Here is a 57,671-nt window from a genome sequence, read left to right as displayed (position 1 = left end):
AATTGATCAAGAATTAGAAGAGTTTATTTCTAGATTAGGTTTAGTATATATTCTAATGTTTATAATAGCTATTTCTTTGGCTTATTTTTTATCGAGCTATATAACAATGTCTATAAAAACAATTTCTGATAAAATGGAGCAAACACGTTTGCATAAAAGAAATGAAAAAATTATTCTTAATAAAGCAAGCTCAGAGATTATGGTTTTGGTAGAAGCTTATAATAATATGATTGATGAGCTAGAAGAAAGTGTAGCTAAATTGGCGCAAACAGAAAGAGAACAAGCTTGGAGAGAAATGGCAAAACAAATAGCACATGAAATTAAAAATCCATTAACTCCTATGAGATTAACGGTTCAAAACTTTGAGAGAAAGTTTGATCCATCAGATGATAAAATAAAAGAAAAATTAGCAGAATACAGTCAAACTTTAATTCAGCAAATAGATGTAATGAGTTCTATAGCTTCTGCATTTTCTGATTTTGCAAAAATGCCGACTCAAAAAAGAGAGCAAATAGAAATTATTAGTGTTATAAAATTTGCATTAGATATTTTTGCAGAAACGTATATTAAGTATCTTCCTTTAGAAGAAGAATTGTGTGTTAATTTAGATAAAACACAGTTAATTAGAATTGTAACTAACTTGGTTAAAAATGCAATTCAGGCAACAAATAAAGAAGAAAATCCATTAGTAGAAGTTAAAGTTGTATCCGAAGGAGATAAGGTAAAGATTATAGTTTCTGATAATGGAAAAGGAATTCCAGACAATTTAGTAGATTTAATATTCGAACCAAAATTTACGACGAAAACAAGTGGAATGGGCTTAGGTTTACCAATGATAAAGAATATTATAGAGGCTTATGGTGGTAATATTTCTTTTACTTCTAAAGTTGGTGTTGGTACTGTTTTTACAGTTGTTTTACCAAAACATTAAAATTTAATTTAAAAATTCTTAGCAGATGAGTTTTACAAATATAAAAGTTCAAACAAAAGATAGTTTAGCACAGGTAACAATTAACAGACCTAAAAAACTAAACGCATTAAATAAAGAAACTATTAAAGAGTTAAATATAGCTTTTGAAGAGTTGGAAGAAGACGAAAAGATTAGAGCTATTATATTAACAGGTAGCGGAGAAAAAGCTTTTGTAGCTGGAGCAGATATTTCTGAATTTGCAGATTTTTCTGTAGAAGAAGGTACACGTTTATCTAAAATAGGTCATGATACATTGTTTGATTATGTAGAAAATTTATCTACACCAGTTATTGCAGCTATAAATGGTTTTGCTTTAGGTGGAGGTTTAGAGTTGGCAATGTCTTGTCATTTTAGAATAGCATCAGATAATGCAAGAATGGGCTTGCCAGAGGTTTCTTTAGGGGTTATACCAGGTTATGGGGGTACACAACGTTTGCCACAATTAGTTGGTAAAGGTAAAGCGATGGAAATGATTATGACTGCTGGTATGATTACTGCAGCAGATGCAAAAGAATGTGGTTTAGTAAATCATGTAACTACTCAAGACGAATTGTTGCCTTTTGCGGAAAATATTGCAAATAAGATTATGAAAAACTCTAAACTAGCTATTAGTGCTGCAATTAGAGCGGTTAATGCGTCTTATGAAGATGGTGTTAATGGTTTTAGTATAGAAATAGAAGAGTTCGGAGAATGTTTTGGTACAGAAGATTTTATTGAAGGAACGACTGCTTTTATAAATAAAAGAAAACCAAAATTTAAATAAAGAGCATAAAAAAGCGAGTCTGGTATGACTCGCTTTTTATTGTCAAACCTTAGCAGAAGTTTGACGAAACAATTAACTAAATTTTTATATTGAAAAGTTTTTATTGTAAACTTTATTATCTGTATTAACAACTACCTGGTAGTCACCTTTTTCTTCTTCAGATAATTTATAAACTCTGTTTACAACTTTATTTCCTTTTAATGTTTCTGAGTGAATTAAATCACCTTTATAATATACACTGATGTATAAAGGAGCTTTATTAAAAGCTATTTTAGAAATTAAAATTAAATTTTCTTCAGTTCTAATAACTGGTTTAAAAATTTTGTTTTTATCATCATCTAAAAAAGAAGCTTTTCCGTTTTTAATTTCAAATTTTTTAACAACAGATTCAAAGTCTTTTTCTAATTCTGTAGTATAAAAACCATCTTCTAAATTTGTAAAATCAAATGTTTGAGAATAATTTCCAGAATTTTTAATTTTTTCTTTATAAACTACTTGTCCTCTTTCGTTTTGGATGGTTAAAGCTTGCCCTTTCTTTACAGATTTAAAAACAATCTTAACATTGTCGTCTACATTATTAATTGTAGATTTTGTGTTGTCTTTTGCGTAACCGATTAATGCGATAAACATTAATAATACTGTTAGGTTTTTTTTGATTGCTGTTTTCATATTCATTGTATTTAATGATTAATAACACTGCAAAGGTATAACCGAATTAAAGTTTTAAATACATCAATATTGGTGTATTTATATTCTAAATTAACAGTTAAAATATAGTGTAATTTTACAGGTGTTAAAATAGTATATATTTATGGTAATTTTATTTACTTGGTCTTCTTAAAGGAAATTTAAGGCATAAAAAAAAGCGAGTTTGATATAACTCGCTTTTAATATAAAACCTTAGTAGAGGTTTGATCTAAACAATTAACTAAGTTTTTATATTGAGAATTTTTTATCGTAAACTTTATTATCAGTATTAACAACTACTTTGTAGTCACCTTTTTCTTTTTCAGATAATTTATAAACTCTGTTTACAACTTCATTACCTTTTAATGTTTCTGAGTGAATTAAATTACCTTTATAATATAGACTGATATATAAAGGAGCTTTGTTAAAAGCAATTTTAGAAATTAGAACTAAATTGTTTTCAGTTCTAATAGTTGGTTTAAAAATCTTGTTTTTGTCATCATCTAAAAAAGAAACTTTTCCATTTCTAATTTTAATTCTTCTAATTATAGATTCAGAATCTTTTTTTAACTCTGTAGTATATAAGCCGTCTTCTAAATTTGTAAAATCAAATGTTTGCGAATATTTACCAGAGTTTTTAATTTTTGCCTTATAAAGTATTTCTCCACTTTCGTTCTGGATAGTTAAAGCTTGCCCTTTTTTTACAGATTTAAAAACAATCTTAACATTGTCATCTACATTATCAATTGCAGTTCCTGTGTTCTCTTTAGCGTAACCAATTAATGTTCCTAATATTAATGCTACTAATAAAATTTGTTTTGCTGTTTTCATATTCTTTGTATTTAATATATAATAACACTGCAAAGATATAACCGAAGTAAAGTTTTAAAAACATCATAATTGGCACATTTATGCTCTAAATTAACATAGTTAAATTGTTATAAATACCAAGTATGTTAAAATAGTATATATTTTTGATAATTTTATTCACTTGTTATTTTAAATAAAGAGCATAAAAAAGCGAGTCTGGTATGACTCGCTTTTTATTGTCAAACCTTAGCAGAAGTTTGACGAAACAATTAACTAAATTTTTATATTGAAAAGTTTTTATTGTAAACTTTATTATCTGTATTAATAACTACTTTATAATTCCCTTTTTCTTCTTCAGATAATTTGTAAACTCTGTTTACAATATTATTTCCTTTTAAAGTTTCTGAATGGATTAAATCACCTTTGTAATATAAGCTGATGTATAAAGGCGCTTTATTAAAAGCAATTTTAGAAATTAAAACTAAATTTTCTTCAGTTCTAATAGTTGGTTTAAATATTTTGTTTTTATCATCATCTAAAAGAGCGTTATCTAAATTGTTGGTTTTAGATAAAGTATTTTTTAAGCTATTAATGTTAAATAATATTTTAGAATTAATGCTTGAGTTGTTTACACCTCTTTTATATATAGATAATCCATTTTCATTTTCAACAGTTAATGTTTGCTTTTCTTTTACAGATTTAAAGGCAACATCAACTCTTTTTTTGTTGATAGGATTTGTAAGATCTCTATCTTCTGCGTTAGCTATTAATGTTCCAAACATTAAGGCAACTATTAAAATTTGTTTTATTGTTGTTTTCATCTTTTTGTTATTTAATGATTAATAACACTGCAAAGGTATATTGGTAAACAAGTTTTAAAAACATCAAAATTGGCAGTTATATATTCTAAATTATCCCTTATAAAATAAGGGATTTTGAGTGATGTTAATATAGTTTACAAAGGTGTTAATTCTAATTAGTTTTGCTGTAGTATTAAATTTAGGCAAAAAGAAAGCGAGTCTGATATGACTCGCTTTTTTTATCAAACCTTAGCAGAAGTTTGACGAAACAATTAACTAAATTTTTATATTGAAAAGTTTTTATTGTAAACTTTATTATCTGTATTAATAACTACTTTATAATTCCCTTTTTCTTCTTCAGATAATTTATAAACTCTGTTTACAATATTATTTCCTTTTAAAGTTTCTGAGTGAATTAAATCACCTTTATAATATAGACTGATATATAAAGGAGCTTTGTTAAAAGCAATTTTAGAAATTAAAACTAAATTTTCTTCAGTTCTAATAGTTGGTTTAAATATTTTGTTTTTATCATCATCTAAAAGAGCGTTATCTAAATTGTTGGTTTTAGATAAAGTGTTTTTTAAGCTATTAATATTAAATAATATTTTAGAATTAATGCTTGAGTTGTTTACACCTCTTTTATATATAGATAATCCATTTTCATTTTCAACAGTTAATGTTTGCTTTTCTTTTATAGATTTAAAGGCAACATCAACTCTTATTTTGTTGATAGAATTTGTAAGATCTCTATCTTCTGCGTTAGCTATTAATGTTCCAAACATTAAGGCAACTATTAAAATTTGTTTTATTGTTGTTTTCATCTTTTTGTTATTTAATGATTAATAACACTGCAAAGGTATATTGGTAAACAAGTTTTAAAAACATCAAAATTGGCAGTTATATATTCTAAATTATCCCTTATAAAATAAGGGATTTTGAGTGATGTTAATACAGTTTACAAAGGTGTTAATTCTAATTAGTTTTGCTGTAGTATTAAATTTTAGGCAAAAAGAAAGCGAGTCTGATATGACTCGCTTTTTTTATCAAACCTTAGCAGAAGTTTGATGAAACAATTAACTAACTTTTTTATATTGTAATATCTTTTGTGTAAACTTTGTTATCAGCTTTAATAATAACTTGATAGTTTCCTTTTTCTACTTCAGATAATTTGTAAACTCTATTTACAATACCATCATCACTTTTTAAAGTTTCAGAATTAATTAAATTACCCTCGTAATATAAATCAACACTTAAAGGTTTGTTATTAAGGGCTATTTTAGAAATTAAAACCAAGTTACCTTCCGTTCTAACAATTGGTTTATAAATTTTTTTCTTATTACTTTCTAAAAATGTAGCCTTTCCGTCTTTAATTCTAATTTTAGTAACAACAGATTCAAAATCTTTTTCTAATTCTGTAGTATATAAACCATCTTCTAAATTTGTTAAATCAAAAGTTTTAGAATAGTTTCCTGTATTTTTAATTTTCTCTTTATATACTGTTAACCCTTTTTCATTTGCAATAGTTAAAGCTTGTCCTTTCTTTACAGATTTAAAAACAATCTTTACGTTGTCATCTACATTATTATTGATTGTAGATTTTGTGTTGTCTTTTGCGTAACCTATTAATGTTCCAAACATTAGCGCTACTACTAAATTTTTTTTAAATGTATTCTTCATAATCATCCGTTATTTAATAATTAATAACACTGCAAATTTATGGCAGAAGTTTAGTTCTTAAAACATCAAAATTGGTATGTTTGTATGCTATTTTATCAGTTATAGAATTGTTAAATTATTGTTAGGATAAAATACTATACAATTTTGTTAATTTTATATAGCTTGTTAGAATTAAGTGTTGTAATTTTGAATTTAATTTAGAATATTATGAACGTTAAACCAACTCTAAAAAAACTTAGTCCAGACTTCGGTAGTTCTATACTAGTTAAAAAGCATACAGAGTTCTTAAAAGAGATAAAAGCCTTTTGGCATTTTCATCCAGAAATAGAATTGATATATGTAAATAAAGGAAAAGGAAAAAGACATATTGGTAACCACTTGTCTTATTTTAATAACAGTCAATTATTATTAATTGGTTCTAATTTACCACATAATGGGTTTACAGATAGACTTACAACTAATGGATCTGAAGCTTTAATACAATTTAGACCAGATTTTTTAGGAAAAGAATTTTTTGAAACTCCAGAAATGAAGCCTATTAGTATTTTGTTTGAAAAAGCAAAGAAAGGAATTTTGTTTGGTGTAGAAACAAAACAAAAGTTAGGGCCAAAACTAGAAAAAATATCAGAAAAGAAAGGGTTTAAGCAAATTTTAATCCTTTTAGAAATTTTACATACTTTATCTAAATCAGAAGATTATACATTATTAAATGCAGATGGTTTTGCTTTTGAAACTCAGCCGCAAGATAGTAGTAAAATAGATATTATTTTTAAACATATAAATGAGAACTTTAATCAGCATATAAGTTTAGATGAAATTGCTGGCCTAGTTAGTATGACAGTACCTGCATTTTGTAGGTTTTTTAAGAAAACAACTGGTAAAACTTTTACAAAATTGGTAAATGAGTATAGAGTTGTACATGCAACTAAATTATTATCAGAAAGTCAAACAAGTATTACAGATATTTGTTTTGAATGTGGATTCAATAATTTTTCTCACTTTAATAAACTGTTTAAAGAGTTTACAGGTAAATCTGCCTCTAAGTATAGAAGTGAAATGATAAGTTTTGTACAACAATAGTATGTACAAAACTTATTGTAAAAGGATTAGTTATTTAATTCCGTTCCATTCATCATAAAACTGATTTAAAAACTCTTCCATATATACATGTCTCTGTTTTGCAATTTTTTTGCCAGAGTTGGTATTCATTTTATCTTTTAAAAGTAATAGCTTTTCATAAAAATGATTAATTGTTGGTGCTTTAGAAGATTTATACTCTTCTTTTGTCATATTTAAATTAGGTAAAATCTCTGGATTATATAAAGCCCTATTTTTAAATCCACCATAATTAAAACAACGGGCAATACCAATTGCACCAATAGCATCTAATCTATCAGCATCTTGTACAACTGCTAATTCTTTAGAAGTAAATTTTTTTGCATTTTTGTTTAAAGAGTTTTTGTAAGAAATATGATTAATAATATTAATAACGTGATCAATAATTAGATTATCAACTTTTTGAGACTTTAAAAATTCTGTAGCAATTCTAGGACCAATAGTTTCGTCTCCATCATAAAATTTAGGATCTGCAATATCATGTAATAAAGCACCCAAAGAAACTACAAAAGCATCCACTTTTTCATTTTTAGAAATTAAAATGGCATTTTTAAAAACACGTTCTATGTGAAACCAATCGTGGCCGCCTTCTGCGTTTTCTAATTCCTTTTTTACAAAAGTTATTGTGTTTTCTATTATTTGCCCTTTGGTCATGTTATTTTCTTTGATTCAATTCTTTTTTTATGTTTTTAATATCAAAATACATAAAGATAGACATCGGTATAAAAAATAAAGGTAGAAAAGTATGAAAAGACAACCCGTTTTCTATAGTAGAAAAAACAGCAAATACTATCATTAATATAATGACAACTATTTTAATGATAAAAAAGTTTTTCTGCTTTTTTAATTTCGTTAATAATTCTTCTTTGGTGTAAGTAGAAAATTCTGAAGCCATAATTGTAGAATGTTATTAAAAAAAAAATCCACTCATAATTATAAGTGGATTTTTTTATGTAATTTTTTAAAAGTCTAACAAAACTCTTCGTAAGCTTGTGCTAAATTTTGTGCAATCATTTGTGCAGACCTTCCTTCTATATGATGGCGCTCTAACATGTGTACTAAGTTACCATCTTTAAACAACGCAATTGCTGGAGACGATGGAGGAAAAGGAATCATAAACTCACGTGCTTTTTGTGTAGATTCTTTTTCTACACCAGCAAAAACAGTAGTTAAGTTTGTTGGTGTTTTATCTGCTCCTAAAGAAGCAATTGCTCCTGGTCTTGCAGTACCTGCAGCACAACCACAAACAGAGTTTACCATAACTAACGTTGTACCTTCTTTAGACATTGCTTTTTCAACATCTTCACTTGTATATAATGCTTCAAAACCAGCGTTAATTAACTCGTCGCGCATTGGTTTTACTAATTCTTCTGGATACATAATTTCTAGATTTAAAATGCAAAGATAGGTATTTGTTTGTCAAAATTCAACATTCTTAAAAATGTGATTTTCAATATAAATATCAATTAAATTGATATAAAAATAAAAAAGAACCCAAACTTAAATTCTAATGCTTAAAATTAAATAATGTTTGTTAATTGTAAACTTTAAAAAGCTTTTTCTTTTCAACTAAAATAACTTTGTAACTTTACAAGTTCAAAAAAATAAAAAATGGGAAGTTTTACAAAATGGTTAGGTGCAGGATTAGGATTTACTTTTGGTGGTCCAATAGGTGCAGCCATTGGTTTTGCAGTAGGTAGTTTTGTAGACGGTTTTTCAGAAAAAGACTTACTACAAGAACATAGAGAATATCAAGAAAGAGTTGGTAGAAATAGAGGTAATTCTACAAATACGCAGTCTGGCGATTTTGAAATGAGTTTACTTGTTTTAGCATCAATCGTTATAAAATCTGACGGAAAAGTAGATAAAAGAGAATTAGACTTTGTTAGAAGTCAGTTTGTAGGTATGTACGGTAAAGAAAGAGCAAATAATGCATTTAAACTCTTTAGCGGAATTATAAAAAAAGAAGTTTCTGCAAGACAGGTTTGTATACAAGTTAGGCAAAACATGTCTCATGCTTCTCGTCTACAATTAATTCACTTTTTGTTTGGTATTGCTAAAGCAGATGGGGTTGTGGCTGAATCTGAAGTGGAGGAAATAAGAAAAATGGCGGGTTATTTATATATAAATCAACGCGATTTTGAGTCTATAAAAGCCATGTTTTATGATTCTTCTGAAAATGCATATAAAATTTTAGAGATAGAGAAATCAGCTTCTGATAGCGAAGTTAAAACTGCTTACAGAAAAATGGTTAAAAAATATCATCCAGATAAATTACAAGGTTTAGGAGACGAGCATTTAAAAGGTGCAAATGAAAAATTTCAGAGTATACAAGAAGCTTATGAGAAAATTAAAAGCGAAAGAAACTTATAAAAACTTTATTAGATAATAGAGTTTTATTATTAGATTTACAAAACATGTCCATTTACTAATAGGTTAAAATTATGACTAAAATTATTAAAAATATAATAGTGTTAATTGTTTTTTTTACAGTTAAATCTATAAATAGTCAAACATTACCTAATGATAGAAGTGTAGATTGGACAGTTGCAGGTCTAAAGAATAAAGATATTTCTTCTACTTTTCAAAATGTTAATATGGAGGACTTTGATGTTGTTGGGGATGGAATAACACCAAATGATGCGTTTTTTGCAACTGCTATAGCTTCTGTAGAAAATTCTGGAGCAATATTAAAATTTCCTGAAGGAACGTTTTTGTTTAATAACACAATATCTTTACCTAGTAACATTGTGTTACAAGGAGCAATTACAAATACAACAATATTTAAAATAGATTTATCAGGAAGTGGTAATGGTATAGAAGCTAATGGAGAACTTTTAAGTAATACAACCAATTTTTCATCGGAAGCAACAAAAGGCAATAATTATATTGACGTTATAGATGCAAGTAGTTTTTCAGCTGGAGATTGGATTAAAGTTTTTCAAACAGATACAGATTTAGTTACTTCAGATTGGGCTTATGGCACAGTTGGTCAGGTTATAGAAATAGGTGAAGTTGTAGGAAATAAAATATCGTTGGCTTCTCCTTTAAGGTTAAGTTATTCATTAGATAGGTCTCCATATATCAAAAAAGTAAACCCTATAAAAAATGTAGGTATTGAAAATATTAAAATAGAAAGAGTAGATGATACCTCACCTACATTAAATAGTAATATTCTTTTTAATTATACCGTTAATTCTTGGATAAAAGAAGTAGAATCTGAAAATGCTACTTATAGCCATGTAAATATTACTAATGGATCAAATATTTATGTTGGTCAATCTTATTTTCATCATGCTTTTGGTTATGGAGAAGGAGGTAGAGCTTATGGAGTTCTTTTACAATCTACTTCTAATGAATGTTTAATAGAAGATAATATTTTTGAGCATCTAAGGCATTCTATGCTTTTGCAGTCCGGAGCTAATGGAAATGTGTTTGCTTATAATTATTCTACAGATCCTTATTGGGATCAATCAGTGCTACCGACTAACTCTACGGGAGAAATAACATTACATGGTAATTATCCCTATGCTAATTTATTTGAGCAAAATATTTGTAGAAATATTGTTATAGATAATTCTCATGGTGCAAATGGATTATATAATACATTTTTAAGAAATAGAGCAGATGGATATGGGATATTTTTTAGTGATACCTCTTCACCTTCACAAAATTTTATAGGAAATGATATTACAAATACAACTTTTCCTTATTCTTTGGTCAATTATACAATATTAGGTTCAGACCATTTTTCTTATGGAAATAATGATAAAGGAACAATAACTCCAGAAGGAACAGAAACTCTTTCGGATGAAAGTTATGCTTATGCCACAATGCCTGATTTTGTTACAGAAGACCAATGGGCAAAAATAGGAACTCCAAATTCTCCTGGAGCTGCAAGTATACCAGCAAGAGATCGGTTTCTTGAAAATGTGTTAGGTGTAGAAAATTTTGATTTAGAAAAGGTTATAGTTTTTAAGAAGGACAATAATACACTGTCAATTATTAATTTATCAGAAGAGAAAACAGATGTTAAAGTTTACAATATATTAGGTAAACAAATATTGAATACCTCTTTTAGTGCTAATGGAGAAGAGAAGAGTATTAATTTACCAGAATTATCTAAAGGTGTTTATATAGCAAGAATAGAAGTAAAAGGAGTTGTGGTAAGTAAGAAGTTCATTTTAGAATAAATAATTAATAGAAAAACCTTAAATTCGCAATCTTATTAGAAAAGACAGAAAATGAAAGCGAATTTTCCTGAGTATAAAGGACTTGACTTACCAAAAGTAGCAGAAGAAATCTTAAACTATTGGCAAGAAAATAATATTTTTGAGAAAAGTGTAACTTCTAGAGAAAATGCAAAACCTTTTGTGTTTTTTGAAGGGCCACCTTCTGCAAACGGACTTCCAGGAGTTCACCATGTTTTAGCAAGAGCTATTAAAGATATTTTTCCGCGATATAAAACCATGAAAGGTTACCAAGTTAAGCGTAAAGCTGGTTGGGATACACATGGTTTACCAATAGAATTAGGTGTTGAGAAAGAATTAGGGATTACCAAAGAAGATATTGGTAATAAAATTTCTGTTGAAGATTATAATGCAGCTTGTAGAAAAGCAGTAATGCGTTATACTGATATTTGGAATGATTTAACCAATAAAATGGGATATTGGGTAGATATGGAAGATCCATATATTACCTACGAACCAAAATATATGGAATCTGTTTGGTGGTTATTAAAACAGATTTACAACAAAGAATTAATTTACAAAGGTTATACAATTCAACCATACTCGCCAAAAGCGGGTACTGGATTAAGTTCTCACGAATTAAATCAACCAGGAACATACCAAGATGTAACTGATACAACTGTTGTTGCACAGTTTAAAGCCGTAGAAAATACGCTTCCAGACTTTTTACAAAATGAAGGAACAGTTTATTTTATAGCTTGGACAACAACTCCGTGGACATTGCCTAGTAATACGGCATTAACAGTTGGACCAAAAATTGAATATGTTTTAGTTGAAACATTTAATCAATATACTTTTGAACCGATAAAAGTAATTTTAGCCAAAAAATTAGTTGCAAAACAATTTGCAGGTAAAAACAATGTTCAGGTAGAAACTTCAGAAGAGTTAAGTACTTATAATTCTGGTGATAAAAAAATACCTTACCATGTTATAAAAGAATTTGTTGGTAAAGATTTAGTTGATATTAAATACGAACAATTATTAGATTATTGTTTGCCAAATGACAATCCGAAAGATGCTTTTAGAGTAATTGCTGGAGATTTTGTGACTACAGAAGACGGAACAGGAATTGTACACACAGCACCAACTTTTGGAGCAGATGATGCAATGGTTTGTAAACAAGCAACACCAGAAATTCCGCCAATGTTGGTAAAAGATGAAAACGATAATTTAGTTCCTTTAGTAGATTTACAAGGTAAATTTAGGCCAGAAATGGGCGAGTTTGCAGGTAAATATGTAAAGAACGAATATTATAATGATGGTGAAGCGCCAGAAAGATCGATTGATGTTGAGTTGGCTATTAAACTTAAAACAGAAAACAAAGCCTTTAAGGTAGAAAAATACAAACACAGTTATCCTAATTGTTGGCGTACAGATAAACCAATTTTATATTATCCATTAGATTCTTGGTTTATTAAAGTAACCGATGTTAAAGACAGAATGCATTCTTTAAACAAAACCATTAACTGGAAACCAGAATCTACAGGAACTGGTCGTTTTGGAAACTGGTTAGCAAATGCAAATGATTGGAATTTATCGCGTTCTCGTTATTGGGGAATTCCGTTACCAATCTGGAGAACAGAAGATGGTAAAGAAGAAATTTGTATTGGTTCTGTTAAAGAATTGAAACAAGAAATGGTAAAAGCAGTAGAAGCTGGCGTTTTAGCAAAAGATATTTTTGCAGATTTTGAAGTTGATAATAATTCAGAAGAAAATTATGCAAAGTTAGATTTGCATAAAAATATAGTTGATGAAATTGTATTAGTTTCATCAACAGGGCAACCAATGAAACGCGAAAGCGATTTAATTGATGTTTGGTTCGATTCTGGTTCTATGCCTTATGCACAATGGCATTATCCGTTTGAAAATAAACAGAAAATTGATGGAAACGAATCTTTTCCAGCAGATTTTATTGCAGAAGGAGTAGATCAAACACGTGGTTGGTTTTATACTTTACATGCAATTGCAACGATGGTTTTTGATTCTGTTGCTTATAAAAATGTAGTTTCTAACGGTTTAGTTTTAGATAAAAACGGACATAAAATGTCTAAGCGTTTAGGTAATGCTACAGATCCGTTTACAACATTATCAACTTATGGGGCAGATGCTACACGTTGGTACATGATTTCTAACGCAAATCCTTGGGATAATTTAAAATTTGATTTAGAAGGAATTGAAGAAGTAAAACGTAAGTTTTTCGGAACTTTATATAACACCTATTCATTCTTCTCATTATACACAAACATTGATGGATTTTCTTACGATGAAGCAGATATCGCTTTAGCAGAAAGACCAGAAATAGATCGTTGGATTTTATCAGAATTACATACTTTAATTGTAAAGGTTGATAAGTTTTACGAAGAATACGAGCCAACAAGAGCTGCAAGAGCAATATCAGACTTTACACAAGACCATTTAAGTAACTGGTATGTACGTTTAAGTAGAAGACGTTTTTGGAAAGGAGATTATCAAACAGATAAAATTTCTGCGTATCAAACATTGTATACTTGTATGCTTACCATAGCAAAATTAAGTGCGCCAATTGCACCGTTTTTTATGGATAAATTGTACAAAGACTTAACAAATACTACACAAACAGAGCAATTTGAAAGTGTACATTTAGCTGAGTTTCCTAAATATGATGAAAGTTTTGTAGACAAAAGCTTAGAGCGTAAAATGGAAAATGCACAAATTATTTCTTCTTTAGTTTTATCATTAAGAGCAAAAGAAAAGATAAAAGTACGTCAGCCATTGCAAAAAATTATGATTCCGGTTGATAGTGAGCAACAAAAAGAAGAAATTTTAGCTGTTGCAAACTTAATTAAGAACGAAGTAAACATTAAAGAAATTAATATTTTAGATGACGCTTCAGATATTTTAATCAAACAAATAAAACCTAATTTTAAAACATTAGGGCCAAAGTTTGGTAAAGACATGCGTTTTATTGCTGCTGCAGTAAAAGAGTTTAATCAAGAAGATATTAACAAAATAGAGAAAGATAAAAACATTTCTCTTGAAATTAATGGAAAAAATATTATTTTGGAGCTCTCGGACGTAGAAATATCATCTAAAGATATAGAAGGTTGGTTAGTTGCAAATGAAGGAGCGTTAACGGTTGCTTTAGATGTTACCATAACAGAAGACTTACGTAAAGAAGGAGTTGCCAGAGAATTGGTAAATAGAATTCAAAATGCACGTAAAGACACAGGGTTAGAGGTGACGGACAAAATAAAATTAACGGTTTTAAACTTTGAAAACTTACAAAAATCGATTTTAGATAATAAAGACTATATCATGAGTGAAACATTAACCAAAGAATTGGTTTTTGTGGATGAGTTAAAAAATGGTACAGATATTGAATTCGATACTGTAAAAAGTAAAATTTTAATTGAAAAATTGTAATATTTATGTCGGAAGTAAAACTAAAATATTCAGAAGAAGACTTACAGGAGTTTAAGGCTATCATCGAGAAAAAGAAAGCAAGAGCAGAACAAGATTTAGCTGCTTTAAAGGATGCATATAAAAATGATGCAGACAATGGAACTAATGATACATCATCGTCTTTTAAATCTTTTGACGAAGGTTCTGAGGTGATGAATAAAGAAAAAAATGTACAACTAGCTATCAGACAAGAGAAGTTTATTAGAGATCTTAAAAATGCTTTATTAAGAATAGAGAATAAAACTTACGGAGTTTGTAGAGTTACAGGTAAATTAATACAAAAAGAACGTTTAAAATTAGTACCTCATGCAACATTAAGTATAGAGGCAAAACGTAAACAATAATAATATTTATAGATTAATAATTAAAAGCTTCTTAATAAGAAGCTTTTTTGTTTTTATGAAAAATAGTCTGATCATTTTATTTTGTTCAATTTCTTTTGCATTGTTTTCGCAAAAAAAAGTTGATAAAAAATTTAAAACTCAATTAAAAGAAATAGAAATTTCTACAATTGGGCTAGATGATTTTGTGTTAGAAAATTCAACTTCTGGTTTTATTGAAATTCATTTGTTTGCAGAAAATATAGAAGAACAACATATTGTTTTTATAGAAGAATATAATACAGTTAAAATTGAATTTAAAATTCCTAAATTTCAACATGAAGAAGTTGTTTTTAGAAAATTTATTACAGAAAGGCTTAATAGAGCAAATGCAATTATTAAAATACCACAAAATAGAAATATTACAATTTTTGGTGATGAAATAAATATTGAATCGAATAGTTATAAAGGAGATTTAAATATTTTTATTGAAAAAGGTATTTTAAAGCTCCATAAAATCTTCTCTAATTTAGAGGTTAAAATGTATGCTGGCAATCTTTATGTAATTACAGAAGAGGCAAGTATAAATGTTGTTTCTAAAACTGGTAAAATTATGATTAATGATACTTTAGTAGAAAAAAAGTATCAGCATAAAGAAGAAACGGAACATCAAAAAATAAACATAAGTTCATTAAAAGCTAATATTTTCTTAACTACACAATAAAGACAATATTATTGTTATTTTTGTGAGCATAAATTCAAAAAAAATGTCAAAAAAGACTCTGGCAATTCTTACTATTCTAATTGCTATAATTTTAGATCAAATTATAAAAATATATGTAAAAACTCACTTTATTTTAGGAGAAGAAGTTGTGGTTTTCGATTGGTTTAAAATTCATTTTGTAGAAAATAATGGAATGGCAATGGGGTTTGAGTTTGGTGGTAAAGCAGGCAAGCTTTTTTTAACCTTATTTAGGTTGGTTGCAGTTTCTGGTATTATTTATTGGTTGTTTCAAAATATTAAAAAGAAAGTACATAATGGTGTTATTATTGCTATTGCTTTAATTTTTGCTGGTGCAGTTGGTAATATTATAGATTCTGTTTTCTATGGCGTTATTTTTGATGATCCAAATAATGAGGTTGCAACTCTTTTTGCAGAAAATCCTTACGGAACTATTTTTCATGGTAGAGTAGTAGATATGTTCTATTTTCCTTTATGGGAAGGAGTTTTACCAGATTGGATTCCTTTTGTGGGAGGAGAGTTTTATACTTTTTTTCAATATATATTTAATCCAGCAGATGCTTTTATAAGTGTTGGCGTGGCTTTATTATTTATTTTTAGTAAGCAAGCTTTTCCTAAAGAAGAAAATAAATAAGGAAAAATATACATCCTATTTAATATTAGAAAAAAATTAAATAGGATTAAAATAAATAAGGTTATCTATTAATAGATAACCTTATTTTACTTTTTTGAACAAATATATTTCCCCCTATATTTGTTCTGGTAAAGTGATATTTATACTTCACAAATATAGTTAAAATTAAGCAATAAAGCTAAGTAATTATACTTATTTTTAAGAGATAAATAATTGTTTATAAAGGAATAAAAAGCTATCGAAAAATTATTTTTTCAATAGCTTTTTAAAACAATTTACTCTTTCTTTTTTCAAGATTTAATAACTCATTACTTCTTTATTTTTGGGAATTAAGAAGGCATAGACTTATACGAACGCGAAGGTAAAAAATAAGCTTGGTAAAAAAATACGTAGTTATACCTGTTATTTTAAAATAAAGAGCATTAAAAGTTAGTAGTCAAAATTAGGTGTAATTTCTATCAGTTTTTTTTGAATACCATAAATAACCAAGCCAGCTACATTTTTAGATTGTGTCTTTAAAAGTAAATTAGTTCTATGTCCTTCTACAGTTCTTGTGCTAATGTATAGTTTTTCTGCAATCTCAGGAGTAGTATATTGTTCGCAAATAAGCTCTAAAACATCTATTTCTCTTTTAGAAAGTAATTTTTTGTCTAAATCATTCTTTATACGTTTACCGCTTGATGATTTAATATTTTCATGAATTATTTTTAGAACCTTATCATCATAATAAAATCCTTTTTCAAATACTTTATTTATGGTATGAATTACAATTTTAGGGCTAGTATTTTTAAGTAAATAAGAAGAAGCGCCAACATCAATCATATTTGTTATAAAAGACTTGCTTCCAAAACTAGTTAAAGCAATTATTTTAATATCTGGATTAGATTTATGTATAGATTTAGTAGTTTCAATACCATTCATTTCAGGCATTTTTAAATCCATTAAAATAACATCTGGTAGTTCTTCTGTAGAAGAGATAAAGTCAGTTAAACTTTTACCATTTTCAGCTTCAAAACAGATGTTAAAATTTGATTCTCTTTCTAATAAAAAACGTATTCCTTTTCTAAAAAGTTCTTCATCATCAGCAATTGCTATATTAATTTTTTTCATATAGTAATTTTTATTTTAAAACCCTTATTAACGCTACTTGTAATATTAAAATTTCCATTTAATAAAGAAACTCTACTTTCTATATTTTTCATTCCCAGGCCTTTTTTATTTTCTAAATTATTAGCATTAAAACCAATTCCATTGTCAGTGTATATTAATGTTAACCTATTGTCTTTATGTCTTATTTTTAAAAGACTGTTATGTGCTTTACCATGTTTAATAGAGTTGTTTATTAATTCTTGAACAATTCTAAATAAATGTAATTCGTTTTGTGATGTTAAAATTTCTTTCGGATAATTTATAGTATACTCTATTTTAATTTTTCTGCTATTATTAAAAGAGTCAGCAAGTTCTTCGATTGCGTCTTTAAGGCCAAATTCTTCAAGTATTGGGGGTAGTAAGTTATGAGCAATTTTTCTGGCGCTTAATAGGGTTTTTTCTGTAGCTTCTAAAATACCATTATTAATAAAGTTATAGTCTTCGGTAGATAAATTACCATCTTTTAAAAGATTAGCATTTAAATTAATTACATTTAGTTTAGAGCTAATATCGTCATGTAAATCTTGTGCAATACGTTTGCGTTCCTTTTCTTGTGTAATAATTATAGATTGTATAATTTCTTTTTGGTGATATATTTCTAAGTTCTTTTTTTCAATTTCTTTTTCCCCTATTTTTTTTCTAGAAAAAAAGAAAAATAATAAAAGAGAAACTCCCATAAGAAGTAGTAATAAAACCCCTATTAATACAATAATTATTATTTGATCTTCTTTGGTAAAGAGCTCTGCCATCTTAAAAATTAATAAAAACAACCAAAACTACGGAAAAATAATTTTATTATCGATAAACTATTTTTATAGATTTTTTTTAAATAAATAGTAATTTTCTGTAATTAAAACTAGTTCTTTAATAATTTAAAGTTTAATAATTTTCTGAAATTTTTATACCATTCTATAAGAATTAGAGTTTGAAAAAATAGATACAGTACTTTATTAAATAACCAGACATATCGTTTTATTTCTATACTACCAATATTACCTAACATAAATATTAAAGTACTACAAAGTGTATATACAAAAAAACCAGAGTTAAAATAAGTATAGGTTTTGTCGTTATTTTCATTTATGTTTTTTATAAAAAAATAAAAACTATAAATTATTAAGGGTATAGAAGTTATAATAATTTCTAAAAGATTCCACTTTGCATATGCTTTAGGGTTGTTTATTAGGTATGTAGCAAAATAAATAGTTACTAAAGAGGTTAAAACCAAGGTAATATACTTGTACTTTTTAAAGTTGTATAAAGTTGAAAAAAAGAAACTTAAAAAAACAAATTGACCAATAAAAAAATAATGAGTTAAAAAAAGGTTATGCTGTTTTGTTGATGCTAAAAAACTAGAATAAAGCTGAATAAAAACACAAAGCAATAAATAGATAATTAAGTATTTTAAAGCTTTTTTTTTGTGGCTATAGCTTATAATAAATAATAAAGTATTTAAAATTAGAAGAAAATAGCCAGCATTTGTTAGAATATTATCAAAAGTCATTAAACTAAAAGTTATTGTAAAATATTAATTCAAAATGTTGGCAACATCGTGCCTTTTCTTTTTCATTTAACTTTTAATTATTTCGCTTTTTTACAAAAATAGTTTTTTTAAGCTAATAAATGTTTTAAATTAGAAAATAGAATTTTTTTCTGATATAAATAAAATGAGCTTGTATTTAGATTATAGAATTTTAAAAAACTGTATTTTCGTTCTATGTCTACACCTCTAGAAATTCAAATAAAAACTTTACCAAATGAACCAGGAGTTTATCAATATTTTGATAAAGAAGATGTAATTATTTATGTTGGTAAAGCAAAAAATTTAAAAAAAAGAGTAGCTTCTTATTTTAATAAAGTTCACGAAAATGGTAAGACAAGGGTCCTTGTAAAAAAAATAGTTCGTATAAAACATATTGTTGTTAATACAGAAACAGATGCTTTATTATTAGAAAACAACTTAATAAAAAAATACAAACCACGTTATAATGTTTTATTAAAGGATGATAAAAGTTACCCTTGGTTGTGTATAAAAAAAGAACGTTTTCCAAGAATTTTTATGACTCGTAGAGTTATAAAAGATGGATCTGAGTATTTTGGTCCTTATACTTCTGTAAAAACAGTAAAGGTTTTGTTAGATCTAATTAAAGAGCTTTATCAATTAAGAACTTGTAATTACGATTTAAGTCCACAAAATATTAGTACGGGTAAATATAAAGTTTGTTTAGAGTATCATTTAAAAAACTGTAAAGGACCCTGTGAAGCTTTAGAAACAGAAGCTCATTACAATGAGTCTATTAAAGAAATTAGAAATATTATTAAAGGTAACTTTAAAGAAAGTTTAGAGAAATTTGATAAAATGATGCTAGATTTTGCTGATAAAATGGAATTTGAAGAAGCGCAGAAAATTAAAGAGAAACTTAGTTTATTAAGCAATTATCAAGCTAAATCCACTATTATAAATCCGTCTATAAATAATGTAGATGTTTTTTCTATTATTTCTGATGAAACACACGGTTATGCAAATTTTTTAAAGATTTCTAATGGATCAATCATTCAATCTCACACAACAGAAATTAAGAAAAAGTTAGACGAAACTGATAAAGAATTATTAGAACTTTTTATTGTTGAAATTAGACAACGATTCAATTCTCAATCCCCAGAAATTTATGTGCCTTTTAAAGTAGATTTGGGTGAAAGTGTAAAAGTTACCATTCCTAAACTAGGTGATAAAAAACGAATTGTAGAATTGTCTGAAAGAAATGCAAAATACTACAGACAAGAGCAATTTAAGCAGATTAAAATCGTTGATCCAGATAGACATGTAAAAAGGTTAATGGCTCAAATGAAGAAAGATTTGAGATTACACGAAGAACCAAGACATATAGAGTGTTTTGATAATTCTAATATACAAGGTACAAACCCTGTTGCGGCTTGTGTAGTTTTTAAAGACGGAAAGCCAAGTAAAAAAGACTACAGGCATTATAATATAAAAACGGTAGAAGGACCAGACGATTTTGCATCTATGGAAGAGGTTGTGTATAGAAGGTACAAACGTTTGTTGGCAGAAGATTTACCCTTACCACAATTAATTATTATTGATGGAGGAAAAGGACAACTTTCATCAGCATTAAAAAGTTTAGACATTTTAGGTTTACGCGGTAAAATTGCAATAATTGGTATTGCTAAACGATTAGAAGAAATTTATTATCCAGGAGATCCAATACCGTTGTATTTAGATAAAAAGTCTGAAACTTTAAAAATTACACAGTATTTAAGAAATGAAGCTCACAGATTTGGTATTACATTTCATAGAAATAAAAGAAGTAAAAGTGCTATTCAATCAGAATTAGAACAAATTCCTGATATTGGTAAGCAAACAATTACAACTTTATTACGTAAATTTAAGTCGGCAAAAAGGGTAAAAGAAGCCTCTTTACAAGATTTAAAAGAGGTTATTGGTAATGCAAGAGCCATAAAAGTATTTAATTATTTTGACACATCAAAAAAATGAAAAAATATATAGTTACCTTTTTTTTATTTCTTACAACTGTTGCTTTTAGTCAAGAAAAACAACCCAAAATTGGGTTAGTATTAAGTGGAGGGGGAGCAAAAGGGTTTGCTTATGTAGGTGTTTTAAAAGAGATAGATAAAGCAGGTTTGCAAATAGACTATATAGGTGGTACTAGTATGGGCGCTATTGTTGGTGGTTTGTATGCAATCGGTTATTCTGGAGAGCAAATAGAAGAAATTATCTTAGAAACAGACTTTATGTCTTTATTACAAGATAAATTGCCTAGAGAAGCAGAACCTTTTTTTGATAAAGAGTTTGGAGAAAAAACAATCTTAACTTTACCTATAAATGATGGTAATGTTGGTTTGCCAAGAGCTGTTTCTAGAGGTCAGAATATTTTAAACTTTTTAACAGAACTCTTATATTCTGTAGAAGGTATTTCTGATTTTAAAAAATTACCAATTCCTTTTTTTTGTATCGCAACAGATGTTGAGAACGGAAATCAAATATTGTTAGAAAAAGGTTCTTTACCATTAGCATTAAGAGCAAGTGGTTCTTTCCCTACTTTATTAAACCCTGTTGTTTTAGATGATAAACTTTTGGTAGATGGTGGCCTTGCAAACAATTTTCCTGTAAGCATTATGAAAGCAAAAGGAATAGATTTGGTAATTGGTGTTGATGTAGAGGGAAAATTAAATAAAAAAGATAAGTTAAATTCTGCAGTAGATATTTTAAGTCAATTGGTAAACTACCAGATGTATAATAAAACAGATAAAGAAAAGAAAGATATAGATATTTATATTCATCCGGATACTTATGGTTTTGGTGTTGTAGATTTTGATAAAAAAGAAGAAATTTTAGAAAAAGGAACTATTGAAGGAGCAAAGTTTACAGAAGTTTTTAAAGAACTGGCAGAAAAACAAAAAAATAAAAAACAAAGAAAGAAATTAACTCCAGATAATAAAAAATATTCAATTTCTGAAATTGGTTTAAAAGGTTCTGAGACTTATACTCGTGCTTTTGTATTAGGGAAAATAAATATTAAAATAGGAGATACACTTTCTAGAAAAGAAATTACACAAAAAATTTATCAATTATCATCGACAAAAAACTATGAAAGGATAGAGTATGATTTATTAAAAAATAAAGATAGTTCTTATAATATTAATTTTAAGCTTAAAGAGTCTGTGCAAAATGCAAATTTAAAGTTAGGTTTTCATTTTGATAATCTTTATAAGTCTGCGGTATTAGCAAATTATAATCATAAGCATTTATTAATTAATAATGATATGTTTTCTTTAGATATGATTTTGGGGGACAATTTAAGGTATAATTTAAACTATTTTGTTGATAATGGATTTTATACAAGTTACGGGTTTACTTCTAGATATAATCACTTTACAGCAAACTCTAGTTTTAATCCACTACCAGACGAATATCCTAATGTTAGTAAAATTAATTTAAAATATACAGATATTACGAATCAGTTTTTTTTGCAAACAACTTTTAATAGAAAATTTGCAATTGGTGTAGGTTTAGAACATAAATTTTTAAAAGCAACTACAGAAACTATTTCTATATCTAACGAGGGTGAAACTGTTTTTGATAATAGTAATTACTATAATAGTTACGGTTATATAAAATTAGATACTTATGATAAAAGTTATTTTCCTACCAAAGGTTATTTTGCAGATTTTAATTTTAAATGGTACATGAGGTCATCTGATTATAATAATGATTTTGCAAATTTTGCTCAAGCAAAAGGAACATTTGGTTTTGCTAAAACATATAAAGACAAATTAACTTTAAAAGTAACTAACGAAGCGGGTTTTACTTTAAGAGAAATAAGTTCTGACCTTTTTGATTTTTATTTAGGAGATTATAATCAAAATTACATCAACAATTTTTATTCTTTCTATGGATATGAAGTTGCCGATCTTTCTGGTGATTCTTTTATAAAAACAGAATTCAATTTAAGTTATGCTCTCAGTGATAATAATTATGTGTCTTTTATTGCTAATTATGCTAAGTTAAACGATAATGTTTTTAGAAATTTAGAGCTTTTTAATGAGCTTAAATCTGGTTATGCAATAGGTTATAGTTATAATAGCTTTTTTGGGCCAATAGAGTTAAAGTATAGTTGGTCTCCTGATAATAAACAAAGGTATTGGTTGTTTAACTTTGGTTTTTGGTTTTAAAAGAAAAAATCCAACAAAGAAATATTTTGTTGGATTTTTTACGTGATGGTTAATGCTTAATTACAAGTCATTCTGTTGTTTTGCACTTAAATGAAATTCTTCATAAGTTTCTAATAAACTCATTAGAGCTTTAATTAAATCTTTTGTTTCTAATAGCACGCTAAAGTATAAGGTTGTGTTTTTAGGGCTTGTTTCATCCGTTCTAATTCTAGCTACTTGTTTTTCTATAGAAGATGATACATTTTTTAATAAGTGAGTTTTTTCTATTAAAAGGCCGTTTAGGTTGTCTAATTGTCTTTTTTCAAAAATAATTGCTTCTTTAGTTAATAATGTAGTCAATTCGCTATCAATTTCTTTTAAATCGTTTATCTGACCTTTTTTTAGGTTTTTATGATTATTATTTACGTGTTTGTAACTTGCTCTAGAAATATAACTAATAGATTGTGCTACATCTTGTAAATAACCTAAAACCATAATATAAAACCTACTTGCTTGTACAGAAGTTTCGTCTAAAGATTTTATAAAATAAAAAACTCCATCTTTTAAATTATCAATTTCTTCATTAAGTTTAGCAACGTGCTTATCAGTTTTACGTAGTTTATTTAAATCATGTTCAGCCAAATCATTTACAACATTTGTATATAATTTATTAACTCTATTTATAACCTCAGAGATATGATCTGCACTTTCTTCAATAACACCGTTTATTGTAATTAATTCTGACCTTTCTATGTATACTTGTTTTTTTACTTCCTTAGATTTCTTTCGGTATATTAAAGAATTTCTAATAATTAAAAAAGCTACAACGGCTAATAAAATAGGAATCATAATCATGTTCCAGCTAATTAAATAAGCAACTAAAGCAGAAGCTAAAAAGGCAACAATTGCAGTTAAAAACCAACCAGCAACTACATTAATTACTCCCGCAACTCTATAAACTGCACTTTCTCTACCCCAAGCTCTGTCTGCTAAAGAAGTACCCATAGCTACCATAAATGTTACATAAGTTGTAGATAAAGGTAACTTCATAGAAGTAGCAATAGAAATTAATATACCTGCAACAATTAAATTAACAGAAGCCCTTACTAAATCAAAAGCAGGTAACTCGTATGTTTTGTCTTTAGGTAGTTCTATAACAGGTTTTTGAAATTTAGAGTCTATATATTCTAGGGTAGGTTTAGGAATCACAAATCTAAAACCTGCATTGATACCCATAGCTATTCTTACAAAAATTCTTGATAAGGCATTAGGTTGAAATTTTTCGTGTCCATCTCCTTGGCGAGATAAATCTATACCTGTTTTTATTACATTTTGTGCTTTACTAGAGGTCCATAGTGTAACAACCATAATAGAACCAGCTAATAACAGTAGCCAGACGTTAGATGGTACCTTTTCTGCCAAAATACCCATAGAAAAAGAATTAGGATCTACACCAGAAACCACCCAAGCTTGGTAAGAGTTCCAAGCAGCAATTGGTACACCAACAAAGTTAACTAAATCGTTTCCAGAAAAAGCCATTGCTAAAGAAAAAGTACCAACTCCAATAATTAGTTTTAAAATATTAATTTTAAATAATTGGATTAAAAATTGAGAAATAATAGACCAAACAACAAAACTACCAGAAATAATTAGCAAAGTATTTCCTTCTATCAAATGCTCTAAGTCTTTGTAAAAAGGTGTTCCTTTTAATCCTTTAATGATGATAAAATAAGTAATTGCGGTAATTGCAAAACCACCAAATAAAGCACTTATATAAGTTGGTCTTTTTTGAAAATTAAAAGAGTAAATAACTCTAGATATAAATTGTACGATAGCTCCGACAGAAAAAGCAATGACAACGGATAATAAAATTCCGAAAATAATTTTAGTTGCTGTTTCATGATTTATATAGTTCCAAAGATCAGAGAATGATTGTCCATCGTTCGAAGAAATTTTAATTAATGATATACTAACCGCTGCACCAAGAAGCTCAAATACAATAGAAACAGTAGTTGAGGTAGGCATTCCAATAGAGTTAAAAATATCCAATAATAAGATATCGGTTATCATTACGGCCATAAAAATGAACATAATGTCTTGGAACATAAACATGTTAGGATTAAAAATTCCTTTTCTTGCAACTTCCATCATACCACTAGAAGTAACAGCTCCAAAAAAGACACCAATACTAGCTATAAGCATAATATTTCTTACTGATATAGCTTTAGAGCCAATAGCAGAGTTTAAAAAATTAACAGCATCATTACTAACTCCTACTACTAAATCTACAATAGCTAAAATAGCCAATGCAATAAGCATCAAAATATATGGATCTCCCATTTTTTATATATTGTTTTAGGTTTGCAAATCTACAAACACAAAAAAATTTGAATGTTATGTTTACGTTATATAATTGGCTTTTAAATCAATTTATTAAAACATTATTTTCTTAGACTATTCTAGTTATTTTAAGTATTGTAATTATACATACAATTATAAAAAAAGCTTATTTTTTTCGTATTATTTTTTTTAAAAAGATTTTGTATAAAGATTTTTGAAAAATAATTATTGCTATTTAATTTAATGAAAAAAGTAGTTTTTAAAATTAATTAAAGGTTAAGGTTTTAATTGCTATTAACATTTAGTTAACCTTTATGTAATATAAGCATAATTTAAAACTAACATATAGTTTACGGTTTGGGTGGATTTTTGCATGAAGAAATTATATATTCAAAATGAAGAAAATTTTATTTATTACTTTGTTGGCATTATGCCAGTTTGTAAACGCCCAAGACAAAGGTACTTTAAAAGGATTGTTAACAGACAAAGAAACTAATAATGAGCCATTGCCTTTTGCAAATGTACTTATTAAAGGAACAACAATTGGTACTACTACTGATTTTGATGGTAATTATACACTTAGTGTGCCAGCAGGAAATCATATTGTTGTTTTCAGTTTTTTAGGGTACGAGTCAATAGAAAAGCCATTTACCATAAAAGGAGGAGAGACAGTAACTATAAATCAATTAATGTCTGCGGCAGAAGGTGTTTCTTTAGATGAGGTTGTTGTAAAATCATCTACAAATAAAGAATCTGCAAGTGCCTTGCTGTTAGAGCAAAAGAAAGCAACTGTAATTAAAGAAAGTATTGGAGCTCAAACTTTAGCAAAAATTGGTGTTTCTGATGCAGCAACTGCAACAACTAAAATTTCTGGTGTAACTAAAAGTCAAGGTACGGGAGATATTTTTATTAGAGGATTAGGAGATAGATATTTATCTACTACTATGAATGGGTTGCCAATACCATCTGACGATGTAGAAAGAAAAAACATTAATTTAAGTCTTTTTTCTACAGATGTTATTAAAAATGTTGGTATTAGTAAAACTTATACAACATCTGGTTATTCGGACCAAGCTTCTGGTAATGTAGATGTTATTACTAAAGAGTATTCTAAAGAAGGGTATTCTGTTAGTTTAACAGGTGGTGTAAATACAAATGTTATGGCTTATGATGATGATTTTAGAACTACAATTATAGACAATGATATAAATTTTGGTTTTCATAAAAAGCAATATGCATTACAAGATTTAATTACAAACCAAGGTTGGGATACTGAAGTGTTATCTGCACAGCCAATAAATTATAGCGGATCTTTATCTGCAACTAAAAAGTTTGAGGTTTTTGGTAAAGACTTGTCATTTTATGCAACACTTTCTCATTCTAAATCTTTTGAGTATTTTTCTGGAGAGTTTCAAAGTTTTAGACAAAACCGTAATGATACCTTTTTTGATGAAGTAGAAAGTTTTACAACTAAAACAAATACTAGTGGTTATTTAAATTTTAAATTAAAATTAAACGATAGTAATAGTGTAAAATTTAATACATTATTTGTAAACAAAGGTTCTAATAACTTGTATGAGCAAGGTAGAAATGGTTTAGGTTTTGTTTATGATCAAGACCCTCAAGAAGAAGGAGCTTTTGTAAGAGATCAAAATTTTAAACAAACTACAATGCTTATTAATCAATTAATGGGTGAGCATGATTTAAATGAGAATAATACCTTAAGTTGGGCAGCTGGTTACAATTATGTATTAGCAGAAGAACCAAATAGAATTAGAAATGAAGTTAATATTTTAGATATTACTAGTTCATCATTAATTCAATATGCGCATGTGGGAGATTATCAACAAAGAAAATCTTCACAAGAGATTGAAGATGTAGAACTTAATGGGTTTCTAAAAAATAACTGGAAGTTTGGTGCGTTAAATGAAGAAGGGGATAAACCTTTTGCGCTTAATTATGGTGTAAACTATAGAAGAAAAGAAAGAGATTTTAATTCGCAACAAATTGGCGTATTAGCAAGAAATTTTACAGCGCCGTCTGTGGATGAGTTGTCTACAACTTTTACACAATCTAACATAAATAATGGTTTAAACCTTAGAGTAGGAGAACCAGATCTTTTTACAGGAGAGCTTAATGTTTTAGCTGCTTTTGCAGATTTTAATTTTATTTTAAATGAGAAGTTGTCTGGTAATTTAGGTTTACGTTTTGAAATGGATGAAATTAATGTATCTTGGGATGTAGCTAATTATGTTGGTAGAATAGGTACTACAAGTAAAACATACGAAAACTTATTTCCAAGCCTTAATTTAAAATATGAGGTAGCAGAAAATCAATACTTGCGTTTTGCAACCAGTCTTACACAAACTTTACCGGAGTTTAAAGAATTATCTCCTTTTGAGTATGTTTCGCCAACAGGTCGTGTATCTAAAGGTAATCCAGAGTTAGAGAAATCAGATGTTTTTAATATTGATTTAAAATGGGAATTTTTTCCGAGTAGAGGAGAAGTTTTCTCTTTAACTGGATTTTATAAAAGTATAGAAAACCCAATAAACTTAGCACAGTCAAGAGGTTCATCTGGTAACTTTATTTTTTATAATACAGGAGATAAAGCAACAGTAAAAGGGTTAGAGTTAGAGGCAAGAACAAGTTTTATTAAAAATGAAGATGACGATACCGTTTTAGGTTTTACTGCTAACTTAACTAAAATGTGGTTTAAACAAGATTTGTATGATGTTTTTCAGTACAAAGGAAAAACAGAATCAGATTTACAAGGTGCTTCAGATTTTATTGCAAACGGTAGTTTAAGTTATAGTAATAATAAAGAAAATGAATTTTTAGCAACTTTAACTGGTAACTATTCTTCAGATAAAGTTTTTGCCTTAGGTTCTCCAGAAGATTTTGTTAATAGTGCTACACTTTATAATGATGAAATTATAGAAAAAGGTTTTGTTTCTCTTGATTTAGTTTTAAGTAAAGAATTAAGTGAGAAGTTAACAATTAAATTTGTTGGAAGAAATTTATTGAATCCAGAGATTAAACAAACTCAATTAGTAAATTACTTAAATGGAGAAGAAGTAAACGAAGTGGTTTCAAATTATAAACAAGGAAGTCAAATAAGTTTGGGAGTTAAATATTCTTTTTAAGAAAGAAACTAAAATACATTAAATTTTCAATAAAAAACCTAGAAATTAATTTCTAGGTTTTTTATTATTTATATTTTTTTTAGAAAAAAATCAAGTTAACAATTAGTTAACATAAGTTGTTTTATCTAACATATAATTAATATTTAGATAAGGTTATTTAAAAGCTTTGGTAGTTTCTTTGTGCAAACAATAATAACAATATAAAATAAAAATGAAAAGATCAATTTTTAATAATTTAGGTTTCTTAGCTTTAGCTTTCGTTATGTTTTTTGCAAGCTGTAAAAACGACGATCCAATAGTTATACCTACTTCTGGTGTTCAAGAAAACTTAGAAGCTGGTATTTTAAATGGAACATTAGATACAGATTATACTTTAGACTCTAGTGTTTCTTATCAATTAACATCTTCTTTTATCATTCCAGAAGGTTATACATTTACTATACCTGCAGGAACTAAGATTCAAGCAACAGAGGGTGGTACAGATGTTTATATTGCAGTTTTACAAGGAGGAGCAATTTATATTAATGGAACAGAGTCTAGCCCAGTAGTTATTTCTACTGCTTCAGGAGAAGCTAATGGATGGGGGGGGTTAACTATCTGTGGTTATGCAACTACAAGTGCAGGTGTTGATGCTGAAGCTGAAGTTGGAGGTTTTATTTATGGAGGTACAGATGATACTGATAATTCAGGATCTATTTCTTACTTACAAATAGCTGGTACTGGTGCACAAATTAATGCAGAATCTCAATATAACGGAATTTCTTTTTACTCAGTAGGTTCTGGTACTTCTGTAAGCAACATTGCTGTACTTAATGGAGCAGATGATGGTGTAGAGTTTTTTGGAGGTGCTGTTTCTGTAACTAACTTATATGTAGAAAATACTCAAGATGATGCAATTGATTGGACAGAAGAGTGGAGTGGTAACATAACAAATGCTTATATCTCTCATACAGAAGATGGTTTTTCTACTGTTTTTGAAGGAGATAAAGCTAATGGTAACCCAACTTTTGATAATATTACAGCAATTTCTACTGTTGGTGGTACTGCATTACAATTTAAAGCTACTTCTGGAGGTACTATTTCTGGACTTTCTTTAGTTGGTTATGATATTGATTTAGATATGAAAGATGGTGGAGATGTTACTAACGTTACTTTTACAGATGGTTACTCTCCAGTTGCATTAAATGAAGATCCAGCAACAGATGGTTATTTTTATTCTTTAAGTACTTCTGCTGTATCTACAGTAAGTGCTTCAGATTTCCCTTGGGTTGATACTGATGTTTCTTTTGATACCAACTTGTTACAGGGTGCTGTTACAGGTGATGTAACATTAGATGCTTCTATTGCTTACACTTTAAGCTCTTCTTATATTGTACAAGACGGTGGCAAATTAACGATACCGGCAGGAACTAAAATTACTGCTAGAGATGGTGGTACAGGTGTTTATATTGCAGTTTTAAAAGGTGGTGAAATAGATATACAAGGTACTGCTGATAACCCAGTTGTAATGTCTTCTTCTGCAGGTGAGCCTGGAGATTGGGGAGGTCTTACTTTATGTGGTAATGCTACAACTAGTGCAGGTGTAGATGCAGAAGCAGAAATAGGTGGATTTATTTATGGTGGAACTGATGATGCTGACAGTTCTGGTTCTATTAAATATTTAGTAATTAAAGGTACTGGTGCTCAAATTAATTCTGAATCTCAGTATAATGGTGTATCTTTTTATGCTGTTGGATCAGGAACTACAGTAGAAAATGTTTCTGTAATAAATGGAGATGATGATGGTGTTGAGTTCTTTGGTGGTACTGTTTCAGTTTCTAACTTATATTTAGAAAATAATAGTGATGATGCTATTGATTGGACGGAGTCTTGGTCTGGTTCTGTAACAAATGCTTATATTTCTCATACAGTAGAAGGTTTCTCTACCGCATTTGAAGGAGATAAAACAAACGGAAACCCTGCTTTTACTAACATAACAGCAATTTCTACTGTTGGTGGTACAGCATTACAATTTAAAGCAACTTCTGGAGGAACTATTTCTAACTTATATTTAGAAGGTTATGAAACTAACATAGATATGAGAGATGATGGTCCTTTAGCTAACGTTGTAATTGATGGTGTTGCTGCAACTTTAACAGGTGAATACAATACAGGTACTCAAGTAGATATTTCTACTTGGTCTTGGATTAATGCAGGTTTATAATCGAAAAAGGTTTTAGAATATATAAAAAGCAGGCTTTAAGCCTGCTTTTTGTTTTAGATATACTTTGTAGTTCTGGGACTTAATCAGAGGTTTAATGTATTATTTTAGTGAATATAATCTAATACTAACTGTATATGTAAGTGCTATATTTAGAATAGCTAATTTGTATGTGTTATTTGCTATTTAAGACAGGCTTAATAATGTTAACCAAATTGAATGATGAACTGTAATAAAAAATAGTTTTAACGCAAAAAAAAGAGCAGACTTGTTTAAGTCTGCTCTTTTTTTTAAAATTAATTTTTAGTTTAGGCTGCTGCTTTATCTGTACAACACGCCATTTTACAATTTTCTTTACAAAATGTTGTTCCGTCTTCATTTAAAGAGCAACAAGCTTTTTCTGTTTCTGTAGCTGCTGTTTTGTTTATGCAAGTTTCTTTACAATCTTCTGTACATGTGTGAGCTATTTTTTTAGGAGCAATAGATGCTTTGTATAATTCGCCACCAGCAATTCCGCTAACAAAAGCTGCTAAATCTTTTTTAGAGGTTGTATTTGCATCAAATTCTATATTGGCAATACTATCTGTAAAAATAACTTTAGCGTCTATAACACCTTCTTTTTTAGATAATTTAGATTGAATAGTTTTTGCACAACCAATTTCGCAAGTCATACCAGAAATAGCTAAAGAAACATTTTCTTTTTTAACCGGTAATTTTTCTTTTTTAGGTTCGTTTTTACATGCTGTTAGAAGGAAACAGGTAATAGTAAGAGAAAATAATATTTTTTGAATTTTCATTATTGTATATTATAAAGATTATGTTACAAATTTATTAATAAAAGAAATGACTTTTAATGTTTTATACAATTTTGTGAAAATTCTTGTAAAGAAAAAGGGTGAAAACAACCTGTTTTCACCCTTTTTTATATTAAAAAAAGTTTCTTATTTAAAATCTTCTTCAGAAACCCCTTCATCAATTTTTATTGAAACTAAAGTAGATTCAATTTTTTGAGGTCCCATACTTCCAGATTTTTTTGTTGGAAACATAATTCCGTCAAAATCTTTGTAATCGCTAAAAGTAGCTTCTTGATTTTGAATTTTACCTCCCATAGCCATTGTTTGAACTTCTTTTACTTTTAAACCTGTCTTTACATCAAAATAAGTAGATGTAGAAACTATTGTCCCTTTTTTAGAAAGTACGTAAACATCTTTACCATCTAATTTTTCGATGCTAGTTAATAAAGTTTCATTATTATTTAGCAAGCCTAACTCTGGGAAAGTACCTAAAGTATGTGTCATTTCTGATGCAATATTATCAGGTAAAGCTTGTCCGTTAGTACTAACACCATCCTTATGTGTTAATACTTTCATCATTACATTACCACCAACGCTAATTTCGCTAGAGAAATTAGTAGCATTTCTTTTTTCAGAAATTAAAAGAGTTTGACCCATTGCACTTGCTTCATAAGTTGCAAAAGTTGTTTTTACGGCTTTAATTTTTTCTACTCCACCAATTGCCTTAAAGTATTTGTTAATAACAGTCTCTTTAGTGACTCTATCAGGAATTGGAAGTGTCATTTCTGGTTTTCCTGTAGCATCTCCGTTTTTATCAAAATAATTGATTGTATAACCTGTTTTTTCTAAGTTATCTAACACTTCAATTGCTTTACCGGTAATAATTATACGAGCTTCATCACTCTTAAAATATTTTGAAGCTGCATTTTGTACATCTTCTACAGTAACGGCATTAATGTTTGATAAATAGTTTTCGTAAAAATCTGATGGTAAATTATAACGTGCAATATTTAAAGCATAACTTGCTGCAGTTGCTGGTTTTTGAACTTCCATAACAAAATTACCTACATATTTAGCTTTTGCATTTTTTAATTCTTCTTCAGAAACTTTTACATCTTTAATTTTATCAATTTCTTTTTTAATTTCTACCACAGAACTATCTGTAACATTGTTACGTACACTTGCTGTTGCTCTAAAACTAGCAGCAATTTTACTTTGTCTAAGGCTAGAATAAGAACCATAGGTATAACCTTTGTCTTCACGTAAATTCATAAATAAACGTGCAGTTCCACCACCACCAAGAATGTTATTTGCTAATAATGCAGCGTAATAATCTTTATCGCCTAATTTTAAATCGATGTTATTTGCAATTACAATTTCTGATTGTACTGCATTTGGCATGTTGATAAAATTTATTTCTGTTTTAGAAACGTTTTCTGGTTTTGGAAAAGCAATTTCTGGTATATCACTTTTTTCCCATTTCTTAAACAAGTTTTTTACTAATTTTTTAGTTGCTTTTGGGTTAATATCTCCAACAATAATTAAATAAGCATTGTTTGGCTTATAATAGGTATTGTAATTATTTTTAACATCTTCTAAAGTAATATTGTTAATCGTTTCTTTAGAAATAAATTCTCCGTAAGGATGATTTTTACCATATAATAAAGCATTTTCTACTTTTCTGGCAGTGCTAGTAACGTTTTTTTCATCAGATTTTAATCCGTCTAACGTAATTTTAATTTCTTTGTCAAATTCTTCTTGAGTAAATTGAGAATTTTTAACACCATCAGCCATTAAAGCTATTATTTCCGGAAAATATTTTGTTAATGATCTTGCAGAAGCACCAGAACTGTAAAAATTAACTCCAGCTCCTAAAAAATCTACTTTTTCGTTAAACTCATCTTTAGTAATGTTACTTGTACCTCTACCTAATAAACTCCCCATAATGCTAGAAACTCCTGCTTTTTCACTTTCTACTACAGGTTGGTTATCTATAGTTAAATTAGCAGATACTCTTGGTAGTTTATGGTTTTCTACCATAATTACTTGCAAGCCGTTGGGTAAAGTAAATTTTTCTGATTTACCTAATTGAACCTTTGGGGCTGGTCCTGGTTTAGGTTGTACGCTTCTATCTATTTGTGCAGTTGTAGCAAAAGACATTGCTATAAGTGCGATAAGTGATATTATCTGTTTTTTCATTGTATATGTCTTTTGTTAGTTATTTTTTTGGTAAATACTCTAAAGTTAATCTTTGATTAGGGTTTAGATATTTTTTAGCTACTTCTCTAATGTCTTCACGAGTAATAGAACGATAAATGTCTATTTCTGTGTTAATTAGATTTGTGTCTCCGTATAATACATTATATCTAGCTAAAGAGTTTGCAATTCCTTCTACACTAGAATTAGAATTTACAAATTGATTCTCGAATTGATTTTGAAGTTTTTGATACGTTTTTTCTGAAATTAACTCTGTTTGTAATTTTACAATTTCCTCATCAATTTCTGAAACAATATCAGTTAACTTAGTTTCTCCTTGTGGTAAACCAAAAATAATATATGTTCCGTAATCTTCTTGACTTAAGTTAATTGCACCTGCTTGTAAAGCCATTTTTTTAGTATCAACTAACTTCTTATACAATACAGAGCTTTTACCAGTACTTAAATAAGAAGAAATCATATCTAAAATTCTAGAATCTTTTGTTTTCATAGAGGGCGTTCTGTATGCCGTCATTACTGCAGGTATTTGAATATTTGGGTCGTAGCCGGTTGCAGCAATAGGTTCTGTAATAGGATCTTCTTTTATTACAGTTCTTTTAATATCTGCACCACGAGGAATTGGTTCAAAATAATTTTCAATCATTTTCTTTGCAATAGCAACATCAATATCTCCTGCAACAACTAAAGTTGCATTATTAGGTACGTAAAACTTTTTATTAAAAGCTAAAAATTCTTCTAGAGTTGCAGCATCTAAATGTTCCATTTCTCCAATAGTTGTTCCTTTATATGGGTGTTTTTTAAAAATTTCTTTTTTTACATATTCTAAAAAACGAGAATAAGGTTGGTTGTCTACTCTTAATCTTTTTTCTTCTTTTACAACTTCATTTTGGGTATCAACACCTTCTTGTCCGATAATTGGATGTAATAAACGTTCGGACTCCATCCATAAACCTAATTCTAAATTGTTTGAAGGGAAAACTTCGTAGTAATAAGTTCTGTCATCAGTAGTATTGGCGTTGTTTTTACCTCCGTTAGAAGAAACAATTTTAAACCATTCACCTTTGTCAATGTTTTCTGTACCTTCAAATAATAAATGCTCAAAAAAATGTGCCATACCAGTTCTGTCTGGTTGCTCGTCTTTTGCACCCACGTGGTACATTACAGAGGTTGTAACTACGGGAGCAGAGTTGTCTTGATGCAAAATTACATGCATTCCATTACTTAAGTCATACTCTTCAAACTCTACTTTTTGAGCATTTGCAGAAAATGCAACTAAAAAAGCAGAAGCAAGAGATAAAATACTTTTCTTCATATACTATTTTTATGGATTAATAATTAACAATTTGTTTGACGCATTTTTGGGTAAAGTGTTACATAACTACCAAGTAATTTATATTTACGTATCATAAATATAAACATTCAATAGAATAAAACGTTTATGAATGGTTTATTTTGTTGATTATGATTTAATTGTTTAATAAAAATATGGTTAAGTTATTAAATATGTATATATTTGCACCCGCATTTTCAGTAAGTTAATGCAAACAATTAGTATAAATACGCAAAACAATTAGTATGTACGCAATCGTAGAGATAGCAGGGCAGCAGTTTAAAGTAGCAAAAGACCAAAAGGTATACGTTCATCGTTTACAAGGGGAAGAAGGATCAGAAGTAACTTTTGATAATGTTCTTTTACTTGATAATGAAGGAGCAGTAACTATTGGCGCCCCAGCTATAGAAGGAGCCGCAGTAACGGCCAAAATTTTAGGTCACTTAAAAGGTGATAAAGTAATCGTTTTCAAAAAGAAAAGAAGAAAAGGTTACCAAAAGAAAAATGGACACAGACAATACTTAAGTGAGATTCAAATTGAATCTATTGCTGCTTCTGGTGCTAAAAAAGCAACAAAAGCAAAAGCTGCTCCTAAAAAAGCTGCAAAAGCAGATGACTTAAAGAAAATTGAAGGTGCAGGACCTAAAGCTGCAGAGGCTTTAGTAAGCGCAGGTTTAGATACTTTTGCTAAAGTGGCAAAAGCAGATGCAACTAAATTGAGTGAAATCTTAACTGAAGCTAGTTCTAGATTATCTCATATTGTTACTACTACTTGGCCAAAGCAAGCTGGTTTAGCTGCAGAAGGTAAGTGGGATGAATTAAAAGAATTACAAGATAGATTAGACGGAGGAATTGAAAAATAATTCTGTTAAATTTAACTTTAACCTATAAAAACTCAATAACATGGCACATAAAAAAGGTGTAGGTAGTTCGAAGAATGGTAGAGAATCAGAATCGAAACGTCTAGGTGTAAAAATATTTGGAGGACAAGCTGCAATTGCAGGTAACATTATTGTTCGCCAAAGAGGAACAACTCATAATCCAGGAGAAAACGTTTACATGGGTAAAGATCATACTTTACATGCAAAAGTTGATGGTGTTGTAGAATTCCGTAAGAAAAAAGATAATAGATCTTATGTCTCTATTACTCCTTTTGAAGTATAAGGAATTAAAACTTTAAACATATTTAAAACGCTCAAACAAATTAATTTGTTTGAGCGTTTTTATTTATAATTTTTATAGTATATTTCTAGTTTATTCCCTTACTACATGAGAAATTCTTTATTTACCCTATTCTTCTATTTCTTGTTTTTGATGAGCTTTGGTGCTCAAGAAAATAAACTTCCTGAAAAAGAAATTGTTAAAAAAATTGAGGTCTTTATTTTAGAACAAAAATTAGACTCTGCAGCTATTTTTTTACCTCAACTAGAAAGTAATGATTATAATTCTATTTTATCAAAAATAGTAAATAAAGAGTTCATTTCTTATGAAGACCTCTATAGATTTACCTCTAGTACTACCAATAAACAATCCATTAAATATTTAAAAGTATCTAATTATATTAATGAGTTTATCGAAGAACCAACAGAAAAAAAAATAAATTTAGATTATGTAAAAATAAAATGGGGTCAAGTTTCTGAACTGAGAAATCGAATAGGTTTAGAAGAGGCTTCTTTTGAGCAAGAAAAACTAGAATCTTATATAGAAAAATTTAATATTAAGGATGTAGATGTGTTGAGGGCAAAAACAAGGATTACAACACATCCAATAGTAATGTTTTTGATTCAGAAAGATATTGAAAATGGAAAGAAGTTGACTCTAGAGAGTTTGGATATTGCAAAAAAAATAGATGACAAACCACTACAAGTAGCTTTTTTATATCATTTAACAGATTTTCTAATGTTAGAGAATAAACTTCAAGAATATATTGATGCAAGTGAAGAAAGTCTTAGGATAGAGAATGAATTAGAAAGAAAATCACCTTATTATAATAGTACAATTGATCATTTAATAGATGCTTATATTTACAAAGGGGGAAATAATGTAAGAGTAAAGAGCTTATTGGATGAGATGTATCAAGGGGATTGGTCGAAACTTCACTCTTATTATTTATATGCTAAGTTTGTAAATAAACTTAAAACAGACTCTCCTCAAATGAAAGAGGTTTTAAATAAATTTGATGTAAATAATACTCTTGAATTAGTAGAGAAATTTAGAGCTTTAGGTAAAGATTTAAATCATCATGATTTTGCTAATTTAATAGCAGCTTCTTCTAACGCTTTGGTTTCTCATGGTTTTTATAAAGAAGGAGTTGAATATAAAAATATTCAAATAAATTTAATAAAAGATATTTATTCTAAAGATTTATCGGAATCTTTGGCTGAATACAAAACAGCACAAGCATTAAAAGGTAAGCAGCAAGAGATTGAACATGAAAAAGAAAGAACAACTTTATACGGTATTATAGCTTTATTAGCTTTTGTTTTATTTTTTATAGCATTACTGGTTTTAAGAAAAATAAAAAAACAATCTAAACAACTTACAGAAAAAAACAGTTTAATTCGTAAAGCATTAAAAGAGAAAGAGTTGTTAGTTAAAGAGGTTCATCATAGGGTAAAAAATAATTTTCAGATTGTATCTAGTTTATTAGAATTACAAAGTAGGGGTATTGAAGATGAAAAGGCTTTAGAATTAGCTAATGAAGGTAAAAATAGAGTAAAGTCTATGGCATTGATTCATCAAAAATTATATCAAAATGAAACTGGTTTGGTAGATTTTGATGAGTATATACATTTACTTGTTAAAGAACTGTCTTCTCTTTTTAAATCGGATAATATAATAGATACATCAATTAAATCAGAAAACATGAGTTTTGATGTAGATACCGCAATTCCTTTAGGTTTAATAATTAACGAAGTAATTACAAATTCTTATAAATACGCTTTTAATAAAGACAAAGAGAATACTTTATCTATCTCTATCAACAAAGAAAATGATGAAAATTTTAAATTGATAATAGAAGATAATGGACCTGGTTTATCTGATGATATTGATATTAAAAAGACTAGAAGTTTAGGTTTACGTTTGGTAAATAGATTGGTAAAACAATTGCATGGTAAGTTAAATTTAACGAATGATAATGGAGCTCGTTTTGAAATCTTATTTAAAGATATACATACAAGACAATTGGTAGATTAATCTGATAAGTTATATTTTTTAATGGATAAAGTAAAAGTTTTAGTAGTAGAAGACGAAATTATTATAGCAGATAGTATTTGCGATACTTTAGAAGAATTGGGTTACGAAGCATTAGAGCCAGCAATAAGTTATACAGAAGCAATAGAAACAATAATCAGCGATAAACCAGATATAGCTATTTTAGATATACAATTATCAGGAAAAAAGACTGGGATTGATGTTGCAAGAAGAATTAGAGAAGATTTTCATTTTCCCTTTATATTTTTAACATCAAATTCAGATTCGTTAACATTAAATCAAGCAAAAGAAGTAAGACCACCAGCATTTTTAGTAAAGCCTTTTTCTAAAGAAGAAATTTATACATCTATAGAAATAGCTTTACATAATTTTTCTTTAAGCGAAAAAGATGATTATAAAAGTCGAGAAAGAGATGCTATTTTTGTAAAAGAAAAAGGAGTCTATATAAAAATTAAATTCGATGATATTTTATATTTAAAAAGTTCTCATGTTTATGTAGAGCTGTTTTTAGCTAATGATAAAAAGATTTTATTAAGAAGAAGTTTAAATGATGTTCTTAATAGTTTAAATAGTAATTTTATTAGAGTTCAAAGAAGTTTTGCCGTAAATATTAAATATGTATCAGAAGTTAAAAATAATTCTCTAAAAATTAGAAGAAAAGAAGATATACCAATAGGAAAAACTTTTAAAGAAGGATTGATAAGAAGAATAAGTGATTTATAAATGCTTTTAGAACAAAGTTGGTGTTGTTTAGAACAAAATTATAGTAAATGATTTAAAAATTAGTTAGCTTTGCAAAGCTAAAAAAATATAATGTTGGGGGACATTAATATTTAATTTGGATTTTTCTTTATAAATCCTATTTTTAAAAAAAAAGTTACTCAGATAAAGAGTGACTTTTTTTTATCTATTTTTTTAAGACTGCTATACAGAGTTCTTTTATTACTTTTGCGGCTATGAAATTTTTGTACGACTTATTAGTTTTTAAAGCTTCAATATTATTACCTATTATCGCACTTTTCAATAAAAAAATAAAGATTTTTGTTGATGGAAGAAAAGAAACATTTTCTAAAATTTCTACTTTAAAGAATAAAAAAACAATTTGGTTTCATGTAGCTTCTTTAGGTGAATTTGAACAAGCAAGGCCAATTATAGAAGAACTAAAAAAAGACTATAAACACTATAAAATTTTAGTTACTTTTTTTTCTCCTTCGGGATATGAAATTAGAAAAAATTATAATTTGGCAGATGTGGTTTGTTACCTTCCTTTAGATTCTAAATCCAATGCTAAAAAATTTGTAGAAATTGTAAACCCTGAATTTGCTATTTTTATAAAATATGAATTTTGGCCAAATCTTTTAAATGAATTAAAAAGACAAGAAATTCCAACTATTTTAGTTTCAGGAATTTTAAGAGAAAAACAATTGTTCTTTAAAAGTTATGGAGATTTTATGCGAAAATCGTTACAAGCTTTTCATCACTTTTTTGTGCAAGATGAAAATTCTAAAAACTTATTGAATTCCATCGATTTTAAAAATGTAACCATTGCTGGTGATACACGTTTTGATAGAGTTTCTAAAATTTTAAATCAAGACAATTCATTAGATTTTATCAATCAATTTAAAGACAATAAATATACCATTGTTGCAGGTAGCACTTGGCAAGAAGATGAAGAATTATTGGTAAATTATATCAATAATAAAGCATCCGAAGATGAAAAGTTTATAATAGCGCCGCACAATATCAAACAAGAAGCAGTTTTAGAATTACAGAAATCAATCCATAAAAAAACAGTTTTATTTTCCGCTAAAGCGGATAAAAATTTAGCAGAATATCAAGTTTTTATTATTGATACCATTGGTATTTTAACTAAAATATATGCTGCTGCAGATTTGGCTTATGTTGGTGGCGGTTTAAAAACGGGTTTGCATAATATTTTAGAACCAGCAACTTTCGGAATTCCTGTAGTGATTGGAAATAATTACGACAAATTTAAAGAAGCTGTAGATTTGGTGAAGATTGGTGGTTGTATTTCAATCAAAAATCAAGAAGAATTTACCCAGAATTTCATCAATTTAAAAGAAGATGAAGGTTTTAGAAAATTAACAGGAGAAATTAATAAAAGATATATTAAAGACCATCTTGGTGCAACAAAATTAGTGATGAATTATTTAAAAGATAAAATTTAAAAATGGATTTTATATTACAACCTTGGGCTTGGTACGTTGGCGGCCCGTTAATAGCAATTTCTTTATTGTTGTATTTTTATTTTGGTAAAAATTTTGGAGCATCCACAAATTTTGAAACTTTATGTACGATTGCTGGAGCTGATAAATTTTCTGATTATTTTAAAAAAGATTGGAAAGATCGAGATTTTGCATTAATGTTTGTTATAGGTTTAATTATTGGTGGATTTATTTCTGCATATTTTTTAACTCCTGATAAAAGCATAGATTTAAATCCAAAAACAGTACAAGAATTAACAGATTTAGGATTTGCTAATGTAGGAAATCAATATTTTCCTGATGAAATCTTTAGTGAAGAGGTTGTCTTTTCTTTAAAAGGTTTTTTAATATTAATCGTTTCAGGAGTCTTAATTGGCTTCGGTACACGTTATGCTGGTGGTTGTACTTCTGGTCATGCAATTACAGGTCTAAGTAATTTAGAAATTCCTTCTTTATTAGCTGTAATTGGCTTTTTTATAGGTGGTATTATTGCTACTTGGTTTATAATTCCAATTTTATTTTAGGTATGAAAAACATCAAATTTTTATTATTAGGAATTTTTTTTGCTATCGTTTTAAGTAAAACACAGGCAATTTCTTGGTTTCGTTTTTACGAAATGTTTAAGTTTCAGTCTTTTCATATGTTTGGGATTATTGGAGGAGCTGTTGTGATTTCGATGGTTTTTATGCAGCTTTTTAAAAATGGAAAAATAAAAGATATCAACGGAAATAAAATTGTACCAAAACCAAAAGAAAAAGGTTTTATAAGAACTCTTTTAGGAGGAACGTTTTTTGGATTAGGTTGGGGAATTTCTGGCGCCTGTGCTGCACCCATTTTTGTAATACTTGGTTTTAAATTAATTCCTGCAATCATTTTATTGATTGGAGCACTTTTAGGAACCTTACTTTATGGGGTATTAAGTAAGAAATTACCCAATTAAATGAGCAATTTAAAAGACAATTTTGGACGACAAATAGAGTATGTACGATTGGCAGTAACCGATCGTTGTAATTTGCGTTGCCAATATTGTATGCCTGCTCACGGAATAGATATTGTGCCAAGGCAAGAGTTACTTACCTTTAAAGAAATGTATCGCTTAATTCGTGTATTAACAGAATTAGGTGTTAATAAAGTGCGTTTAACAGGTGGTGAACCTTTTGTGCGTAAAGATTTTGTAGGATTTTTAGAAATGTTGTCTTACAATGACTTGTTAGATGCCATAAATATTACCACAAACGGCGCACTAATTTCTCATCATATTGATAAAATTGAAAAGCTTAAGAAAGTAAAAAACATCAATTTAAGTATTGATAGTTTAGATAGAGAAAAGTTTGCGAAAATTACTAGGAGAGATGTATATCCAGAGGTATATAAAACCTTTGAATTACTAGAAAAAAGTAGTTTAAATTTAAAGTTAAACGTTGTTGTACAATCGGGTTTTAATACAGATGAAATTGTAGATTTTGTAAGATTAACAAAAGATAAAAATGTGGCCGTAAGGTTTATTGAAGAAATGCCTTTTAACGGAAAAGGGCAACGTGATGTACAAGAAAACTGGACGTTTAAGAAGATTTTAAATGAAGTAAAAACGGAGTTTGATGTTGCAGAGATTCAGTCAGAAAAATCATCTACTTCTAGAAATTATAAAGTTGAGAATCATTTAGGGACTTTTGGAATTATTCCGGCATTTACAAGAACAATCTGTAATGATTGTAACAGAATTAGAATAACATCAACAGGAACTTTTAAAAACTGTTTGTTTGATGATGGAGTGTTTAATTTAAGAGATTTTATAAGAAAAGGAGCTTCTAATGATGATTTAAAAGAACTCTTTTTATCTTTAGTAAAACAAAAACCAGAAAATGGTTTTATTGCAGAAGCAAATAGAAAAGATGGTGGAGCTTCTGAAAGTATGAGTACAATTGGTGGGTAATTATGATTTCAGTAAAAGAAGCAAAAAATATTATTTTAAACTCAACTCAGAATTTTGGAGTTGAAAAAATTCCGTTTATAAAATCTGTTGGTAGAATTTTAAAAGAAGAAATTACTGCAGATAGAGATTTTCCACCATTCAATAGAGTTTCTATGGATGGAATTGCCATTGATTTTAAAGAATTTAGTTCTCGACTGCGCTCGAACAGACAATTAACTTTTAGAGTAGAAGGGATTCAAGCTGCAGGAAGTAAACAAATTACACTTAATAATGCTGAAAATTGTATTGAGGTAATGACAGGTGCAGTGTTGCCAAACAATGCAAATACGGTTATTAGATATGAAGATGTAACTATCAAAAACGGAATAGCGACAATTAATACAGAAACGGTCTACTACAGTCAAAATGTGCATCAAAAAGGAAAAGACGGAAAAATAGGAGATGTATTAATTGAAGAAAATACAATAATTTCTGCTGCAGAAATTGGAGTTTTAGCAACTGTTGGTAAATCAAAAGTAAAAGTTGCAAAGCAACCAAAAGTAATGATTGTTTCTACAGGTGATGAGTTGGTTGGAGTTGATGAAATTCCGTTAGAACATCAGATTAGAAGAAGTAATGTGTTTACCTTAGTCTCTTTGTTAGAAAGATTAAATATTCCTTCAGAAACGGCTCATATTACAGATGATAAACCAATTTTAAAATCTAAAATAGAAAGTTATTTACAAGAATATGATGTCTTGCTTTTTAGTGGAGCAGTAAGCAAAGGAAAATATGATTTTTTACCAGAAGTTTTTAAGGAATTAGGAGTAGAAAAACTGTTTCATAAAGTAGCACAAAGACCCGGAAAACCATTTTTCTATGGGAAAACTAGTGATTGTAATATCTTCGGATTTCCAGGGAATCCAATTTCTACCTTTGTAAATTGTTTAGCGTATTTTTATCCTTGGTATTACAAATCTGTTGATATAGAAACCAAAGAAGAAACCGCTATTTTAGGAGAAGATGTTTCCTTTAAACCTAATTTAGAATATTTTTTGCAAGTAAAATTAGAAAGTAAATTCGGACATTTAGTAGCTTTTCCAATCAAAGGAAATGGTTCTGGAGATTTAGCAAGTTTGGTAAAAACCGATGCTTTTATTCAATTATCAAATGATAAAATTGAGTTTAAGAAGGGAGAAGTTTATCTGATAATTAGATATAGATAGTGTAGTTTTTATAAACTAACTAACACACTGTCAGTTCGAGTGATTTTTCTGACATAGGAAGAAAAATTGTATCGAGAACAGATTAGAAAAACATAAAACTTCTCGATACAAAATTCTTGAAAAAAGAATTTCACTCGAAGTGATAATGTGTAGTTAATTATGAACAATAGTGAAAATATTCTATCAGTTCGAGTGAGTTTTTGAGGAACGAAAAAAATTGTATCAAGAACATTTTTAAATTGAAATAATGAAAATCTATTATGTTTATATTCTAAAATGTGTTGATATAATGTATTACACAGGAATAACTTCTAATTTAGAAAAAAGATTCTTTGAACATCAACAAGGAAAACATCAAGAAAGTTATACTTATAAAAGAAGACCACTTGAATTAGTTTTTTATGCTGAATTTTCTGATGTTGGATTTGCTATAGACACAGAAAAGCAAATAAAAAAATGGTCGAAAGCTAAAAAAGAAGCTTTGATTAATAATGAATATGAAAAACTTCCTAATTTAGCGAAGAAGAAATTTTAAATAATTAAAAACTTCTCGATACAAAATTCTTGAAAAAAGAATTTCACTCGAAATGACAAGATGTTATAAGAATTCCTAATAATTGTTGTCAGTTCGAGTGAATTTGTGAAGAATGAACAAATTTGTATCGAGAACAATAGAATACAGATAATGAGCGATTTTTCACACATCAATAAAAAAAACAATCCTAAAATGGTAAATGTTTCTGATAAGAAAATTACCAAAAGAACGGCAATTGCAAAAGCAACCATGTTTTTAGGAAAAGAAGTTATTGCTCATTTTACAAATGATGAGTTAATCACTAAAAAAGGACCTGTTTTTCAAACAGCAATTATTGCCGGAATTCAAGGTGTTAAAAAAACATCAGAGTTGATACCTATGTGTCATCCTTTATTAATTAATGGAGTAGATGTTGATATTACTATTATCGACTCAGAAAATATTGAAGTTCTTTGTAAAGTTACGATAACTGGTAAAACTGGTGTAGAAATGGAAGCGTTAACAGGAGCAAATATAACTTGTTTAACCATTTATGATATGTGTAAAAGTATCAGTCAAAAAATGGTGATTAAAGAAGTGAAATTATTAGAAAAAACAGGAGGAAAATCTGATATTAAAAATGACTAAACACAGAAAACATACCAATTTAGAAAGAAGAAATAATGATAATTTTGCGCCAAATGAGATTGCAATTTTGGGCACAAACTGTGATGTTATTTCTGATTTAGTTTCAAAAATTTCTCAAAAATTAGCTAATTATAAATTGGCCTATTTTGATGCTTCTCATGCAAAAAATGTAGAGAAAAATAGTTTATCAGAATATGTTTTTCATCACGAAGGAAATGTACAAATAACAACTTCTGGTAACATAAATAAGTTTCAACAGCGTTTAGATTTTGCGCAGTTTGATTATGTTTTTATCAATGGGAATCATTATCAGGGAGCAAAACAAATATTAATTTTAGATGAAGCAAAAGAAGCTTCAGTATTAAAAAGATTAGAACAATTAGATCGTATTCAGTTTGTGGTAAAATTAAAATCAGAAACTAAATATTTTGACTTTTTAGAAGAAAAATATCCTCAGATAAAAAACATAACTTGTTATACAATTGATGAGGTTGATCAAATTGCAAATCACATTAATAATTTAATTCAAGAAAAAATTGCACCTGTAAAAGGCTTGGTTTTAGTTGGCGGAAAAAGTACAAGAATGGGAACAGATAAATCTGAACTCAATTACTTTGGAAAACCTCAAAAAGAATACGTTAAAATATTGCTTGAAAACCAAAATTTAGAAACATTTTATTCTGTTCAACCTTTCGACTTCGCTCGTGATGACAACAGTAATGATGATGAAATATCAGATAAATTTATCAATTTAGGTCCTTTTGGCGGTATTTGTTCTGCGTTTCAAAAAGACCCAAATGCTGCTTGGTTTGTGTTGGCAACAGATGTACCTTTTGTAAATGAAGAAATTATTCAGTTGGTTTTAAAACATAGAAACCCGAGTAAAGCAGCAACTGCTATTCAGGGAAAAGGAAAAGATTTTCCGGAACCTTTAATTACTATTTATGAGCCGAAAGCATATCCAATTTTATTACAATATTTGGCGCAAGGATATTCTTGTCCGCGTAAAATGTTGATTAATTCTGATATAGAAATTGTAGAAATCGACGATACTTTTATCAGAAATATAAATACGCCAGAAGAATTTGAAGTTGCCAAAAACGAGTTGAAAAACTAATGGATAAAAATGATTGTTTTAAAAGATAAAATTGCTAAAGTATTTAAAATTCAAACATATTTTGATGCTATTTGTGCCAGGCAAAACCAAGAATGGCAAATATCACCTTTAGAATTAAAAGAAAAATTAAACGATTCTAATTTAGAAATTATTGCAGTTTTATCAAATTTAAAATTGCCTTTTAAGGTGCAGCAGACGATTCCTATTACTACATTTGATGTTGATAAAATTAAAGTTGATAAAAATAAAATTTATGTAATGGTTTGCCAAAGAGGAATTAATAGTTACAAAGCTGCAGAAAAATTGAAAAAGAAATATCCAGATTTAAAAGTGTTGAGTTTAACAGGCGGAATTTCTAGCTACAAATAAAATTTAATGAAAAAACCGATCAATTTTTATACAAAACAACAAACGGAATTAGAAAAAGAAGCTGCCGTTTTAAAAAAGAAATTAATCAATTTAGCAATTTTTAGATTTGCTGTTTTTTTAGGGACAGGCCTTTTAATTTACCTAACTTTTGGTAATTTTCCAGATGTTTTTATTGTAGCTCTTTTAGGAATTGCTTTGTTTTCTTTTTTGGTGTTAACGCACACTAAAATCAAAAGAAATAAAGAAGTTGTAGAAGCTAAAATTAAAATTAATATTACAGAAATTAAGGTTTTAAATCGTGATTTTTATGATTTAGAAACTGGGGAAGAATTTATAAATCCATTAGATTATTATAGTAATGATGTTGATTTATTTGGTAAAGGTTCGTTTTTTCAATACATGAACAGAACTACTACAAACGATGGGAAATTACTTCTAGCAAATACGTTATCGGTTAATAATACAACCAACATTGTAGCTAAGCAAAATACAATAAAAGAGCTTTCTAAAAAAGTAACTTGGAGGCAACATTTTTCTGCTTTAGCAAGTTTGGTTACTGTTAAAAATACTTCTAAAGAAATAGTAGATTGGATTTCTAATTACACTGCTGTTTTTTCTAAATATTTAGCAAAAATTCAAATTTCGTTTTCTATAGTTTCTATAGTTTTAATTGTTTTAGTAGCTTTTAATTTTATTGCTTTTTCATTTATAACTGCATGGTTTTTTATAGGCCTTTTTATTACAGGAGCATTTGTAAAAAAAACTCAAAATTTATATTCAGAAACAGGTAATGTAAGAGAGACTTTTAGGCAATATCATCAATTACTAGATGAAATAGAAAACGAAACTTTTACATCAGAAATGTTAAAAGAGAAACAAGCAATTATTAAGTCAGAACAAAAAAAAGCTTCTGTAATTTTTAAAGAATTTTCTAAGATTTTAGACGCATTTGATCAACGTAATAATATTTTAATTTCTGTAGTTGGTAACGGTTTGTTTTTATCAGAAATTTACAATGCTTGTAAAGTAGAAAAATGGATTTTAAACTACAAGCACACAGTAGAAAAATGGTTTGAAGTTGTTGCCTATTTTGATGCTCAGAATTCATTAGCAAACTTTAATTTTAATCATCCAAAATTTGTGTTTCCAGAAATTTCATCAGAAAAAGAGATTATAAAATCTACAAATTTAGGACACCCATTATTAAATGTTGATAAAAGAGTTGATAATGATTTTTTAATTGATGACGAGCAATTTTTTATTTTAACTGGTGCAAATATGGCTGGTAAAAGTACCTTTTTAAGAACGGTTTCTTTGTCTATTGTTATGGCAAATTGTGGCTTACCAGTTTGTGCAGAACGTTTTAAATATCATCCTATAAAGCTAATTACAAGTATGAGAACTTCTGATTCTTTAACAGATGATGAATCTTATTTTTACTCAGAATTAAAGCGTTTAAAGTTTATTGTTGATGAAATAAAATTAGAAAAATATTTTATCATTTTAGACGAAATTTTAAAAGGGACAAATAGTAAAGACAAAGCAATTGGCTCTAAAAGGTTTGTAGAAAAATTAACAAAATCGAAATCTACAGGAATTATAGCAACGCACGATGTTAGTTTATGTGCCTTAGAAGATGAGTTTTCTAGTGTGAAAAATTATTATTTTGATGCAGAAATTACCAATAATGAACTACATTTTGATTATACAATGAAAAAAGGAGTATGTAAAAATATGAATGCTTCTTTTTTATTACAAAAAATGGAAATTGTTTAAGAAATTAATTTTGCCACTCTAAAGTTTCTATCAATTCTAAAATATCAGTTTTAATATAATCAACTGCAGGTAAAATAGAATCGTAGTTTGGTTTTGTGTAAAAGTATAAAGAACCTTTTATAAAATTGTTTGTACTGTCTGTAACATGAAATTGCAGGTTAGAAGCTGCGTTTCCTGTAATTTCATACAAACTACCAAAAACTCTTTTCTTAGGGTTTACAAAATCTTTAGGTATAATTTGTTCTGCCTTAACAGCATGTTTATAAACTAATTTTTCTGCTTCTGTTAATAGTTCTTTTAAATTGTTTTCTACAGGTCTGTAAGTAATATCTATAGAAGCTTTTAGTGCAGGGTATTTAATAGTAATCCAATTATTTTTTTCGTCAATAACAGAAGTGTTATTTAAAATGTTAAAACTATAAGGTCTATAGATTTCTAAATTTTTATATATTTTCTTCGGGTATTCTAAACTTAAATAAGCTTTAGGCTTTGGTAAAACATCTTCTTTACAGGAAAGAAAAAGAGTTAAAAAAATCAATAAAAAAAGGTTACGCATTTCTGGTTGCTTTTACTTGTTTAATACGTTTTTTATCTAACGCTTCTATTGTAAATGTATAATTTTTGAAGTTTATTTTCTCTCCTTTTTTAGGGAACTTACCAGAAATTTCTAAAATAAATCCGGCTAAGGTTTCGCTTTCTCCTTTTTCTTCTTCAAAAATTTCTTCGTCTTCATTATCTAAAACTCTACAGAAATCTTTAATTGTAATTTTACCTTCAAAAATATAGTTATTGGCATCAATTTTAGAGTAGGATAGATCTTCATCATCAAATTCATCATTAATATCACCTACAATTTCTTCGATAACATCTTCTAAAGTTACCAATCCGCTTGTACCTCCGTATTCATCTACAACAATTGCTAAGTGATTTTTCTTTTCTCTAAAATCACCTAATAAATCATCTAACTTTTTGTTTTCTGGCACAAAAAAAGGTTCTCGTAATAAATCTTGCCATTTAAACGTTGTTTTGTCTAAATGTGCGAGTAAATCTTTGGCATATAAAACACCTATAATATTGTCTATATTTTCTTTATAAACAGGATTTCTAGAATATCCGTTTTTTAATATTTTCTCTAAAACAGCTTCGTAAGGTTCATCGTCTGATAAGGCAAAAATATCTATACGAGGTTTCATAATTTGCACAGTTTCTGTATTACCAAAATTTACAATTCCTTCTAATATCTTTTGTTCATCTTTTGTAGTTGCACCTTCAGAAGTTAATTCTAATGCCTGAGACAGAGTTTCTACAGAAAAATTAGAGTTTTTGTTTCCTAATTTTTTTTCAATCCATTTTGTCAAAGTAATTAATGGCAAGCTAAAAGGTGTTAGTAAAAAACTTATTGAATGAATAAATTTAGACATCACTCTAGAAAATTTAAGTGCATTTCTAGATGCATATACTTTTGGTAAAACTTCTCCGAAAAGTAAAATTAAAAAGGTTATTAGAACAATTTCTAATAAAAAACGAATGGGTATAGAAAAGAGAATTAGGTTTAATTGATAATCAAAACTACCAAAAAATGTTTCTGATAAAGAAGCAAATAATAAAACAATTAAAATATTAATAAAATTATTAGTTATTAATATTGTGGCTAATAGTTTTCTGGGTTTTTCTAATAAGGTAACAACAATGTTTTCTTCTTTTCCGTTGTTAGAAAGTTCATTTAAATCTGTTTGATTAAGAGAGAAAAAGGCAACTTCTGCGCCTGACACTAAAGCGGAACTTATAAGCAAAGCGATTAGTGTGATTATATTAAAGGAAGTTAATAAATCTATACTTGTAAAAAATAAAAATAAAATTTTGGGGTCTGGGTCCAATTTTTAAGGTTTAAGTTAAATTAAAAAGGCAAATCGTCCTCTTCCTCTGTTTCTATGGATTTAGTAACAGGAGCAGGTTTTTGATTTTGAACTGGGTTAATATTAGTATTTTCTGTATTTTTTTTGTTAGATAACATGGTCATTTCATTAACTACAACCTCTGTAGAATAACGTTTTACACCATCTTGTTCCCATTGGCGGTTTTTTAGTTTTCCTTCTACATACACTTTATCACCTTTTGTCAAGTATTTTTCGCACACTTTAGCCAACCCGTTTCTTACAACAAGATTATGCCAATCTGTAGTGGTAACTTTTTCTCCGGTTTGTCTGTTTGTGTAACTTTCTGATGTTGCAATAGGAAAACGGCCTACACAGTTTTGATCATCAAAATAATGCATTTTAACGTCATCACCTAAATTACCAATTAAAATTACTTTATTTATCGTTCCTGCCATAAGATGTGTATTTCTATATCAAAAGTAATAAAAATATCAATTACTTTTTAGATTGATATGTTTCTAAGAAATTTGCGATTAAAATAGGAACAGGGTATTTTTCGATCTCATTCCATTTTACAGTTGCTTTAGATAGGTTTTCTATTTCAACAATCCAGAATTGGGTATATAAATGTTGATGAGATAATTTATGTACAATTTCTTTTTGATTAAAAAGAGAGATTGTAGTTTCAATAGGAAATAAGTCGATAAATTTTTCGGATGTTACTAATTCATTCTTATTAATAACTTTTTCACTTTCTATTAAAGGAAATTGATATAAACCTTGCCAAATACCCTTACCCTTTCTTTCTGATAAAATGGTTTTATAATTTTTGGTTTTTATTACCAGAAAATTAAAGTAACGTTTTCTAACTTTTATTTTTCTCTCTTTAATAGGTAGCTCTTTTATCAACTGTTTTTCTAAAGCAACACAACTACTAGAAAAAGGACAAGTATCGCAAAGCGGATTTTGTGGTTTGCATTGTATTGCACCAAAATCCATAATTGCTTGATTAAATGTACCAGGTTGTGTTTTATCAATTAAAGACTGTGCTAGTGTTTTAAACTCTTTAATTCCTGCAGATGTATTAATAGGTGTTTTAATTCCGTAATAGCGAGAAAGCACTCTGTAAACGTTTCCATCTACAACCGCAGTGGCTTCATTAAAGCAGATTGATGAAATTGCAGAAGCGGTGTAATCTCCAATGCCTTTTAGTTTTATAATTTCTTTATAAGTTGATGGAAATTCTCCATTTAATTCGTTAGCAATTAATTTTGCAGAATAATGAAGGTTTCTTGCACGAGAATAATATCCCAAACCTTGCCACATTTTTAAAACAGTACTTTCATCTGCATTTGCAAGGTGAAAAACAGTAGGAAAAGTCTCTATAAATTTTAAATAATAGGCCAAACCTTGCGCAACTCTTGTCTGTTGAAGCATGATTTCTGACAGCCAAATAAAGTAAGGATTCTTAGTTTTTCGCCAAGGTAATTCTCGGTTATTTTGTAAATACCAGTAAATTAATGTGTTATAAAAAATCATTGATTAAAAATAGGATTGCAATATTACATTATAAAATTCACATAAATTTAAGTCTTTATCTTTTTGGAATTGATTAATTATCATATATTTGCATCCGCATTTTTGGGAGTAAATAAATAAAAATATAGTAAAAATATAGAGACATGACGAAAGCAGATATCGTATCAAAAATTTCAGACAAATCAGGAATCGAAAAAACAGAAGTTTTAGCAACTGTTGAAGCATTTATGACTGAAGTAAAGGATGCATTAGAAAGTGGAGATAACGTATATTTAAGAGGTTTTGGTAGTTTTATCATCAAAACTAGAGCAGAGAAAACAGGTAGAAATATTTCTAAGAATACTACAATTAAAATTCCAGCACACAATATTCCAGCTTTTAAGCCAGCTAAAACTTTTACGGAAGGAGTAAAAAGTAAAGTAGCTGTTAAATAACAAAATATTAATCTAAACCTTAATCGGTTAAAAAAACAACAGACATTATGCCAAGTGGTAAAAAAAGAAAGAGAGCTAAGATCTCTACACACAAAAGAAAGAAAAGAGCTAGAGCAAATAGACACAAGAAAAAGTAAGCATCAGCTTACTTTTTCGTTTATTATTTAGACGAAAAAAAATTAACACAAAGTTCATTGACATTAGAAGATTTAGTTATTAACTAAAAATCTTCTCACGGTATTTATAATACCTGACAATATTAATCCATCTACACAATTAAGTGTAGTCTAAAACCATTTCAGCATGAAAACAGAATTAATAATTCGTTCAAATTCATCTGATATTGATTTTGCCTTATTAAGAGATGGAAAACTTATTGAATTAAATAATGAAACATCTGATAACAAGTTTTCTGTTGGCGATATATTTTTAGCCAAAATAGGAAAAGTGTTAACAGGTTTAAACGCGTCCTTTGTTAATGTAGGATATCCAAAAGATGGATTTTTACATTATCATGATTTAGGTGCGCAGGTAAACTCATTAAACGCATTCATTAAGAAAGTAAGCACAGGTAAGTATAAAGAATTCACTTTAAAAAGCTTCCAAAAGGAAGCGGACATTAACAAAGACGGTAGTATTAATAGTGTACTAAAATCGGGGCAAAACCTATTAGTACAAATAGTAAAAGAACCAATTTCTACAAAAGGACCCAGATTAAGTTCTGAGTTGTCTATAGCAGGTAGGTATTTGGTTTTAGTTCCTTTTTCTAACCGAGTTTCTGTTTCTCAAAAAATAGCAGACCCAAAAGAAAAAGAACGTTTAAAAAGATTAGCGAAAAGCATTAAACCTAAAGGTTTTGGTGTTATTTTAAGAACTGTTGCCGAGGGCAAAAAAGTTGCAGAACTAGATAAAGATTTACAAAATTCTTTAGATCGTTGGAAAACTATGTGTAAGAGAATACCTAACACAAACACACCAGCAAAAATTTTAAGTGAGTTAAATAGAGCTTCTTCAATTTTAAGAGACATTATGAATGAGACTTTTACAAGTATTGTAACAAATGATGAAACTCTTAAAGTAGAGATTAAAGAATATTTACAAGAAATTTATCCAGAAAAAGAAAATATTGTAAAACTTTATAATTCTGATGTTCCTATTTTTGAAAAATTTGGAATAGAAAGACAAATAAAAACGTCTTTTGGTAAAACAGTTTCTATGAGTAGAGGTGCTTATTTAGTAATTGAGCACACAGAAGCTTTACATGTTATAGATGTAAATAGTGGAAATAGATCTAATAAAGCAGGCTCTCAAGAAGATACTGCTTTAGAAGTTAATTTAATATCAGCAACAGAAATAGCACGCCAGTTACAATTGCGTGATATGGGAGGAATTATAGTTGTTGATTTTATTGACATGCACAAGGCTGAAAACAGAAATAAATTGTATCAGCATTTAAAAGAACAAATGGCTTTGGATAGAACAAAGCATAAAATATTACCTCCAAGTAAATTTGGTTTGGTACAAATTACAAGACAAAGGGTAAGGCCTGAGTTAAGTATAAAAACTACCGAAGCCAACCCAAATAAAAATGGAGAAGTAGAAGCACCTATAGTTTTGTTAGACAAAATTGAGGCAGATTTAGAGAAATATTTGTTAAGCTCTAATAATAAAAAAGTACAATTACATGTGCATCCTTTTATTGCTGCTTATTTAACAAAGGGAGTAAATTCTATACGTTTTAAATGGTATTTAAAGCACAAAAAGTGGATTACAATTATACCTCGTGACGCTTACACATACTTATATTATAGATTTAAATCTGAAAAAAAATAAATTTTATAATATAAAGGCAATAATTTTTTATCAAAAAACCCCGCAAATTTTAGTTGCGGGGTTTTGTGTTTTATAGACTTTAATTTTATAAAGAATGATAGTAGCTTAAAAGTTTAACTACATCTTTTTCTTTTTTAAGGTTTAGTTTATTTCCTTTAATATATTTCTTTAGTTCACTCTTTTTACTAACTAAGGCTTTAAGAATATCTTTCTCTTTTAATTTTACAGAAATATATTTGTTATCCTTATTAAGGATGTAAAAAGTTGTCATAGTAACATATCTCTTGTTTTGATTAGTGTCGTTATAACTGTTTTTTAAGACATATGGTTCTTTTAATACTTTGCGAGAATCAATTAAAAGGTAATTCTCTTTTGTAAGTGTAGGGGTGTAAAAATAATCTCTATCTACATTTTCAAGGAAGCTACTTTTAGGTATTCTTACAAAATGCCTGTTATTAATAACAAAGCTTGTAACAGATTTATCCCTTAAAATAAAACCTTTTTTCTCCTTATGAGAATTACCAATTATCGGTTCTCCAGAAACCATATCAAATTGAATTCTTGATTGAGGAGCGCTAATAGAATCATTAATTATTATTTTTCCTGTTCCCCAATCATCTAAGTAGTATTGATGCCCATCTATGCCATCAACGTTATATTTTAAGTCATTAAAAACTCTAGCACTTTCTTCAAAAGTAGAAAGTGTTCCTAATAAATTTTGACCTACACACATGTTTCCTATTAGGAGAATAGACCATAAAGCTTTTTTTGTAAATTTCATAGCGTTTATTAATTGTAATAATTATTTATAAGATTTAAGTTACTATACGATTAATACAAATATAATATTATGATAATTAATTATTAATATTATCAATTATTTTGGCAATTGTTTATGATAATTTTAAGGTTAATTAATCTGTTTTTTCTTTAATTAAATATAAATAGGCAGGGTAATGATCAGAATAACCACCAATGTAATTACCATTAGAAAAGCTTCTATAAGGATATCCTTTATATTTTCCTTTTTTAGTTGTCAAAAAAGCTTTGTTAAAAATCATGGCTTTATACATTTTGTAGGTAGAGTAATCTTTTTTTCCTTTATCTAATAGTGGAGAAGTAAAGAAAATCATGTCAAATAAGTTTATTTTATCTCTATATTTTAATGTATTAAAACCTCTTCTAAACATGTCTTCATAAGGGTTGTATAAATCACCTTCATTTACCTCTTTTTTTCTGCTTTTAGTTTGTAATACTTTTTTAAAACTAGAATTTATTGGGTCGTCATTAAAATCTCCCATAATTAAAATTTTAGCATTTTTATCTTCTTTTCTAATTTGTTCTATAATTTTCGTGTTTTGATAGGCAGCTTTTTCTCTGTTAGGTCTACTCGCTTTTTCACCACCTCTTCTAGATGGCCAATGATTTACAATTAGGTGAATTAATTCATCATCTAAATAACCCGAAACTAAAAGTTGATCTCTTGTGTAAATTTTTACGTTATTGCTATATATGTTAGGGTTAAAAGCTTCATGATAAATAGGGTTAAAATATTTTTTCTGATATAATAGAGCAACATCAATGCCTCGTTTATCAGGAGAATCATAATGGATAATTCCATAATCATTCTTTATTAAATGTTTAGATTTTATCAAATCTTCTAGTACATTTAAGTTTTCAACTTCCGATACTCCAATTATAGCAGGACTTGTATTTGTTTTGCTAGCACCTATTTGAGCAATTGTACTGCTTAGTTTTTCAATTTTATCCCAATAAATTTTAGATTTATTAGATTTCAATTCCATTATCGGGCTTGCTTCATCATTTTTATTTACATCATTTATGGTGTCAAATAAGTTTTCTAGATTATAAAAAGCAATGGTTCTTATGTTGTATTGTTTTTCCTTTTTCTGAGAATTACAAGACGTAATTACTATAGAGAAAATCAAAATAAAAAATATATTCTTACTCATTTTTATGATGTTTTTATGTAATGTAAAAATAAGAAACTAAAGCTATTAATTAAGTTAAGATATCTAGTAATGGGGTATTTTAATTTTTTTTCACTAAATTTAAGAGCGAAAAAAGAAAATTTAGCTTACAAACTATTTATGAAAAAAATTGTTATGGCAACTTTGCTGTTAACTACTATTTTTGTGGTTAATGGTCAGAATATTATTAAGGGAGTTGTTTTAGACAATAATTCTGATAAACCACTTAAGGGTGTTTTTGTATCAATAAAGAGCACTAATAATAAAGAAATTACAGATGTAAATGGGTATTTTCAAATAAAGAACTTATCAAATACAAATATTGTTTTAGAAATACAATTTGATGGTTATGAAACTCAAAATATAGCTATTGAACTTTCCGATAAAACTTTAGATCTAGGCATTATTTATCTCTTTAAAGATATTTCTATAAATCAAGATTTAAGCTTAATTACACTTACTGATGACGAATTAAATGACGATGTTAATTCTGCAGATAATATTGCAGGCTTGCTGCAATCATCAAGAGATATTTTTCTTAGAACAGCTGCTTTTGAGTTTAGTTCGTCTTTTTTTAAGGTAAAAGGATTGGATTCTGGTAACGGAAAAGTGTTGATTAATGGCATAGAAATGAATAAAATTTATGACGGAAGAGCACAATGGGGAAATTGGGGAGGATTAAATGATGTGTTAAGAAATCAAGAATTTAGAAATGGTTTGTCTCCTTCGGATGTTACTTTTGGAGGCCTTTTAGGATCTACAAATATGGAAACAAGAGCTTCTGAACAAAGACCAGGAGTTAGAGTAACTTACTCTTCATCCAACAGAAGTTATCAGCATAGAATAATGGCTACATATTCTTCGGGAATGTTAAAAAACAATTGGGCTTTTACATTTTCTGGAAGTAGAAGAGTAGGTAAAGAAGGTTTTAACGATGCAACCTCTTACAATGCATATTCCTTTTTTACATCCATCGAAAAAAAGTTGAGTGATAAAAGCAGTATTAATTTTACTGGGATTTTTACACCAAATAGAAGAGGGAAATCGTCGCCAAATACCCAAGAAGTTTATGATTTAAAAGGAATAAAATATAATGATTATTGGGGTTTTTTAAATGGAGAAAAGAAAAACTCTAGAATTAAAGAGGTAAGTGAACCAATTTTAATGTTAAATCATTATTGGAATCTTTCTAAAAAAACAATTTTAAATACAAATGTTGCTTATCAATTTGGTAAGATTGGTAATAGTAGAATTGATTATAATGGAGGCTCAAATCCAAGTGCTGCCTATTATCAAAAATTACCGAGTTATTTTTTAAAATATAATGATTTTGAAGGTGCTTATGAGGCTGAAAATAATTTTAATACTGACGGACAAATTGATTGGAATGCTATTTTTGATGCAAATATTACCAATAAGAATCAAGATTTAGAAAACGCATATGTTTTATATGAAGATAGAAATGATGATAAACAACTTACTGTAAATACCATTTTAAATAAAGAAATTAATGATCATATTGTAATTAATGGAAAAATTGAATACAAACAATTACGATCTAAAAATTTTGCTGAGGTAATTGATTTGTTAGGTGGAGTTGGTTATTTAGATATTGATCCTTTTGGAGCCACAGAAGATGAAAAACAAAACGATCTTTTAAATCCGAATAGAATTGTAGGTAAAGGCGATCAATTTAAATATAATTTCAACCTAAATTCTGATATAATTTCTGGCTTTGTTCAGTCTCAATTTCGATACAAAAAAGTAGACTTTTATGCGGCTTTAAATGTAATTAATACATCTCATCAAAGAGAAGGTTTGTATCAAAACGGAGGTTTTGTAAATAATTCTTTAGGAGAATCGGAAAAACAAAAATTCACAACTTATGGTGTTAAATTTGGTGTAACTTATAAG

The 57,671-nt window shown here is 28.2% G+C and carries 50 protein-coding genes (2 of these 50 only partly in view); 30 read left to right on the top strand and 20 right to left on the bottom strand.

What is annotated here, in order from left to right; genetic code table 11:
- Both ACJJVY_RS13800 and ACJJVY_RS13795 read left to right on the top strand, forming a co-directional pair.
- On the top strand, positions 1 to 931 hold the 3' portion of the coding sequence (locus tag ACJJVY_RS13800) for a sensor histidine kinase (protein WP_405609889.1). Its footprint begins 479 nt before the window's first position; the window shows 931 of its 1,410 coding nt (coding positions 480-1,410); its start codon lies off the left edge, out of view; its stop codon occupies positions 929 to 931.
- 25 nt (positions 932 to 956) lie between these two features.
- Complete coding sequence (locus ACJJVY_RS13795; RefSeq protein ID WP_405609886.1) at positions 957 to 1,733, top strand: enoyl-CoA hydratase/isomerase family protein; 777 nt, start codon at positions 957 to 959, stop codon at positions 1,731 to 1,733.
- 84 nt (positions 1,734 to 1,817) lie between these two features.
- On the opposite strand, the gene ACJJVY_RS13790 is transcribed toward ACJJVY_RS13795, so the two are convergent.
- From ACJJVY_RS13790 to ACJJVY_RS13770, 5 genes are all read right to left on the bottom strand, one after another.
- A complete protein-coding gene (locus tag ACJJVY_RS13790) occupies positions 1,818 to 2,402 on the bottom strand; it encodes a hypothetical protein (protein ID WP_405609883.1) in 585 nt (194 codons plus the stop codon).
- Between the two features lie 267 nt (positions 2,403 to 2,669).
- Complete coding sequence (locus ACJJVY_RS13785) at positions 2,670 to 3,251, bottom strand: hypothetical protein (protein ID WP_405609880.1); 582 nt, start codon at positions 3,249 to 3,251, stop codon at positions 2,670 to 2,672.
- Between the two features lie 260 nt (positions 3,252 to 3,511).
- Complete coding sequence (locus ACJJVY_RS13780) at positions 3,512 to 4,051, bottom strand: hypothetical protein (RefSeq protein ID WP_405609877.1); 540 nt, start codon at positions 4,049 to 4,051, stop codon at positions 3,512 to 3,514.
- A gap of 263 nt (positions 4,052 to 4,314) precedes the next feature.
- A complete protein-coding gene (locus ACJJVY_RS13775; protein ID WP_405609875.1) occupies positions 4,315 to 4,854 on the bottom strand; it encodes a hypothetical protein in 540 nt (179 codons plus the stop codon).
- Between the two features lie 265 nt (positions 4,855 to 5,119).
- Positions 5,120 to 5,710, bottom strand: a complete 591-nt coding sequence (locus ACJJVY_RS13770) for a hypothetical protein (protein WP_405609872.1) — start codon at positions 5,708 to 5,710, stop codon at positions 5,120 to 5,122.
- 207 nt (positions 5,711 to 5,917) lie between these two features.
- Between ACJJVY_RS13770 and ACJJVY_RS13765 the strand changes: the two genes are divergently transcribed.
- Positions 5,918 to 6,790 carry an AraC family transcriptional regulator gene (locus ACJJVY_RS13765; RefSeq protein WP_405609869.1) on the top strand — a complete coding sequence of 291 codons (873 nt, stop codon included), beginning with the start codon at positions 5,918 to 5,920 and terminating at the stop codon, positions 6,788 to 6,790.
- 30 nt (positions 6,791 to 6,820) lie between these two features.
- On the opposite strand, the gene ACJJVY_RS13760 is transcribed toward ACJJVY_RS13765, so the two are convergent.
- From ACJJVY_RS13760 to ACJJVY_RS13750, 3 genes are all read right to left on the bottom strand, one after another.
- The gene (locus ACJJVY_RS13760) at positions 6,821 to 7,480 is read right to left on the bottom strand and encodes an HD domain-containing protein (protein WP_405609866.1); all 660 of its coding nucleotides are present in this window, start codon (positions 7,478 to 7,480) and stop codon (positions 6,821 to 6,823) included.
- Between the two features lies 1 nt (position 7,481).
- A complete protein-coding gene (locus tag ACJJVY_RS13755) occupies positions 7,482 to 7,721 on the bottom strand; it encodes a hypothetical protein (protein ID WP_405609863.1) in 240 nt (79 codons plus the stop codon).
- Positions 7,722 to 7,795: 74 nt separating this feature from the next.
- Complete coding sequence (locus ACJJVY_RS13750) at positions 7,796 to 8,206, bottom strand: BrxA/BrxB family bacilliredoxin (protein ID WP_405609860.1); 411 nt, start codon at positions 8,204 to 8,206, stop codon at positions 7,796 to 7,798.
- A 231-nt stretch (positions 8,207 to 8,437) separates the two neighbouring features.
- On the opposite strand from ACJJVY_RS13750, the gene ACJJVY_RS13745 reads away from it, so the two are divergent.
- The 6 genes from ACJJVY_RS13745 (at position 8,438) to ACJJVY_RS13720 (ending at position 16,213) form a co-directional block, all read left to right on the top strand.
- Positions 8,438 to 9,199 carry a TerB family tellurite resistance protein gene (locus ACJJVY_RS13745; protein WP_405609857.1) on the top strand — a complete coding sequence of 254 codons (762 nt, stop codon included), beginning with the start codon at positions 8,438 to 8,440 and terminating at the stop codon, positions 9,197 to 9,199.
- 71 nt (positions 9,200 to 9,270) lie between these two features.
- Positions 9,271 to 11,019 (top strand): T9SS type A sorting domain-containing protein, encoded by a 1,749-nt coding sequence (locus ACJJVY_RS13740; protein ID WP_405609854.1) that lies wholly within the window; start codon positions 9,271 to 9,273, stop codon positions 11,017 to 11,019.
- Positions 11,020 to 11,070: 51 nt separating this feature from the next.
- A complete protein-coding gene (gene ileS / locus ACJJVY_RS13735) occupies positions 11,071 to 14,478 on the top strand; it encodes an isoleucine--tRNA ligase (RefSeq protein WP_405609851.1) in 3,408 nt (1,135 codons plus the stop codon).
- 5 nt (positions 14,479 to 14,483) lie between these two features.
- Positions 14,484 to 14,861, top strand: coding sequence for a TraR/DksA family transcriptional regulator (locus ACJJVY_RS13730; protein ID WP_405609848.1), 378 nt, complete (start codon positions 14,484 to 14,486; stop codon positions 14,859 to 14,861).
- Positions 14,862 to 14,916: 55 nt separating this feature from the next.
- The gene (locus ACJJVY_RS13725; protein ID WP_405609845.1) at positions 14,917 to 15,561 is read left to right on the top strand and encodes a hypothetical protein; all 645 of its coding nucleotides are present in this window, start codon (positions 14,917 to 14,919) and stop codon (positions 15,559 to 15,561) included.
- 43 nt (positions 15,562 to 15,604) lie between these two features.
- Positions 15,605 to 16,213, top strand: a complete 609-nt coding sequence (locus ACJJVY_RS13720) for a lipoprotein signal peptidase (RefSeq protein WP_405609842.1) — start codon at positions 15,605 to 15,607, stop codon at positions 16,211 to 16,213.
- A gap of 429 nt (positions 16,214 to 16,642) precedes the next feature.
- Here ACJJVY_RS13720 and ACJJVY_RS13715 read toward each other — a convergent pair whose 3' ends face one another.
- Both ACJJVY_RS13715 and ACJJVY_RS13710 read right to left on the bottom strand, forming a co-directional pair.
- On the bottom strand, positions 16,643 to 17,323 hold the full coding sequence (locus ACJJVY_RS13715) for a response regulator (protein WP_405609839.1): 681 nt from the start codon (positions 17,321 to 17,323) through the stop codon (positions 16,643 to 16,645).
- Positions 17,320 to 18,111, bottom strand: coding sequence for a sensor histidine kinase (locus tag ACJJVY_RS13710; RefSeq protein WP_405609836.1), 792 nt, complete (start codon positions 18,109 to 18,111; stop codon positions 17,320 to 17,322). The genes ACJJVY_RS13715 and ACJJVY_RS13710 overlap by 4 nt, the downstream gene beginning before the upstream one ends.
- Positions 18,112 to 19,079: 968 nt before the next feature.
- On the opposite strand from ACJJVY_RS13710, the gene uvrC reads away from it, so the two are divergent.
- Positions 19,080 to 20,876, top strand: a complete 1,797-nt coding sequence (gene uvrC, locus ACJJVY_RS13705; RefSeq protein WP_405609833.1) for an excinuclease ABC subunit UvrC — start codon at positions 19,080 to 19,082, stop codon at positions 20,874 to 20,876.
- Entirely contained in the window at positions 20,873 to 23,074 is a 2,202-nt protein-coding gene (locus ACJJVY_RS13700; protein ID WP_405609830.1) for a patatin-like phospholipase family protein, read from the top strand. The genes uvrC and ACJJVY_RS13700 overlap by 4 nt, the downstream gene beginning before the upstream one ends.
- 60 nt (positions 23,075 to 23,134) lie before the next feature.
- On the opposite strand, the gene ACJJVY_RS13695 is transcribed toward ACJJVY_RS13700, so the two are convergent.
- Positions 23,135 to 25,393 (bottom strand): inorganic phosphate transporter, encoded by a 2,259-nt coding sequence (locus ACJJVY_RS13695; protein WP_405609827.1) that lies wholly within the window; start codon positions 25,391 to 25,393, stop codon positions 23,135 to 23,137.
- A gap of 395 nt (positions 25,394 to 25,788) precedes the next feature.
- Here ACJJVY_RS13695 and ACJJVY_RS13690 point away from each other — a divergent pair, with 395 nt between their 5' ends.
- Together ACJJVY_RS13690 and ACJJVY_RS13685 are read left to right on the top strand one after the other, a co-directional pair.
- The gene (locus ACJJVY_RS13690) at positions 25,789 to 28,539 is read left to right on the top strand and encodes a carboxypeptidase-like regulatory domain-containing protein (RefSeq protein WP_405609824.1); all 2,751 of its coding nucleotides are present in this window, start codon (positions 25,789 to 25,791) and stop codon (positions 28,537 to 28,539) included.
- A 211-nt stretch (positions 28,540 to 28,750) separates the two neighbouring features.
- Entirely contained in the window at positions 28,751 to 30,742 is a 1,992-nt protein-coding gene (locus tag ACJJVY_RS13685; RefSeq protein WP_405609821.1) for a hypothetical protein, read from the top strand.
- Between the two features lie 305 nt (positions 30,743 to 31,047).
- Here the strand turns inward: ACJJVY_RS13685 and ACJJVY_RS13680 are convergent, their stop codons facing one another.
- The 3 genes from ACJJVY_RS13680 to ACJJVY_RS13670 form a co-directional block, all read right to left on the bottom strand.
- The gene (locus ACJJVY_RS13680; RefSeq protein ID WP_405609818.1) at positions 31,048 to 31,536 is read right to left on the bottom strand and encodes a cation transporter; all 489 of its coding nucleotides are present in this window, start codon (positions 31,534 to 31,536) and stop codon (positions 31,048 to 31,050) included.
- Between the two features lie 144 nt (positions 31,537 to 31,680).
- The gene (locus ACJJVY_RS13675; RefSeq protein WP_405609815.1) at positions 31,681 to 33,732 is read right to left on the bottom strand and encodes a M16 family metallopeptidase; all 2,052 of its coding nucleotides are present in this window, start codon (positions 33,730 to 33,732) and stop codon (positions 31,681 to 31,683) included.
- A gap of 19 nt (positions 33,733 to 33,751) precedes the next feature.
- Positions 33,752 to 35,062, bottom strand: a complete 1,311-nt coding sequence (locus ACJJVY_RS13670) for a M16 family metallopeptidase (protein WP_405609812.1) — start codon at positions 35,060 to 35,062, stop codon at positions 33,752 to 33,754.
- 263 nt (positions 35,063 to 35,325) lie between these two features.
- On the opposite strand from ACJJVY_RS13670, the gene rplU reads away from it, so the two are divergent.
- The 14 genes from rplU (at position 35,326) to ACJJVY_RS13600 (ending at position 48,083) form a co-directional block, all read left to right on the top strand.
- The gene (gene rplU, locus ACJJVY_RS13665; protein WP_405609809.1) at positions 35,326 to 35,943 is read left to right on the top strand and encodes a 50S ribosomal protein L21; all 618 of its coding nucleotides are present in this window, start codon (positions 35,326 to 35,328) and stop codon (positions 35,941 to 35,943) included.
- Between the two features lie 40 nt (positions 35,944 to 35,983).
- A complete protein-coding gene (gene rpmA, locus ACJJVY_RS13660; RefSeq protein WP_036824185.1) occupies positions 35,984 to 36,244 on the top strand; it encodes a 50S ribosomal protein L27 in 261 nt (86 codons plus the stop codon).
- A gap of 105 nt (positions 36,245 to 36,349) precedes the next feature.
- Complete coding sequence (locus ACJJVY_RS13655) at positions 36,350 to 38,278, top strand: sensor histidine kinase (protein ID WP_405609805.1); 1,929 nt, start codon at positions 36,350 to 36,352, stop codon at positions 38,276 to 38,278.
- 21 nt (positions 38,279 to 38,299) lie between these two features.
- Positions 38,300 to 39,019 (top strand): LytR/AlgR family response regulator transcription factor, encoded by a 720-nt coding sequence (locus ACJJVY_RS13650; protein WP_405609802.1) that lies wholly within the window; start codon positions 38,300 to 38,302, stop codon positions 39,017 to 39,019.
- A 233-nt stretch (positions 39,020 to 39,252) separates the two neighbouring features.
- Positions 39,253 to 40,485 carry a 3-deoxy-D-manno-octulosonic acid transferase gene (locus tag ACJJVY_RS13645; RefSeq protein ID WP_405609799.1) on the top strand — a complete coding sequence of 411 codons (1,233 nt, stop codon included), beginning with the start codon at positions 39,253 to 39,255 and terminating at the stop codon, positions 40,483 to 40,485.
- Positions 40,486 to 40,487: 2 nt separating this feature from the next.
- Positions 40,488 to 41,045 (top strand): YeeE/YedE family protein, encoded by a 558-nt coding sequence (locus ACJJVY_RS13640; protein ID WP_405609796.1) that lies wholly within the window; start codon positions 40,488 to 40,490, stop codon positions 41,043 to 41,045.
- Positions 41,046 to 41,047: 2 nt separating this feature from the next.
- A complete protein-coding gene (locus ACJJVY_RS13635) occupies positions 41,048 to 41,461 on the top strand; it encodes a YeeE/YedE family protein (protein ID WP_405609793.1) in 414 nt (137 codons plus the stop codon).
- Positions 41,462 to 42,454, top strand: coding sequence for a GTP 3',8-cyclase MoaA (gene moaA, locus ACJJVY_RS13630; RefSeq protein ID WP_405609790.1), 993 nt, complete (start codon positions 41,462 to 41,464; stop codon positions 42,452 to 42,454).
- A gap of 2 nt (positions 42,455 to 42,456) precedes the next feature.
- Positions 42,457 to 43,659 (top strand): molybdopterin molybdotransferase MoeA, encoded by a 1,203-nt coding sequence (locus tag ACJJVY_RS13625; protein WP_405609787.1) that lies wholly within the window; start codon positions 42,457 to 42,459, stop codon positions 43,657 to 43,659.
- 247 nt (positions 43,660 to 43,906) lie between these two features.
- Complete coding sequence (locus tag ACJJVY_RS13620; protein ID WP_405609784.1) at positions 43,907 to 44,194, top strand: GIY-YIG nuclease family protein; 288 nt, start codon at positions 43,907 to 43,909, stop codon at positions 44,192 to 44,194.
- A gap of 150 nt (positions 44,195 to 44,344) precedes the next feature.
- A complete protein-coding gene (gene moaC / locus ACJJVY_RS13615) occupies positions 44,345 to 44,821 on the top strand; it encodes a cyclic pyranopterin monophosphate synthase MoaC (protein WP_405609781.1) in 477 nt (158 codons plus the stop codon).
- Complete coding sequence (locus ACJJVY_RS13610; protein ID WP_405609778.1) at positions 44,814 to 45,938, top strand: NTP transferase domain-containing protein; 1,125 nt, start codon at positions 44,814 to 44,816, stop codon at positions 45,936 to 45,938. The genes moaC and ACJJVY_RS13610 overlap by 8 nt, the downstream gene beginning before the upstream one ends.
- A gap of 9 nt (positions 45,939 to 45,947) precedes the next feature.
- Complete coding sequence (locus ACJJVY_RS13605) at positions 45,948 to 46,307, top strand: rhodanese-like domain-containing protein (RefSeq protein ID WP_405609775.1); 360 nt, start codon at positions 45,948 to 45,950, stop codon at positions 46,305 to 46,307.
- Between the two features lie 6 nt (positions 46,308 to 46,313).
- Entirely contained in the window at positions 46,314 to 48,083 is a 1,770-nt protein-coding gene (locus ACJJVY_RS13600; protein WP_405609772.1) for a MutS-related protein, read from the top strand.
- A 4-nt stretch (positions 48,084 to 48,087) separates the two neighbouring features.
- On the opposite strand, the gene gldD is transcribed toward ACJJVY_RS13600, so the two are convergent.
- The 4 genes from gldD to mutY are packed head-to-tail and all read right to left on the bottom strand — an operon-like array spanning position 48,088 to position 51,499.
- Positions 48,088 to 48,639, bottom strand: coding sequence for a gliding motility lipoprotein GldD (gene gldD / locus ACJJVY_RS13595; protein ID WP_405609769.1), 552 nt, complete (start codon positions 48,637 to 48,639; stop codon positions 48,088 to 48,090).
- Entirely contained in the window at positions 48,632 to 49,960 is a 1,329-nt protein-coding gene (locus ACJJVY_RS13590; protein WP_405609766.1) for a gliding motility-associated protein GldE, read from the bottom strand. Before ACJJVY_RS13590 ends, gldD begins: the two co-directional genes overlap by 8 nt.
- A 20-nt stretch (positions 49,961 to 49,980) precedes the next feature.
- Positions 49,981 to 50,415 (bottom strand): single-stranded DNA-binding protein, encoded by a 435-nt coding sequence (locus tag ACJJVY_RS13585; RefSeq protein WP_405609763.1) that lies wholly within the window; start codon positions 50,413 to 50,415, stop codon positions 49,981 to 49,983.
- 40 nt (positions 50,416 to 50,455) lie between these two features.
- Positions 50,456 to 51,499, bottom strand: a complete 1,044-nt coding sequence (mutY, locus tag ACJJVY_RS13580; protein WP_405609760.1) for an A/G-specific adenine glycosylase — start codon at positions 51,497 to 51,499, stop codon at positions 50,456 to 50,458.
- A 143-nt stretch (positions 51,500 to 51,642) separates the two neighbouring features.
- On the opposite strand from mutY, the gene ACJJVY_RS13575 reads away from it, so the two are divergent.
- Together ACJJVY_RS13575 and ACJJVY_RS13570 are read left to right on the top strand one after the other, a co-directional pair.
- Positions 51,643 to 51,933: an HU family DNA-binding protein gene (locus ACJJVY_RS13575; RefSeq protein ID WP_237587271.1), complete on the top strand. Its 291-nt coding sequence runs from the start codon at positions 51,643 to 51,645 to the stop codon at positions 51,931 to 51,933.
- 303 nt (positions 51,934 to 52,236) lie between these two features.
- Entirely contained in the window at positions 52,237 to 53,766 is a 1,530-nt protein-coding gene (locus ACJJVY_RS13570; protein WP_405609756.1) for an Rne/Rng family ribonuclease, read from the top strand.
- Between the two features lie 85 nt (positions 53,767 to 53,851).
- On the opposite strand, the gene ACJJVY_RS13565 is transcribed toward ACJJVY_RS13570, so the two are convergent.
- A complete protein-coding gene (locus ACJJVY_RS13565; RefSeq protein WP_405609753.1) occupies positions 53,852 to 54,547 on the bottom strand; it encodes a hypothetical protein in 696 nt (231 codons plus the stop codon).
- A 133-nt stretch (positions 54,548 to 54,680) separates the two neighbouring features.
- Positions 54,681 to 55,739 carry an endonuclease/exonuclease/phosphatase family protein gene (locus ACJJVY_RS13560; RefSeq protein ID WP_405609750.1) on the bottom strand — a complete coding sequence of 353 codons (1,059 nt, stop codon included), beginning with the start codon at positions 55,737 to 55,739 and terminating at the stop codon, positions 54,681 to 54,683.
- 138 nt (positions 55,740 to 55,877) lie between these two features.
- Between ACJJVY_RS13560 and ACJJVY_RS13555 the strand changes: the two genes are divergently transcribed.
- On the top strand, positions 55,878 to 57,671 hold the 5' portion of the coding sequence (locus ACJJVY_RS13555; RefSeq protein ID WP_405609747.1) for a carboxypeptidase-like regulatory domain-containing protein. Its footprint extends 960 nt past the window's final position; 1,794 of the gene's 2,754 nt are visible here — the first part of the coding sequence; it begins with the start codon at positions 55,878 to 55,880; its stop codon lies off the right edge, out of view.

Origin of the sequence: Polaribacter sp. Asnod1-A03 (assembly GCF_045063585.1) — a bacterium.
In the GTDB taxonomy this organism is placed as follows: Bacteria; Bacteroidota; Bacteroidia; order Flavobacteriales; family Flavobacteriaceae; genus Polaribacter.
This window is presented reverse-complemented; position numbering and strand designations above follow the sequence as displayed.

Bases quoted from the DNA above. Each gene is read 5' to 3' on its own strand.
- rplU (WP_405609809.1), top strand. From the start codon at position 35,326: ATGTACGCAATCGTAGAGATAGCAGGGCAGCAGTTTAAAGTAGCAAAA.
- ACJJVY_RS13610 (WP_405609778.1), top strand. From the start codon at position 44,814: ATGACTAAACACAGAAAACATACCAATTTAGAAAGAAGAAATAATGAT.
- ACJJVY_RS13680 (WP_405609818.1), bottom strand. From the start codon at position 31,536: ATGAAAATTCAAAAAATATTATTTTCTCTTACTATTACCTGTTTCCTT.
- ACJJVY_RS13645 (WP_405609799.1), top strand. From the start codon at position 39,253: ATGAAATTTTTGTACGACTTATTAGTTTTTAAAGCTTCAATATTATTA.
- ACJJVY_RS13565 (WP_405609753.1), bottom strand. From the start codon at position 54,547: ATGAAATTTACAAAAAAAGCTTTATGGTCTATTCTCCTAATAGGAAAC.
- ACJJVY_RS13740 (WP_405609854.1), top strand. From the start codon at position 9,271: ATGACTAAAATTATTAAAAATATAATAGTGTTAATTGTTTTTTTTACA.
- ACJJVY_RS13750 (WP_405609860.1), bottom strand. From the start codon at position 8,206: ATGTATCCAGAAGAATTAGTAAAACCAATGCGCGACGAGTTAATTAAC.
- ACJJVY_RS13745 (WP_405609857.1), top strand. From the start codon at position 8,438: ATGGGAAGTTTTACAAAATGGTTAGGTGCAGGATTAGGATTTACTTTT.
- ACJJVY_RS13795 (WP_405609886.1), top strand. From the start codon at position 957: ATGAGTTTTACAAATATAAAAGTTCAAACAAAAGATAGTTTAGCACAG.
- ACJJVY_RS13650 (WP_405609802.1), top strand. From the start codon at position 38,300: ATGGATAAAGTAAAAGTTTTAGTAGTAGAAGACGAAATTATTATAGCA.
- ACJJVY_RS13675 (WP_405609815.1), bottom strand. From the start codon at position 33,732: ATGAAAAAACAGATAATATCACTTATCGCACTTATAGCAATGTCTTTT.
- ACJJVY_RS13600 (WP_405609772.1), top strand. From the start codon at position 46,314: ATGAAAAAACCGATCAATTTTTATACAAAACAACAAACGGAATTAGAA.
- ACJJVY_RS13725 (WP_405609845.1), top strand. From the start codon at position 14,917: ATGAAAAATAGTCTGATCATTTTATTTTGTTCAATTTCTTTTGCATTG.
- ACJJVY_RS13700 (WP_405609830.1), top strand. From the start codon at position 20,873: ATGAAAAAATATATAGTTACCTTTTTTTTATTTCTTACAACTGTTGCT.
- ACJJVY_RS13775 (WP_405609875.1), bottom strand. From the start codon at position 4,854: ATGAAAACAACAATAAAACAAATTTTAATAGTTGCCTTAATGTTTGGA.
- ACJJVY_RS13695 (WP_405609827.1), bottom strand. From the start codon at position 25,393: ATGGGAGATCCATATATTTTGATGCTTATTGCATTGGCTATTTTAGCT.
- gldD (WP_405609769.1), bottom strand. From the start codon at position 48,639: ATGCGTAACCTTTTTTTATTGATTTTTTTAACTCTTTTTCTTTCCTGT.
- ACJJVY_RS13620 (WP_405609784.1), top strand. From the start codon at position 43,907: ATGAAAATCTATTATGTTTATATTCTAAAATGTGTTGATATAATGTAT.
- ACJJVY_RS13785 (WP_405609880.1), bottom strand. From the start codon at position 3,251: ATGAAAACAGCAAAACAAATTTTATTAGTAGCATTAATATTAGGAACA.
- ACJJVY_RS13730 (WP_405609848.1), top strand. From the start codon at position 14,484: ATGTCGGAAGTAAAACTAAAATATTCAGAAGAAGACTTACAGGAGTTT.
- ACJJVY_RS13685 (WP_405609821.1), top strand. From the start codon at position 28,751: ATGAAAAGATCAATTTTTAATAATTTAGGTTTCTTAGCTTTAGCTTTC.
- mutY (WP_405609760.1), bottom strand. From the start codon at position 51,499: ATGATTTTTTATAACACATTAATTTACTGGTATTTACAAAATAACCGA.
- ACJJVY_RS13715 (WP_405609839.1), bottom strand. From the start codon at position 17,323: ATGAAAAAAATTAATATAGCAATTGCTGATGATGAAGAACTTTTTAGA.
- ACJJVY_RS13605 (WP_405609775.1), top strand. From the start codon at position 45,948: ATGATTGTTTTAAAAGATAAAATTGCTAAAGTATTTAAAATTCAAACA.
- ACJJVY_RS13765 (WP_405609869.1), top strand. From the start codon at position 5,918: ATGAACGTTAAACCAACTCTAAAAAAACTTAGTCCAGACTTCGGTAGT.
- ACJJVY_RS13635 (WP_405609793.1), top strand. From the start codon at position 41,048: ATGAAAAACATCAAATTTTTATTATTAGGAATTTTTTTTGCTATCGTT.
- ACJJVY_RS13780 (WP_405609877.1), bottom strand. From the start codon at position 4,051: ATGAAAACAACAATAAAACAAATTTTAATAGTTGCCTTAATGTTTGGA.
- ACJJVY_RS13560 (WP_405609750.1), bottom strand. From the start codon at position 55,739: ATGAGTAAGAATATATTTTTTATTTTGATTTTCTCTATAGTAATTACG.
- ACJJVY_RS13625 (WP_405609787.1), top strand. From the start codon at position 42,457: ATGATTTCAGTAAAAGAAGCAAAAAATATTATTTTAAACTCAACTCAG.
- ACJJVY_RS13790 (WP_405609883.1), bottom strand. From the start codon at position 2,402: ATGAAAACAGCAATCAAAAAAAACCTAACAGTATTATTAATGTTTATC.
- moaA (WP_405609790.1), top strand. From the start codon at position 41,462: ATGAGCAATTTAAAAGACAATTTTGGACGACAAATAGAGTATGTACGA.
- ACJJVY_RS13690 (WP_405609824.1), top strand. From the start codon at position 25,789: ATGAAGAAAATTTTATTTATTACTTTGTTGGCATTATGCCAGTTTGTA.
- ACJJVY_RS13575 (WP_237587271.1), top strand. From the start codon at position 51,643: ATGACGAAAGCAGATATCGTATCAAAAATTTCAGACAAATCAGGAATC.
- ACJJVY_RS13710 (WP_405609836.1), bottom strand. From the start codon at position 18,111: ATGGCAGAGCTCTTTACCAAAGAAGATCAAATAATAATTATTGTATTA.
- rpmA (WP_036824185.1), top strand. From the start codon at position 35,984: ATGGCACATAAAAAAGGTGTAGGTAGTTCGAAGAATGGTAGAGAATCA.
- ACJJVY_RS13570 (WP_405609756.1), top strand. From the start codon at position 52,237: ATGAAAACAGAATTAATAATTCGTTCAAATTCATCTGATATTGATTTT.
- uvrC (WP_405609833.1), top strand. From the start codon at position 19,080: ATGTCTACACCTCTAGAAATTCAAATAAAAACTTTACCAAATGAACCA.
- ACJJVY_RS13755 (WP_405609863.1), bottom strand. From the start codon at position 7,721: ATGGCTTCAGAATTTTCTACTTACACCAAAGAAGAATTATTAACGAAA.
- ACJJVY_RS13770 (WP_405609872.1), bottom strand. From the start codon at position 5,710: ATGAAGAATACATTTAAAAAAAATTTAGTAGTAGCGCTAATGTTTGGA.
- ACJJVY_RS13760 (WP_405609866.1), bottom strand. From the start codon at position 7,480: ATGACCAAAGGGCAAATAATAGAAAACACAATAACTTTTGTAAAAAAG.
- ACJJVY_RS13720 (WP_405609842.1), top strand. From the start codon at position 15,605: ATGTCAAAAAAGACTCTGGCAATTCTTACTATTCTAATTGCTATAATT.
- ileS (WP_405609851.1), top strand. From the start codon at position 11,071: ATGAAAGCGAATTTTCCTGAGTATAAAGGACTTGACTTACCAAAAGTA.
- ACJJVY_RS13670 (WP_405609812.1), bottom strand. From the start codon at position 35,062: ATGAAGAAAAGTATTTTATCTCTTGCTTCTGCTTTTTTAGTTGCATTT.
- ACJJVY_RS13655 (WP_405609805.1), top strand. From the start codon at position 36,350: ATGAGAAATTCTTTATTTACCCTATTCTTCTATTTCTTGTTTTTGATG.
- moaC (WP_405609781.1), top strand. From the start codon at position 44,345: ATGAGCGATTTTTCACACATCAATAAAAAAAACAATCCTAAAATGGTA.
- ACJJVY_RS13585 (WP_405609763.1), bottom strand. From the start codon at position 50,415: ATGGCAGGAACGATAAATAAAGTAATTTTAATTGGTAATTTAGGTGAT.
- ACJJVY_RS13640 (WP_405609796.1), top strand. From the start codon at position 40,488: ATGGATTTTATATTACAACCTTGGGCTTGGTACGTTGGCGGCCCGTTA.